Raw genomic sequence first — 56,721 nt, 5'->3', positions numbered from 1 at the left:
GCGGCTCTCGCGGCGGCAGATCGCGATCGCGCTCACGGCGGCGACCTCCGTCGGCGCGCTCCTGGTGACCGCCCACACCTTCCACGGGGAGGACGAGCCCGAGCAGGCGTCCCCGACCTTCCGCCACGCGATGGCCGCCTTCCCCGCCGCCGCCCGTGCCCACACCCTCGCCGCGCCTCCGGAGAGCGCGGGCGTGCAACACCGCAGCACGCCCGGCGCGGCGTCGGCGCCCGTGGCGGCGACGCAGGAGCCGTCGGCCGCTCGCCCGCTCGACCGGCACGATCTCCGGGCGGCCGTGACATCCGGAAGGATGAGCCTGGGCGACGTGCTCGAGCGCGACGACGAGACGACAGGCCGGGCCGCCGTGGGCAAGATCGTCAGGCTCCTGCCCGGCTACCTGCCGGAGCGAATGGACTCGCTGATCGCCTCGACGGGGATCGACGAGAAACGGCACATCGCCGACCTGACGCCGGAGGAACGCCGCAAACTGCTGTCGGTCTTCGACGGCTATCCCGAGTGAACACCCACTGCTAACATTGTTAACGTGGATATGAGAACACGGATACTCCAAGCGGCGGCGGACCTCCTCGCGCGGTCGCCGGAGGCCGACATCTCGACACGGGCGGTCTGCGAGGCGGCGGGGGTCGGCGCGCCCGCGTTGTACCGGCAGTTCGGAGACAAGGAAGGACTGCTGTCCGCGGTCGTCGACTACGGCTTCGAGCGATACCTGGAGAGCAAGCGAGCAGCGCAACCTTCGTCTGACCCCGTGCAGGACCTGCGCGACGGCTGGGACAACCATGTCGCGTTCGCGGTGGACAACCCGAATTACTACCGGCTGATGTACTCGCCCGGTCTGTCGGCACCGCCGGGGGCCGCCGCCGAGGCGCACCGGCTGCTTCTCGATGTGCTGGAACGCTGCGCGGCGGCAGGCAGGCTCAAGGTCGCGCCGGAGGTCGCGGCGCAGATGGTGATGGCGGCCAACGCCGGAGTGGCGTTGTCCCTGGTGTCCCGCCCCGCCATCTACACCGACCCGGACTTCTCCCGCCGCGTCCGCGACGCGATGATCGACGCGATCGTCGTGCCCCCCGATGGCAAGAGCGGCGGAGCCGGTGTGGCCAGAGCCGGTGTGGACAGAGCCGAAGTGACAGCAGGCGGTGTGAGCAGGGGAGGCTCGGCCCAGGAGGCTTCCGCCATCTCCGTGACCGCGACCACGCTCAGCGCGCAGTTGCGCGACCGCCGCTCCCCGGCGCCCGCCGACACGCTCACCGGCGCGGAGGCCGCCCTGCTTCAGGAGTGGCTGCGCCGCCTGTCCGCCGCCGCACCGCCGGACGCGTGAGACCGCCCGATAGTGCCGCCGGACGCCGAGCCTGCACGCGCGGCATCACCCGGGCATGCGGACGGGGGATGAGGCGCCTTGACCTCATCCCCCGTCCGGGCATGCGCTCACGGGCGCAGCGCGGCGAGCTGCTCCGCGAAGGGCACCACCACCTCGTCGGCCGCCGGCGCCGCCGGCGAACGATGCACCATCAGGTCGGCCAGCTCTCCGGCCGCCCGGTCGATCCGTACGGCCAGGCCGTCCGTGCGGCTGTCGCCGCCGCCGCCCCAGTCCTCCGACGCCGCGTACACGGAGGTCGGGACGACGATCGAGCGCAGGTAGACGAACATCGGCCGCAGCGCGTGCTCCAGCGCCAGGGAATGCCGTGCCGTACCACCCGTGGCGGCGATGAGCACCGGCTTCCCGATCAGCTTGTCGTCTTCGATCACATCGAAGAACGACTTGAAGAGCCCACTGTAGGAGGCGGTGAAGATCGGCGTCACCGCGATGAGACCGTCCGCCTCGGTGACGGCCTCAATCGCCTCTCTGAGGGCGGGGCCGGGAAACCCGGTCACCAGGTTCTTGGCGATGTCGGTGGCCAGGTCGCGCAGCTCCACCACGCGCACCTCGACCTCACGCTCCTCCGCCAGCCGCCGCCTGACCGCGTCGGCGAGACGGTCGGCGAGCAGGCGGGTCGAGGACGGCTGGCTGAGGCCGGCAGAGACGGCCACCACTTTCAACGGCTTCATCTTCTCCTCCACGAGTGATCCGGCATACGGATCAGCTTGTACGGATCATCCCGGATGGTGAGGGCGGGGTCAGGACGTGGATGCGACGGGGTCGGCCTGCTCGGCGTCGCGGCGGGCGATGAGGGACTCGTGCGTGGGGGCGTCGGGCACATTGCTCGGGCGGCCCAACGCGAACTCCTTGCGCAGCACGGGCACGACCTCCTCACCGAGGATGTCGAGCTGCTCCAGCACCGTCTTGAGCGGCAGACCGGCGTGGTCCATCAGGAACAGCTGGCGCTGGTAGTCGCCGAAGGACTCCCTGAAGGTCAGCGTCCTGTCGATGACCTCCTGCGGGCTGCCCACGGTGAGGGGCGTCTGCTCGGTGAAGTCCTCCAGCGACGGCCCGTGGCCGTACACGGGGGCGTTGTCGAAGTAGGGCCGGAACTCGCGTACGGCGTCCTGGGAGTTCTTGCGCATGAACACCTGCCCGCCGAGGCCGACGATGGCCTGCTCCGGAGTGCCGTGCCCGTAGTGGGCGTAGCGCTGCCGGTAGAGGTTGATCAGCCGGATGTAGTGCTCCTTGGGCCAGAAGATGTTGTTGGCGAAGAAGCCGTCGCCGTAGTAGGCGGCCTGCTCGGCGATCTCGGGGCTGCGGATCGAGCCGTGCCACACGAACGGGGGAACCCCGTCGAGCGGGCGCGGTGTGGAGGTGAAGCCCTGCAGAGGTGTGCGGAACCGGCCCTCCCAGTCGACGACGTCCTGCCGCCACAGCTGGTGCAGCAGCGCGTAGTTCTCGATGGCCAGGTTGATGCCCTGGCGGATGTCCTGCCCGAACCAGGGATAGACCGGTCCGGTGTTGCCGCGGCCCATCATGAGGTCGACGCGCCCGTCGGCCAGATGCTGGAGCATCGCGAAGTCCTCGGCGATTTTGACCGGGTCGTTGGTCGTGATCAGCGTCGTGGCCGTCGACAGGATGAGCCGCTTCGTGCGCGCGGCGATGTATCCGAGCATGGTGGTCGGTGACGACGGGACGAAGGGCGGGTTGTGGTGCTCGCCCGTGGCGAAGACGTCGAGACCGACCTCCTCCGCCTTGAGCGCTATGGTCACCATCGCCTTGATCCGCTCGTGCTCGCTCGGCGTCCTGCCCGTGGTCGGGTCCGTTGTGACGTCGCCGACGGTGAAGATCCCGAACTGCATCGTGATCACCAACCTCCTTGTTGTTTAATTTTCAACTACCTTAATGGTGGAGCGCGGGATCTTATTCCCGGTTCCGAGGAGTTCCGAGGTGCGTTTAAGCACACCCCGGAGGGGTCGACGAAGCCGCTGATCCTCATCGATGATGACTCCCGGATCGCCGAGAGGAGGCGCACCGCGCGATGCGGGACAGGGTCGTCGGCGACCTGGTCAAAGGTCAGGTCTGCCTGTTCGCTGGGTTGCTTCTCTGCGTCACGCTGATGCCGGACGGCCTCGGAGCCAACCACGGGATCAGCTACTACGGCGTCCACTGGGAGACCGTGCTGCCGTACGCGGCGAGTCTCCTCGGCGCGGCGTTGTTCACGCGAAAGGCCTTACGCGCCACGGCGTCCGCCACGCCGTCGCTGGGCCGTCTGCGCAGAGCCGCCGACTCCTTCGCCCTGCTGCTCGGCGGGATCGTCCTGACCCCCTACACGCTCAACGGCGCGGTCGACTGGACCCACCGGCTGCTGGGTGCGTGCCTGTTCGCGCTTCAGCTGGTCCTGGCCGTACGGCTCATCGCGTGGGCGCACGGCGACGCGTTCAGCACCGTGCTGCTGGCGCTGCAGCTCGTGGGCGGGGTCGTCGCCGCCGTGTACGTCATGCAGGACAACGGCTTCCTGCTCCAGGGGGAGGCGACTTACCAGCTCGGCTTCGGCGCCCTGCTGATCAGGACGATTCCCCTCTTGTCCGTTCCCGCGGTCCTCGCGCGGGACACGACCCCCGTGGTCGCGGAGGTGCCGACCGCGGACATTCCGCTCAGAGATCCCGGTATCCCGGCGCAGGGCACCTCACTCGGCGGTCCCGCCGTCGCGTGTTGTGGCGAGGGCGACGGCGGAACGGCCGCCTGAACCCGGGACCTGGGACCCTTCCTGAAATTCGACGTCATCACCCTGCGGCCCGGCGCCGGAGCCCGCTACTCCACGAACCGGTACCACGGGACCTGGCACATCATGTCCGACATCCACGGAGCCCGGTTGCTGGGCAGGCTGCTGTGGGGGCTCGCCTACCAGCGCCGTCCCGGCACTCTGGTCGTCATCGGCCCGCAGCATCTCGACTCCAGCCCGTTCGACGCGGAGCCGGCCGACCCGATCGCGCTGGTCCCCTCCCACCTGACGACTCTGCCGGCCAGGGCGGCCACGTCGCTTCGCCTCCGTGGTTCGCCCACCGTGCTGCGTGAGTGGGCCGTCGACGTGGCCAGGGCCGGCGGACAACCCGGCCGATGACGTCAACCCGCTCATCTGGCGACGCAACGCGACGGTCCGTGCCCGCCGCCGGCCGGCGGTCACGGCGTAGCGCTCCTGCGGGGCGGGCGGGGGAGGAACCCGCTCGTCCTGGCCAGATAGCCGGCGTACTCGGGGCCGCGCGAACGGGCCATCCGGCGCTCGAGGAGTGCCTTGCCGCTGCGGTTGACCAGCATGTGCGTCATCAGCACCGGGGAGACCACGGTGAGCAGGGCCGCCCAGTGGGCGCAGGCGACCAGGAACAGGCCCCACCAGACGGTCGCGTCGCCGAAGTAGTTCGGGTGACGGGTCCACGCCCACAGGCCCCGGTCCATCACCTTGCCCCGGTTGGCGGGGTCGGCTTTGAAGCGCGACAACTGCAGGTCGCCGACCGTCTCGAACAGCAGCCCGACCAGCCAGACGGCCACCCCGAGCCAGGTGACGATCCCCAGGGGCGCCGTCTCGTACATCGCGACCTGCACGGGCAGCGAGACGATCCACATGACGGCGCCCTGCGGCCAGTAGATCGTCTTGATGACGTACGGCACGGCGGGACCGGTGTTCCTGCGCATCAGCGCGGCGTAGCGCGGGTCCTCACCCTTTCCCCGGTTGCGCGTGTGGAGGTGGACGGCGAGCCGCAGCCCCCAGACGGCGGTCAGCACGAGCACGAGCACCCGGCGCGCGTCCAGTCCGTGCCCGGTCGACGTCGCGAAGCTCACCGCCGCGATCATCACGAAGCCGAGGCCCCAGACTGTGTCGACGACCGTCTGCCTGCCGGTGCGCAGCGCGTAGGCCATGGTGGCCAGCATCGTCACGAGCACGGCGAGCGCTGTAACGAGCAGGTTGGTCAAAGGCCCCGTCATCGGGTCGTCTCCGTCGCGAGATGGGTGGTGGGGCGACGGCGAGCCGGGCCGCGGCTCACGCGTCCACCCGCTCGAGCAGTACGGCCACGCCGAGCCCGGCCGCCCCGCTCACGGCGGCCACGCCGTATCTGCCGCCGAGCTGTTCGAGCGCGTCGACGCAGCCGCCGACCATGATGGCCCCGGTGGCGCCGAAGGCGTGGCCCATGGCGATGGTGCCTCCTGCGGGGTTGAGCCGGTCGGGGCCCGGGCCGAGGTCGCGGCGCAGCCGCAGGCAGAGGGCGGAGAACGCCTCGGCGAACTCGAACACGTCGATGCCGGACGGCTCCAGCCCCGCCCTGGAGAGGACCTTCTCGATCGCTGCCTGGCCCGCCGTCAGCATGATGACCGGGTCGACGGCGGCGGTCGCCGACGCGACGACGCGCGCACGGGGGCGCAGCCCGTGACGCCCGGCCTGCTCCCGTGTGCCGAGCACGAGCAGCGCCGCGCCGTCGGCGAGGGCGGGGGAGGTGCCCACGGTGTGGAGGTGGGCGATCATGCCGGTCTCGGGGTGGGCGGAGAGGGCGAGGCCGTCCTGGCCGGAGGCCCCGAGCTTCTCGAACGCCGGGGCGAGCGCGGCCAAAGTCTCGACGGTGGTCCCGGGTCTGATCAGCTCGTCGCAGTCAAACCACGTGCCGTCCGCGCGGAGCACAGGGACGACCGAGCGCGCGTAGTCGCCCCTGTCCCAGGCCGCCGCGGCCTTCGTGTGGGTCTCGACGGCGTAGGCGTCGAGCTGCTCGCGCCGCCAGCCGTCGACGGTCGCGTTCAGGTCGGCGGCGACGCCCATGTGGATCGAGCCGACCCGCTTGACCGTCTCCGGATCCGACCACAGCGGGCCCTCGTCGCTGAACATGGGGACGCGTGAAACGCTCTCGACGCCGCCGGCGACGGCGAGGCCGAGGTCGCCCGCGCGCACCCGGGCGGCGGTCTGGGCCACGGCGTCGATGCCGGAGGCGCAGAAGCGGTTGACCGTGACGCCGGGGACGCCGTCTCCCCACCCTGCGAGCAAGGTGGCGGTGCGCGCCAGGTTGGCCCCCTGTTCCCCGACCTGCGAGGCCGACCCGACGACCACGTCCTCGACGGCGGCGGGGTCGAGTCCGGTGCGCTCGACGATCGCCCGTTGCAGGCCGGCGACCAGGTCGACGGGGCTCCTGTGATGCAGCGAGCCGCGCGGTGAGCCTTTGCCGCGGGGCGTGCGGACGTACTCCAGCACGTAGACGTCGGACACGATCAGCCCTCCCGGCCGCCAAAGTTGCTCTGTTAAACGTAGTGACGGGCCGTCGGCGCAGGCAAGGCCGTTGACGGTCAACTCTGTTTGTTGTAGTAAGGGCGGGACAGGCAGGAGGCCGGGATGCCGGAAGCCGTGTGGATCCTCGGCGGATACCAGAGCGATTTCGCCCGCAACCGGGCCAGGGCGGGGGACGGCTTCGCCGAACTCGCCGGCGAGGTGGTGCGCGGCACGCTGGACGGCGCCCGCCTGGCCCCCGCCGACGTCGACGTCATCCACGTGGCCAACGCCTTCGGCCAGCTCTTCACCGGGCAGGGCCAGCTCGGCGGCATGCCCGCAACCGTCGTGCCCGAGTTGTGGGAGGTGCCTGCGGCACGCCACGAGGCGGCATGCGCCTCCGGCGGCGTCGCCGTGCTCGCCGCGATGGCCGACATCGAGTCCGGCCGCTACGACTGCGCCCTCGTCGTGGGCCTCGAACTGGAACGCACCGTCACCGGCGATGAGGCGGCGGGCCACCTCGGGGCCGCGGCCTGGGTCGGTCACGAGGGCGAGGACGCCCGCTTCATGTGGCCCTACATGTTCAGCGCGCTCGCCGACGAATACGACCGCAGGTACGGCCTCGACGACGCCCATCTGCGCGCGGTGGCCGAGCTGAACTTCCGCAACGCCCGCGCCAATCCCAACGCCCAGACGCGCGGCTGGACCTTCACCGAGGCGAGCTTCCAGGCCGACGACGCGGCCAACCCGATCGTCGAAGGACGGCTTCGCCGTACGGACTGCAGCCAGATCACCGACGGCGGCGCGGGGATCGTCCTGGTCGGCGAGCGCTTCCTCGCCCGCCGGCCCGACCTGGCGCGCGGGTCGCTCGCCCGTATGCTCGGCTGGGGTCACCGCACGGTTGGCCTGCCCCTGGCCCAGAAGCTGGAGCGCAGCGCGGACGATCCGTACGTGCTGCCGCACGTGAGGCGGGCCGTGCTCGACGCCTTCGCCAGGGCGGGCCTCGCGGGCGTGGACGACCTGGACGGCATCGAGACCCACGACTGCTTCACGATGTCGGAATACGCGGCCATCGACCACTTCGGCATCACCGCTCCGGGGGAGAGCTGGAAGGCGATCGAGAACGGCGACCTCGAGATCGGCGGGAGCATCCCCGTAAACCCGAGCGGCGGGCTGATCGGCGGCGGCCACCCCGTGGGCGCGACCGGCGTGCGCATGCTCCTGGACGCCTCCCTCCAGGTGACCGGCCGGGCCGGCGCCTACCAGGTCGAGGGGGCACGCCGGTTCGGCACACTCAACATCGGCGGCAGCACCACGACGACCGTCGGTTTCGTGGTCGGCGCCGACTGAGCCGCGCACGAGCGGCTGAGCGAAGGAACGAGGAGACACAGCGTGGACGTCGACGTCGTCGGACGGGTCCTTTCGACCCTGCCGGAAGATGACGATCATCCGTACCGGACCGGGCCGTGGCGGCCGCAGGCCACCGAGTGGCGCGCCGACGACCTGGAGGTGATCGGCGAGATCCCCGCCGACCTCGACGGCGTCTATCTGCGCAACACCGAGAACCCCGTGCATCCCGCGCTGGAGCGCTACCACCCGTTCGACGGGGACGGCATGGTCCACGTGGTCGGCTTCCGGGACGGCAAGGCGTTCTACCGCAACAGGTTCGTCCGCACCGACGGCTTCCTGGCCGAGGCGGAGGCCGGCAGGCCGTTGTGGGCGGGAATCGCTGAGCGGCCCGCGAAGTCGCCGCGCGAGGACGGCTGGGGCGCGCGCGGGCGGATGAAGGACGCGTCCAGCACCGACGTCGTCGTGCACGCGGGCGTCGCGCTGACCAGCTTCTACCAGTGCGGCGACCTGTACCGGCTCGACCCGCTCACGCTGGAGACGCTCGGCAAGGCCGACTGGGGCGGCGCCTTCCCCTACGCCTGCGGCGTCTCGGCGCACACGAAGGTCGACCCGCGCACCGGCGAGCTGCTGTTCTTCAACTACGGCACCGACGAGCCGTACATGCACTACGGGGTCGTCGGAGCCGACGACCGGCTCAGCCACTACGTCGACATCCCGCTGCCCGGGCCTCGGCTGCCGCACGACATGGCCTTCACCGAGAACTACGCGATCCTCAACGACTGCCCGCTGTTCTGGGAGCCCGAGCTGATGGCCAGGGGGCTGTACGCGGCGCGGTTCCACCCGGAGTTGCCGACGCGGCTCGGCGTGATTCCCCGGAGGGGGACGTCGTCGCAGGTGCGGTGGTTCGAGGCCGACCCGACGTACGTGCTGCACTGGGTCAACGCCTACGAGGAGGGCGACGAGATCGTCCTCGACGGGTTCTTCCAGGGCGACCCCGAGCCGAAGGACACCGGCGACGGCGGCCACTACCGGCGCATGTTCCGCTTCCTCGCGCTCGACCGCATGCAGACGCGCCTGCACCGCTGGCGGCTCAACCTGGTGACCGGGCGGTGCCGGGAAGAACGGCTCAGCGACTCCATCACCGAGTTCGGCGTGGTCAACAACGCCTACGGAGGGCTCGGCTACCGCTACGCGTACGCGGCGACGGGCGTGGAGGGCTGGTTCCTGTTCGACGGTCTGGTCCGCCACGACCTCGTGACGGGCGGCGAAGAGCGGTATCGCCTCCCGGACGGTGTGTACGGCAGCGAGCCCGCGATGGCGCCCCGGGTAGGCTCGGCCTCCGAGGAAGACGGGTACCTTGTTACCCTTACGACCGACATGTCCGAAGATCGTTCCGAGTGTCTGATCTTCGACGCGGCGCGGGTGGCCGACGGTCCGTTGGCGCGGATCAGGCTGCCGGAGCGTATCTCCAGCGGAACGCACGCCACTTGGGCGGCGGGGGACGGCATCCCCGGCTGGCGGGAGGCCGACTCCCCGGTCCGGGCCCTGCGCCTGTGACCGTGTGATGCGCGCCCAGCGGCGCGTCGAGGGGGCGCCGGTGAACACCCAGACGGAGAACCACGTGCTCGTCCACCTACCAGACCGCCCGACCACGCTCCCCGAGGGCGACGCCAACGCCGTCGGCCTCACCCTCGGGCTGATCGGCGACGAGTGGAACCTGCTCATCCTGCGGCACGCCCTGGTCGGCGTGCGGAGGTACGGCGAATGGCGCACGATCCTGCCGATCTCGCACGCCGTGCTGACGCGCAGGCTCGCCGCCCTGACCGAAATGGCGATCTTCGAGAAGGCGGGCGTCGAGAACCAGGCCAGGCGGTTCGAATACCGGCTGACCAAGCGGGGACGCGATCTGTGGCCGTTGCTGCTGACCATCTGGGCGTGGGAGTCGGCGTGGGTGCCCGAGCACGTGGAGTCGCTTCCGCGCATGGTGCACCGCGTGTGCGGCAAGGAGTTCCTGCCCGTCCTGTCGTGCGGGGCCTGCCGGCTGGCGGTGCGCCCGCGCGACGTCACCGGCGGCTTCGGCCCCAGCGGCACGTGGGAACGCTCGGTGCCCACCGCGACCACGCGGCGCCGCTCGACCTCCGCCGAGGGCGGCGCCGGGCTGTTCCCGCAGACCATGGCGCTGATCGGCAACCGGTGGTCGGCGGCGATCCTGGGTGCGGCGTTCCAGGGGTTGCACCGGTTCCGCGACTTCGAGCAGCGCCTGGGCGCGCCCCCGACGATCATCGCCGAGCGGCTGCGCCTGTTCTGCGAGCTCGGCGTCTTCGAGCAGACGCCGAGCGAGGAACGCGCCGACTGGCCGAGCTACCGCCTCACCGAGAAGGGCCGCGCCTTCTTCCCCGTCGTCATCGTCGCGATCGACTGGGGACAGCGGTGGTTCCGGGCCCCTGAGGGTCCGGCCCTCGTCTACACCCACCGCGCCTGTGGCCGCGACTTCCACGCGCGGCTCACCTGCGACGCCTGCTCGGCTCCGCTGCGCGGCAACGAGGTCGAGGTGAAGGACCCGGCCTGACGCAGGCCGGTCGCGCGGGCCGTTGACGGAGGTGACTCTGTCTGTTGTAGTAACGCTGTTGCGGCGCGCGCCGTACGGAACTCGCGAAGGAGCGAGGTCGCATGTACGCACCCCCCGCCGGCACGCCCGCCTCAGCCCGAGCAGATCTGACCCGGGGTCTGCACCCCCGCGAACGGGTCGAGGAGTACACCCGGCTCGGCTGGTGGAGCGACGACACGATGGACGCGTTGTTCCGCGCCCGCGTCGCCGCCGAACCCGATCGGCTCGCCCTGGTCGATCCGCGCAACAAGCCGGACCTGCTCGGCCTGTCCCCGCGCCGCCTCACCTGGCGCCGGCTGGACGACGAGGTGACCCGCTTCGCCGCCGTGCTGTTGCGGCACGGCCTGGGCGCCGGCGACGTGCTGGGGGTACAACTGCCCAACACCGTCGAGCTGGTCACCGTCTATCTCGCGTGCTGGCGGCTGGGCGTCGTCGTCTCCCCGCTGCCCGTGCAGTATCGCGAGCACGAAGTGGCCGAGCTCGGCGCCCTCGCGGGCTTCGCCGGGTTCGTCACGGTGTCGGCGCTCGGCGGGCGCCGCCCCGCGGACGAGGTCCGTACGGCGTTGCCCGGCCTGCCCGCGCTTCTCGTGTACGGCGAGGCGCTGGACGCCGAGGTGGCCGGCGCGGATCCGGAGGAGGCGCGGGCGGCCGTCGAGGCGTATGCGGCGGCCCACCCGGCCGACCCGAACGACTGCGTCACGATCTGCTGGACCTCGGGCACCGAGAGCACGCCCAAAGGCGTGCCGCGCAGCCACTACGACTGGCTGGCGATGTGCTGGGCCACCGTGGACGCGCCCCGGCTCACCGCCGACGACGTGCTGCTCAACCCGTTTCCGATGGTGAACATGGCCGGCGTCTGCGGCATGTTCCTGCCGTGGCTGCGCGTCGGCGGGGTGCTCGTGCAACACCATCCTTTCGACCTGCCGACGTTCCTGGCCCAGATCGCCGAGGAACGTGCCACGTACACGGTCGCGCCGCCCGCGCTGCTGTCGCTGCTGCTCGCGCGAGGCGACCTGCTGGCGCGGGCCGACATTTCGTCCCTGCGGCTGATCGGGTCGGGTTCGGCGCCGCTCCCGCCCGCGATGGTGAAGGGCTGGCAGGACGTGCACGGCGTCGGCGTCGTGAACTTCTTCGGCTCCAACGAGGGCATCGCCCTGCTCACCGATCCCCATGACGTGCCCGACCCGGAGCAGCGGGCACGCTACTTCCCCCGGTACGGCGTGCCGGGCGTGACCTGGACCTCGCGGATCTCCCGCCAGGTGTCGGTGCGCCTGGTCGACCCGGAGACGGGGGAGGAGGTCACCGAGCCGGGCCGTCCCGGCGAGCTGCGCCTCAAGGGCCCCACGGTGTTCGCCGGCTACGTCGACGGCGGGCGGTTGCCCGACCCGTTCGACGAGCAGGGCTACCTGAAGACGGGCGACGTGTTCGTCATCGACGGCGAGCAGGGCGAGTTCCTGCGGTATGTCGACCGGGCCAAGGACATCATCATCAGGGGCGGCATGAACATCGCCCCGGCCGAACTGGAGAGCCTGATCGCCGCGCACCCGCACGTGGCCGACGTCGCCGTCGTCGGCTACCCCGACGAGGTGCTGGGGGAGCGGGTCTGCGCCGTGGTGGTGCCGAAGGACGGCGCGCAACTCACGCTCGACGACCTCGTCGGCCACCTGCGCTCGGCCAGGATCGCCTCCTACAAGCTGCCCGAGCGGCTGTTGCTGCGTACGGCCCTGCCGCGCAACCCGGTCGGGAAGGTCCTCAAGCGCGACCTGCGGAGTGAGATCGCCTGACGGGCGGCGTGCGCTCAGGGCACGAGGAGGACGCGGCCGAGCTGGGATCGGCTCTCCAGGATGCGGTGCGCCTCGGCCGCCTGGTGGAGCGGCAGCCGGGCGTGCAGCGCCGCGCGCAGCCGGCCCTCGACGGCGTGTTCTGCGACCTCGTCCATGTCGTGGCGCGCCTGCTCCGGTGCGGCGGCCCGCCACGCCAGCAGTGAGAACCCGGATACCGACCTCATCGCGAAGAGGCTGGTCAGCGGGATGCCGGTGAGCTCGCCGCCGGCAGCACCGTAGACGACGGCCCGCCCGAACGGAGCCAGGAGGTCGAGGCTGCGCAGCAGCACGCCGCCGGCGACCGAGTCCAGGACGACGTCGACTCCCCGCGGTGCGGCCTCGCGCACCCGATCGGGCCAGTCCTCCGCCGAATAGTCGACCGCCGCGTCGGCCCCGAGCATGCGAGTGAAGTCGAGCTTGCCGGGGGAGCCCGCCGTGGCGATCACCGTGCCCGCGCCGCAGATCTTGGCGAGTTGCACGGCCAAGTGGCCGATGCCTCCCGCGGCGGCATGGACGAGCACCGTCTCGCCGGGCGCCACCCGGGCGGTGCGCAACGCGCCCAGCGCGACGGGGGCGCCCATCGGCAGCATGCTCGCCGTGGCGTCGTCGATGCCTTCCGGCACGGGCGCGAGCCACGTGGCGTCGGCGAGCACCTGGTCGGCGAAGGCGTCTTCGGCCAGTGTGGCGACTCTGCGGCCGGCGAGACCGGGGTCGACGCCCGGTCCCACCGCGTCGACCGTGCCGACCACGTCGCCGGTGAGCACGGCGGGCAGCGCGCGGTGGTAGACGCCGCCGGCGTCCGGCCCCTGCCGGAACTTCACGTCGACGAAGTTGGCGCCGATCGCCTCGGCGCGGATGCGGACCTGTCCGGTGCCCGGGGTCGGGATCTCGGTTTCCTCCATGGTGAGCACTTCGGGGCCGCCGTAGGCGTGATAGCGGATTCGGCGCATGCCGCCCTCCCTGGTGAGGATAAATTGGACCTGCGGTCAAGTTCGATCGGAGCTTAGTTGACCGCCGGTCCAGTTGTCTACGCGGAAGAGGAGCCGATGACCGAGGCACGCCCCGAACGTGCTGACGCGGCACGCAACCGCCGCGCCATCCTGCGGGCGACCGAGGAGTTGCTCTCCCGGCATCGCCCCGAACAGATCTCCATGGAGCAGATCGCCGCCGCGGCCGGGGTCGGCAAGGGCACGGTCTTCCACCGTTTCGGTAGCCGGATGGGCCTGATGGTCGCGCTGATGCAGGAGCGGGCCTATGCCCTGGAGGAGGCCGTCAGGACCGGTCCTCCGCCCCTCGGCCCCGGGGCCCCGCCGGACGAGCGGCTGATCGCGTTCGTCGACGCGATCGTCGACGTCGTCGGGAGGAACAAGGGACTTCTCGCGGCGCTCGGGCACGCCGCGAGCTCGGCGGGCAGGCCGGACCTGAAGGGCCATGAGGGAGACGACGGCGACGGCCACCCCCTGCACCGGTTCTGGCACGGCCACATCAGCGCGCTGATCACCGCGCGGCGACCCGATCTGGACGGCGACCTGCTGGCGCACATCCTGCTGGGCAGCCTCCAGAGCGAACCGGTCCTCCGCATGCTGGAGCGAGGAGAGGCGGAGCGGCTGGCCGGATCCCTGCGGGCACTGATCGCCGGCATGTTCGCCGCCCCCTCAGGAGAACCCGCCTCAGGTGAACCGGCCGGGAACTCGGTCTAGGGCCGCAGCAGGCCGGCGCCGCATGCGACTCAGGCATGCGGCGCCGGCGGGATTTCCGTTCAGGTGCCGGTGGGCCGCGGGAGCAGGGCGGCGGCGGCCACGGCGAGCGGGTCCAGGCCGCTGCCGGTCCTACCGGCGTCGGCGATCAGCTTGGACCGCATCCGGGGATCCCAGAAGGTCCGGATGTGGTCGGCGATCTCCCGGGACGCGGCGGCCGGGTCACGCTGCTGGAACTGGGCGGCGATCTCGTTTGCGAGCCGGATGTGAGGAGGCGTGTGCGTCGACGTCACGATCTCACTCCGCCATCGCCGGGACGGTCTGCGCGGGGGCAGGGTTCTTCAACGCCACCTCCACCGCGGTGACCTTGTACTCGGGACAGTTGGTGGCCCAGTCCGAGTGCTCGGTGGTCACCACGTTGGCCCCCGTCACCGGGTGATGGAAGGTCGTGTAGACGACGCCGACGGGCATCCGATCGTCGATCTTCACCCGCAGGCTGGTCTCCCCGACCCGGCTGACCAGCGAGACCGTGTCGCCGTCGCGGACGCCGCGCACCTCGGCGTCGTGCGGGTGCATTTCGAGGAGGTCCTCCGGGTGCCAGGCCGTGTTGCCGGTGCGCCGGGTCTGCGCGCCGACGTTGTACTGGGACAGGATGCGCCCGGTGGTGAGGATCAGCGGGAACTTCCTGGTGCTGCGCTCCTGCGTCGGCACGTAGACCGTCTCGACGAACCGTCCCTTGCCCCGGACGAACTCATTGATGTGCATGATCGGAGTTCCCTCGGGCGCGTTGTCGTTGCAGGGCCACTGGACACTGCCCACCTGGTCGAGCTTGGCGAACGACACACCCGAGAAGGTCGGGGTGGTCATCGCGATCTCGTCCATGATCTGGGCTGAGTTGTCGTACTTCATCGGGTAGCCCATCGCCTGCGCGATCTCGCACACGATCTGCCATTCGTGCTTGCCGGTCTTGGGCGCCATCACCGGGCGCACCCGGTTGATCCGGCGCTCGGCGTTGGTGAACGTCCCGTCCTTCTCCAGGAACGAGGTGCCCGGCAGGAACACGTGCGCGTACTTCGAGGTCTCGTTGAGGAACAGGTCCTGCACGACCACGAGGTCCATCGCGGACAGGGCCGCGGTGACGTGCTTGGTGTTCGGGTCGGACTGGACGATGTCCTCGCCCTGCACGAACAGCGCGCGGAACGACCCGTCGATCGCCGCGTCGAACATGTTGGGGATGCGCAGACCCGGCTCCGACTGGAGCGTGCGGCCCCACAACGTCTCGAAGACGCTGCGCACCGCGTCGTCGGACACGTGGCGGTAGCCGGGCAGTTCGTGCGGGAAGGAGCCCATGTCGCACGAGCCCTGCACGTTGTTCTGCCCGCGCAGGGGGTTCACCCCGACGCCCTCACGGCCGATGTTGCCCGTCGCCATGGCGAGGTTGGCCATGCCCATCACCATGGTCGAGCCCTGGCTGTGCTCGGTGACACCCAGGCCGTACATGATGGTCGCGTTGCGCGCACCGGCGTAGAGGCGGGTCGCGGCCCGCACCTCGGCGGCCGGAACGCCGGTGATCTCCTCGACCGCCTCCGGGCTGTGTTCGGGGCCGGCGATGAACCGCTCCCACTCCGCGAAGTCCTCGCAGCGCTCCGCGACGAACTCGCGGTCCACGAGCCCCTCGGTCACCACGACGTGCGCCATGGCGTTGATCAGCGCCACGTTGGTGCCGGGCATCAGGCGCAGGTGGTGCTGGGCCTCGATGTGCGGGGACCGGACCAGGTCGATCTTGCGCGGGTCGGCCACGATGAGCTTGGCGCCCTGGCGCAGCCTGCGCTTGATCCGGGACGCGAACACCGGGTGGGCGTCGGTCGGGTTGGCGCCGATGACGAGGATGACGTCGGCCTTCTCGACGGACTTGAAGTCCTGGGTGCCGGCCGACGTGCCGTACGTCTGCTTGAGGCCGTAACCGGTCGGCGAGTGGCACACCCGGGCGCAGGTGTCGACGTTGTTGTTGCCGAAGGCCGCGCGCACCATCTTCTGGACGGCGTAGACCTCCTCGTTGGTGCAGCGCGAGGAGGTGATCCCGCCGATCGCGCCCCCACCGTGGTGCGCCTGGATCTCGAGCATGCGCCGGCCGACGTAGTCGACAGCCTCGGCCCACTCCACCTCACGCCACGGGTCGGTGATCCGCTCGCGCATCAGCGGCTTCAGCTGACGGTCGGGGTGGGAGGCGTAGCCGAAGGCGAAGCGGCCCTTGACGCAGGAGTGCCCCTCGTTGGCCTTGCCGTCCTTGTACGGCACCATGCGGACGACCTCGTCGCCGCGCAGCTCGGCCTTGAACGAGCAGCCCACGCCGCAGTAGGCGCAGGTGGTGAGCACGCTGCGGGTCGGCATGCCGAGCTCGACCACGGAACGCTCCTGCAGCGTGGCCGTCGGGCAGGCCTGCACGCAGGCGCCACAGGACACACAGTCGGACTCCATGAAGCTGCCGCCGGCGCCTGCGGCGATCTTGGTGGCGAAGCCCCGGCCCTCGAGCGTCAGGGCGAACGTGCCCTGCACCTCGTCGCAGGCGCGCACACACCGGGAGCACGCGATGCACTTGCTCGCGTCGTAGTCGAAGTAGGGGTTGGAGCTGTCGGTCGGCAGGTCGAGGTGGTTCTCCCCGTCGAACCCGTAGCGGACCTCCCGCAGGCCGACGACCCCGGCCATGTCCTGCAGCTCGCAGTCGCCGTTGGTCGGGCAGGTCAGGCAGTCCAGGGGGTGGTCGGAGATGTACAGCTCCATGACGCCGCGGCGCAGTTCGGCCAGCTTGGGCGTCTGGGTGCGCACCTTCATGCCGGGCGTGCAGGGCGTGGTGCACGACGCGGGGGAGCCCTTGCGCCCGTCGATGTCCACCAGGCAGAGCCGGCAGGACCCGAAGGGTTCGAGGCTGTCGGTGGCGCAGAGTTTCGGGATGTCGATGCCGGCCTCGGCGGCGGCCCGCATCACCGAGGTTCCCTCGGGGACCAGCACGGTCTTGCCGTCGATCTCCACGGACACGGTCGCCTCGCCCGGACGGGCCGGCGTGCCGTAGTCCTGTTCCTTGATCAGGCTCATCGGCCCTCCTCCGTCGTCGTTCCGAAGTCATCCGGGAAGTGCGCGAGGGCGCTCTTCACGGGCATCGGGGTCAGGCCGCCCATGGCGCACAGGGAGCCCTCGGTCATCAGGTCGCACAGGTCGTCCAGCACTTTCAGGTTCTTCCGCCGGTCCACGCCGGCGACGATCCGGTCGATCACCTCGACCCCGCGGACCGCCCCGACCCGGCAGGGCGTGCACTTGCCGCACGACTCCGCGGCGCAGAACTCCATGGCGAATCTCGCCTGGCCCGCCATGTCCACGGTGTCGTCGAAGACCACCACACCGCCGTGGCCCACCATCGCGCCCGCCTCCGCGAACGCCTCGTAATCCATCGGCAGATGGAACTGCGAGGTCGGCAGGTAGGCGCCGAGGGGTCCGCCGACCTGGACCGCGCGCACCGGCCGCCCCGTACGGGTTCCGCCGCCGTAGCCCTCCACCAGTTCGCCGAGGGTGACGCCGAAGGCGGTCTCGACGATGCCGCCTCGGGCGATGTTGCCTCCGAGCTGGAAGACCTGTGTGCCGCGGGAGCGGCCGACGCCGAGGCCGGCGAACGCGGCCGCGCCGTCGGCCATGATCATCGGTACGGAGCCGAGGGTGAGCACGTTGTTGACCACGGTCGGCTTGCCGAAAAGGCCCTCGAGCGCGGGGATCGGCGGCTTGGCGCGGACCATGCCGCGCTTGCCCTCCAGGCTCTCCAGCATGGAGGTCTCCTCGCCGCAGATGTACGCGCCCCCGCCGACCCGCACGAACAGGTCGAAAGAGAGCTCCGAGTCGAGGACCTGCTTGCCGAGCCAGCCCTGGTCGTACGCGGTGGAGATGGCGGCCCGTAGCGTGGCTATCGCGTCCGGATACTCCGAGCGCACGTAGATGTAGCCCTCACTGGCCCCAACGGCCCACGCGGCGATCGTCATGCCTTCGATCAGGGTGAACGGGTCGCCCTCCATCAACATCCGGTCGGCGAAGGTGCCGCTGTCGCCCTCGTCGGCGTTGCAGCACACGAACTTCAGGTCCGATTCCGCGCCCTGCACCGTCTTCCATTTGATGCCGGCGGGGAAACCGGCGCCGCCACGGCCGCGCAGACCGGATTCGGTGATCTCGGCGACGACCTGTTCGGGGGACAAACTCAGCGCGCGGCGCAATCCGGCGAGCCCGCCGTGTGCGATGTAGTCCCCGGCGGAGAGCGGGTCGACGACGCCGACCCGCGCGAAGGTGACGCGCGTCTGGTCACGCAACCAGTCGATCTCCTCGGTCGGGCCCAGGCACAGCGGGTGGCCGGCGCCGTCGAGCATGCCGGCCGCGACCAACTCCTCGACGTCCTCCGGGGCGACCGGGCCGTACGCGACGCGGCCGGCGGGAGTCTCCACCTCGACGAGGGGTTCGAGCCACAACATGCCGCGTGAGCCGTTCCGCACGACGTGCACCGGCCGCCCGGCCGCGGCGGCGATGGCCTCGGCCACCTCGTCGGCGCCCACGGACCGGGCGGCGGAGTCACGAGGCACGTAAACGGTGACGACGCCTTCCTGGACGGTCATGCGCTCACCTCGAGGATGCCGTCCAGCTTCTCGGCGCTGACCCGGCCGTACAAGCGGTCGTCGACCTGGACCGAGGGACCGGTCGCGCAGTTGCCGAGGCAGAAGACCTGCTCCAGAGTGACCGCGCCGTCCGCGGTCGTCTCGCCGAAGCCGACGCCGAGCCGCGACTTCGCCCTGTCCACCAGTTCGGCCGCGCCCACCGCCTGGCACGCCTCCGCCCGGCAGATGCGTACGGTCCTGCGACCGGGTGGGGTCTGCCGGAAGTCGTGATAGAAGGTGATGACGCCGTACACGTCGGCCCGCGACAGGTTCAGCTCGTCGGCGAGGACGGGGATCACCGCCGGATCGACGTGACCCATCTCTTCCATGACGGCGTGGAGGATCGGCATCAGAGCACCGCGTTCGTCACGATGTCGCGCGGCGATCGAACGCACCCGATCTTCCAGCGATTGCGTGGGCGACGACGTCATGGGCAGCCCTTCCATATGACACACGCGTGTATACGTACTACTTGTATACAACCGTCCTGCCCTTTGGATGGCGAGTCCAATCGTTTGTCCCTATCGCGTGAAAGGCATTGCCTATCAGTCCAGTTCAGGCCGTCAGGCTCGAGAAAGCGGAAGCCGGCGTCGGGCCAGTACTGAACCGGCGGGGGGCGTGATCCGTCGTCAAGGGGGAGAGCGTCTGGAGGCCGGGATGCGGTGGCGACTGACAGCAGGGCTCGTGTCCCTGGTGGTGATGACGGCCTGCGGGGCGGATGCCGAGATCCCTCTTCCTCCCGAGCCGACCGCCTCCGGGGCTCCCGTTGGGGAGAGTGTCGCGGAGCCGCCTCCGGTGGTCATGCGCGGCGGGGGCAGGCAGGTCTCCCTGCGTGCGTTCACGTACTGCTATCGCAACACGTGCGCGGACGGCAGGCCCGAGCATCTCCCCGACCTGGGATCGGTGGCGGGAGAGATCACTCTCTCCTCTCCCCTGAAGGGCTGGACGTTCGAGGCGACGCTCCGGCAGCCCGCCACGGCGTGGCCGGAGCCGTGCGACGTGCGGATCCCCGCCCGGCTCGTCCCCGCGAGCCCGCAGACGTGGCGGCTCGAACCGGCAGGGCCCGCAGGGAGTTACCGGATCGACGTGTCCGGCAGGGGCCCGGACGGGGGAGACCTCTTTGCCGCGTTCGCCGTCACCCTGATGCGCTCCGGACCCGCCCCCGAGCCGCGGGCGAGTCTCAGTGCCTTCCATGACAACCAGGGCGAGGCGGACAACTACGGCTCCTTCGAGCTCGCCGTCGCCCACCTCGGCGAGACGCCGCGCGAGGCCACGGCCACGCTGACCGTCACCGGACGCAACGGCAGGGCCGCCTACGAGCTCGCCCGGCAGGACGACGGCTGCCAGGCGAGGGGAGAGGCGGCCTTCAGAGCGGAGGTGCCCATCGAGAAGGTCAGGGGGGCCGTCGGGCGGGAGCCGTACACGATCGGGGTCGAACTGGTGCTGGACGGCAGGAGGCACACGGCGACGGTCGCCTGGCCCGGTGGCGTGGGCTCCGACCCTGACGCCGGAGACGCGCTGACCCCTGTCTTCACCCCGGCCTTGCGCTGACGGCGAGACCCGAAGCCGGGCGACCCCACCAGGTGGGACCCCCGCCCGCTCGATGCAGTCGGAGAAAAGGTCCTCCCGCAGCCGGTAATTCGATTTCGGGTGCCCGCAGTGCACGGCGACGAAAGGCCGTTGACGAATACCATGAGAAGCGTATAAAGGATCATGAAGGACGCGTTCGCGGCCTCGGGCGATGGACGTATGCGATTCCGGTCGTCCTCCTGCCGGGAAATCGCCGGTGCCATGGCTCGTTTTTGAAGGGCTGAACATGACGACTGCGCAAAACGTCATCAGTACGGCTAAGCACGAGGTCGGTTATCGGGAGAAGGCGACCAACCACCAGAAGTACAGCTCCGCCGTGCCGGGGCTTGAGTGGTCCCAGAATCAGCCGTGGTGCATGACCTTCGTTGTGTGGGCCTTCCACGAGTGCGATGCCGGAAATCTGGTTCCGCTGACGGCCGGGTGCGAGATCGGCGCGAGCTGGTTCAGGCAGCGGGGCCTTTTCTCCCCGACCCCGCACGTGGGCGACCTTGTTTTCTACGGCCCGGACGGCGGAACGCATGTCGAGATTGTGACCGAGGTCAACGCGCGGCAGATCCGGACGGTCGGGGGAAACACCAGCGGGTCGCTCAAGGGCCGGTATTACGCGGGTGACGGTGTTTATGAGAAATGGATCGACCGCGACGAGTCGCGCATTTATGGCTACGGTCACCCCGCCTATGGCGGCGATGACACGCGGGCGCATTCAGAGGGCGACGCCGATGAGATCCTCCGGAAGGGCTCGACCGGTCCGGCAGTCGAGGCGTGGCAGAAGGATCTCAACAAGCACGGGGCGGGCCTGGTCGTGGACGGCGACTTCGGCGACCAGACCGACGCGAGCACGCGGGCGTTTCAGCGGGCGATGAAGCTCGACGCCGACGGCGAGGTCGGGCCGAAGACCCGCGCCGCGATGAAGTCGGCCCCGCAGGGGAACCAGGGCGACGCCGGAGCCGACTCGGCCACCGGCACGCCGGGCACATTGAAATCCGCACAGCGCACGGTGGTCATCGAGCCGGGGTCGTCGAACGTTGAGGTTGTCGAGGACTTGCAGAGGCTCCTGCGGGGGAACGGCTACGAACTCGACGTCGACGGCGAGTTCGGCGCGGCGACGCTGGCGGCCGTCAAGGCTTTCCAGAAGAAGATGAAGATCACGGTTGACGGCGTCGTCGGCCCGCAGACCTGGGAGAAGCTCTACGCCTGACCCGATTTTCGTCGCAGGCGTGACAACGTGCCGCCGACGGTCCGTACTACTCGGGTGACGACGTTCCTTTAGGCACCGCCGGGTCGAGCGGGTTGTCCTCGTCGCTCATCTGCTTGATGATCTTCTCTAGCGCGCTGCGCAGGTGGCGGCGCTCCTCGTCGGTGAGGGTCGCCGTGGCGTGCTCGGCGAGCCGCCGCCGGGCCTCCTCGATCGGCCGCTGCGCGGCGCGGGCCTTCGGCGTGAGGTGCAGGCGAACGAGCCGGCCGTCGGCCGGGTCCTTGCGCCGCACGAGCAGACCGGCCGACTCCATCCGGGTGGCCGTGTTGACGACCGTCGGCGTGGTGATGTGCAGGCGGGCGGCGAGCTCGCCCGGGGTCAGGCCGTCGGATTCCCAGAGCACCTCGAGCACGAGGTTCTGCCCGACGCGCACACCGTGACGGCTCATCGCGTCGTCGGCCGCGGCCCGCAGGAGCTTCTGGGCCCGGGTGAGCAGCCTGACAAGTTCGGTCACCGGCTCATTCTACGAATCGTTTGCATGCTAACGATCCGGCCGCTACCTTCTCATTAGCTCGCTAACGAATGGAGAAGTCGTGATCCTTGTGACAGGCGGACTGGGCTTCATCGGCTCGCACACCTGCCGGGCGTTGCTGGACATGGGGGAGCGGTGCGTGGCCGCCGGGCGCAGCGCCAGGGAGGTGCCGGGCTTCCTCACCCCCGGCAGCTCCACAACCGGCGACCGCCTGGTGACGGAACGGCTGGACTGCACCGACCTCGAATCAGTCCTGGAGGTCGGAAAGCGTCATGAGATCACCGGGATCGTGCACCTGGCCGCGGCCGCCATGGGCGGCCGCTCACCGCTCGACGAACTGCAGGCGAACACGCAGGCGCTGTTCACCATCCTGCGCGCCGCGCGGGAGTGGGGCGTCACGCGGATGGTGGTGGCGAGCACCATCGGCGTCTACGGCGGCGTCACCCCGGCCGGCGGGGTGTATCGGGAGGACATGCCGCTGCCGATCGGCAGCGCGCACACGATCCCGGCGCACAAGAAGAGCGCCGAGATCGTCGCGAACGCCGTCTCCGCGCAGGCCGGCATGCAGGTCGTCAGCGCCAGGATCGGGGCTGTTTGGGGTCCGCTCGCCCGCCCGGTCTCGCCGTTCTTCGGCACGCCTCAGCTCGTGCACTCCGCGGTGAACGGCACCGCGATCCCCGGCCCCCTGTACGCGGAGGACGCGACCGACATGTGCTACGCCGCCGACTGCGGCCGCGCTCTCGCGCTGCTGCAGACGGCTCCCACGCTGAGCCACCTCACCTACAACGTCGGCGGCGGCCGGTCGGTCGGCAACCGTGAGGTCGCCGAGGCGATCGGCCGCGCCGTACCCGGAACGGATGTTCGCGGCGTGCTCAGGGAAGGGCGGGGGCCGTACGCGCCCGAGGCCGACGCGCATCTCGACATCACGCGGCTGCGCGCCGACACCGGTTTCGAGCCCGTGTACGGTCTCGACCGCGGGATCGCCGGCTACGTGGCCTGGCTCACGGCGGGGAACCCTCGCTGAGGCGGCTGCCCGTGCAGGAACGCCGCCAGGTCGACGGCCCGCGGGGCGGTCGCGGGACCGCGCACGGTGACCGCGAGCGCCGCCGCCGCGTTGGCGACGCGCGCGGCCTCCGCCGCTTCCGACCCGGCGGCCAACGCCGCGACGAACACGCCGGTGTGCGCGTCTCCCGCGCCGTTCATGTCCACGGCCTCGACGGGGAAGCCCGGTACATGCACCGGCGGGCGCCCGCGCTCGGCGACGACGCATCCGTCGGGTCCGGTCCGCACCAGCACCCCGCCCCTCCCCGTACGGCCGGCCAGCGCGGCCGCCGCCTCGGCCGGGTCGCCGAGGCCGGTGACGAGGGCCGCCTCCCTGGCGTTGCACGTCCACCAGTCGGTCCTGCCCATGACGAGCTCCATGGCCTCGGCGGGGACGCGGTCGGCCAGGGGCCCCGGGTCGAACACCACGGGCACCTCTTCCGGCAGGCCGGGCAGCCAGCCGGTCAGCGCCTCCCGGTTGGATGGGTGGAGCAGGGAGTATCCGGAGACGTAGACGACGTCGCCCCGCGCCGGGCCGATCGCGGCGAGGTCCGCCCCGGTCAGGGCGCCTTCGGCTCCGACACCGGTGAGGAACGTGCGTTCTCCTCCGGCGTCGACGACGGCCACGGAGAATCCCGTGTCCACGCCGGTCTTCGCCGGGTGGAGCACCTCGACACCGGCCTCCCGCATCGCGGTCCGCGCCATGTCGCCGAAGGGCCCGGTGCCGTGGGCGCCCGCGTAGGCCACCCGCATGCCCTGCCGCGCGGCGGCCACCATCACGTTGAAGCCGCCGCCGGGCGTGGCGGCCGCCCCGGAGGCGAGTACGTCGCCGCCGCGCTCCGGCAGCGCCTCGACGTCGAGCACCAGGTCGACCACCACGTTCCCCACGTGCAGCAGCCGGGACACGGCTAGACCTCCTCTCGCAGGGCGAGCAGCCGGTCGGCGACGTCGTCCAGGCGCAGGTCGTTGACCCGGGTGACGGTCTCGCGCACCTCCGCGGGGAACGCGTCCACTCCGTGGCAGGCGCCCGCGACGGCTCCGGCCATCGCCGCGATGGTGTCGCAGTCGCCGCCGACCGAGGCGGCCAGCAGGCAGGCGCGCCAGGGGTCGTCGCGGCAGGCCCACAGGATGGCGAAGGCCGCGGGCACCGACTCCTGAGTGGCGAGGCTGGTGCCGACCAGCCGGTAGACGATCTCGCACACCTCCTCATCGGGCAGGCCGTCGACCAGGTCGCACGCCCAGGCGATGCGGGCCGCGACGTCCGCGGCGGCGACCCAGTGGCCGCGTCCCGCCGCGATCCTGGCGGCCGCCTCGGCCTGCCGTACGGCGTCGGCCACGCCGGCCCCGCCCACGCCGGCGGAGACGGCGGCCGCCACGGCGGCGGCGCCCGCGAGCGCCACCCCCGTGTTGTGGGTCACCATGCTCGTCTCGACGACGTGGTCCACGAGAGCGTGCAGGTCGCCGGAGCCGAACGCCACGCCGACGGGGGCCACGCGCATCGCCGCCCCGTTGGTCGTGCCGAAGCGGCCCGCCTCGGCGACGTCGGTTCCGGCGATCACCTCGGCCACCGCCCGCTTGGTGGAGGGCCCCAGCAGGTCGAGCGAGCCGCGGGCGCGCATCGAGTCCTCCCAGGCGACCAGGCGCCTGGCCAGCTCGCCTGGGTCGGCCCTGCCGTCCCCGTCGATGAGAACCCTGGCCAGCAGCATGGCCTGTTCGGTGTCGTCGGTGACCGCCCCCGCCCGCATGCCCGCCGCGAGCGGGTGATCGGGCGGGGCGTCCTCGAAGCCCGTGAGCACCGGGCCGAACAGGGCCGTGATCTGCGGCCGGGAGAGCATCTGCGTCGGCATGCCGAGCGCGTCGCCGATCGCCAGGCCGTACAACGCGCCGAGCGCGCGTGAACGTGTCGTGGTCATGAGGTCTTCTCGCCGAAGGTCAGGGACAGCTCGAAGTGCGCGGGGTCGAGCAGGCTGTCCACCCGCTCGATGAACGTGCCGTCGCCGGCCCAGCTCGTGCGCCGTGCGCTGAGGAACCACGCGCCCGGCTCGCGGCGGAGCAGCTCCGCCTCACGGTCGTCGATCATGCGGCCGGACAGGCGCTGCTCGCCGTGGTCGGGGTGCAGCCCCGCCCGGTTGAGCGCCTCGGTCAGCGAGCCGGCCAGCCCCCGGGCGGGCAGGTCGCGCAGCTCGCCGACCGCGGGAACGCAACTGCGTTCGTACGACACGACGGTCTGCGGCGCGACCTCGCGGACCCGCTCGATCACCACGACCTCGGGGGAGTCGAGGCCCGGCACCCCGGCCAGGCCGTCCCGGCGGCACAGTTCCTCCCGGCCACACAGATCCCCCCGGCCACACAGTTCCTCCCGATGGCAGAGGGCTATGCGCAGAACGCGGGTGCGCGTCTCCACCCCCTGGGCCGCGAGCGCGTGCGCCCATCCGAGCCTGTCGTCGAGCGGGCGCCCGTCGAACAGGACGAACGAGCCCTTGCCGGTCCGGGTCGTGATCAGTCCGGCCTCGTTCAGCTCGGCCAGTGCCGTACGGACCGTGGTGCGGCTCACCCCGAAGCGGCGGGCCAGGGCGAGCTCCCCGGGCAGCCGTGCGCCGCGGGGCACCTGGCCGGACCTGATCTCCCTTTCCAGCGCGACGGTGATGCGCTGGTGTTTCAGCCTGACGGGGCCGGTCACGAATCCGCGCCCCCGGCTTCCTCGAGGTCCCGCAGCACTTCGGCGGTGGTGACCACCCGGACGAGCGGGCCGTACAACGCGAGGATGTCCAGGGCCTGCCGGTGGCTCTCGTCGGTCATGCCCGCGCACGCGTCGGAGACGACCAGCACCTCCACGCCCGCGTCGGCCGCGGCGACGACTGTCGACAACACGCAGCAGTCGGTGGACACGCCCGCCACCACCATGCGGCCGCCGGGGCCGACGTCGGCGGCCAGCTCAGGCGTCCACTTGCCGAACGTGGTGGCGGCCAGCCTGCGGCCGGGAGCCTCGGCGAAGTCGTCGACCAGCTCGTAGATCCGGGAGTCCGGCGTCTGCAGCGCGAACGGCCAGAGCCGATAGTACTCCCGCCAGGACCCTTCGGGGACGTCGGGGGCGATGAACCGCGTGAAGGTGACCCGCGAGCCGAACGCCTTCGTCAGCGCCTTGATGGGGCCGACGGTCTCGGCGAAGCGCGGGGTGAACCAGCCGCTGGACGGCTCGGCGAACACCCGCTGCATGTCGACGACGGTCAGCCATGCAGGCGACGCGGTCACGCGACCTCCTTGGTGGCGGTGACGGGGGACAGGCTCTCCTGGGCGCGCACACGGCGCCGGGTCAGCAGCAGCGTCACGACGAAGCCGACGGCGAGCGCGGCGAGCACACCCAGGTTGGCGCCGGCCCACGCGCCCTTCCTGCCGCCGAGGCCCAGCGGCTCCAGGAGGTAGCCCTGCCAGCTGAGCCAGCCCGCGTAAGTGTTGGTGACCAGCCCCCACCCGATCGCGGTGCCGGCGAGGATGACCGCGACGGGGACGGCCGGGATGTTCCCGTAACGTCCGGAGGGGCGGAAGAGGTCGGCCTCGTCGTAGTCGCGGCGGCGCAGGGCGATGTCGGCCAGCATTATCCCGCACCACGCGGCGATGGGCACGCCCAGCGTGATCAGGAATCCCTGGAACGGGCCGAGGAAGTCGTCGGCGATGAAGACGATGTACACCGTTCCGACGATCATGATGACGCCGTCGACGAGGGCGGCGGCGTAACGCGGCACCCGCAGCCCGGCCGCGAGGAGGGCCAGGCCGGAGGAGTAGATGTCGAGCACGGCGCCGCCGACGAGGCCGAGCACGGCAACGATCACGAACGGCACGAGGAACCACGTGGGCAGCACGGCCGCGAGCGCTCCGATGGGGTCTCCTGCGATCGCCGTGTTGAGGTCCTTCGACGAGCCGGCCAGCAGGAGGCCGAACAGCAGCAACACGATCGGCGCGACTGAGGATCCGAACGTCGTCCACGCGATGACGCCCGAGCCGGACGCCCTCCGCGGCAGATAACGCGAGTAGTCGGCGGCGGCGTTGACCCATCCGAGGCCGAACCCGGTCATCATGAACACCAGCGCCCCGATCAGCTCCTGTGACGAGCCGCCGGGGATCGCCGAGACGGTCGCCCAGTGGATGTGGCCGGACACCAGCACGATGTAGACCACGGTCAGCACGCCGGTCACGACCGTGATGACGGTCTGCAGACGCATGATCAGGTCGAAGCCCATGACGCCCGCGACGATGATCAGCGCGGTCACCACGACGAGCGCGATGATCTTCGTGGAGGTGCCGCCGCCCCATCCGAGCCTGCCGAGCACGGTCGCGGTCGCCAGCGTGGCCAGGGCGGTGAGCACCGTCTCCCAGCCCACCGTCAGGATCCACGAGATCGCCGAGGGCAGCCGGTTGCCCCGGATGCCGAAGGCGGCGCGGCTGAGCACCATCGTGGGGGCCGACCCGCGCTTGCCCGCCACCGCGACGAAGCCGCACAGCAGGAACGAGAAGACGATGCCGACGACCCCGGCGATGAGCGCCTGCCAGAAGGAGATGCCGAAACCGAGCACGAACGCGCCGTAGCTGAGCCCGAGGATCGAGACGTTCGCGCCGAACCATGGCCAGAACAGCTGTCTGGGACGGCCTTTCCGCTCCGAATCGCCGATCACGTCGAGGCCGTGGGTCTCGATCGTCAGCTGCCGCCCGCCAGTGGCTGATGTCACGTGTTTGCCCTGCGTACTGGCCATTTGCCCTACCTGTCTAGACTTGTTCAGCGAAATCTAGAGGGAATGCGGATAGAGCGTCAAGAGTCCGTCAAGAACCCACAGACCGGCGCCCGCCGTACGAACAGGGGCAGTACGGCGGGCGCCTCCCGGGGTCCCTCGCGCAATGAATGGCTGAGGCGACCTTTGTCGCTGCTTTGGCTTGCCGTTCCTGCCCGCGGGAACCCCTGCTCTGGTAGATAAGCACTTTTTCTGCCGATTAGGGAGGGTCTGGTGTCTACTGTCAAGAACGCGAACTTCACGGTGGCTCCTGACGGGACCTACATCACACCGCTGCATGGCCTGGAGGTCCTGCGCGACCCGATGCTCAACAAGGGCACCGCGTTCGACGAGCGGGAACGTGCCGAGCTCGGGCTCGACGGCCTCGTGCCGCCCGCCGTGGAAACGCTCGACGAACAGGCCCGCCGCGCCTACGCGCAATACCGCTCCCAGCCCGACGACCTGCGCAAGAACGTCTACCTGACCGCCCTGCACGATCGCAACGAGGTGCTGTTCTACCGCCTGCTCGCCGAGCACCTGCGCGAGATGCTGCCCATCGTCTACGACCCCACCGTCGGCCAGGCGATCAAGACCTACAGCCACGAATACCGCAGGCCGCGCGGCGTCTACCTGTCCATCGACGACGTCGGCGGCATCGAGCGGGCCTTCCGCAACCTCGGGCTCGGCCCCGAGGACGTCGACCTCGTCGTCGCCTCCGACGCCGAGGAGATCCTCGGCATCGGCGACTGGGGCGTCGGAGGCGGCAGCGGCATCGCCGTCGGGAAGCTCGCCGTCTACACCGCCGCCGCCGGAATCCACCCGAACCGGGTCGTGCCCGTCGCCCTCGACGTCGGGACCGACAACGAGGAACTGCTCAACGATCCCTACTACGTCGGCAACCGCCACTCCCGGGTGCGTGGGCAGCGCTACGACGACTTCATCGACGCCTACGTCACGGCCGCGACCTCGATGTTCCCGCAGGCGCTGCTCCACTGGGAGGACTTCGGGCCGTCCAACGGCCGCCGCATCCTGGAGAAGTACACCCGCAGGATCAGCACCTTCAACGACGACATGCAGGGCACCGGGGCCATCCTTCTGGCCGCCGCGCTCGGCGCCGTACGGGTGTCCGGCACCCCGATGGGCGAGCAGCGGGTCGTCGTGTTCGGAGCGGGTACGGCCGGCGTCGGCATCGCCGACCAGCTGCGCGACGCGATGGTCCGCGCCGGGCTCGACCGCGCGACCGCGACCCGCAGGATCTGGGCGGTCGACCGGCAGGGCCTGCTGATCGGCGACATGGACGACCTGCGCGACTACCAGGAGCCGTACGCCCGGCCCGCCTCCGAGGTGGCCGGCTGGGGCGACAGACCCATCGGGCTGCGCGAGGTCGTGGATCACGTCCACCCGACCATGCTCATCGGCACCTCCACCGTCCACGGCGCCTTCACCGAGGAGATCGTGCGCGCAATGGTCTCCCACGTCGACCGGCCGATCATCTTCCCGCTGTCGAACCCGACCGAGCGGATCGAGGCAATGCCGGCCGACCTGATCCGCTGGACCGGCGGGCGCGCCCTCATCGCGACGGGCATTCCGGTGCAGCCGGTCACCTACCAGGGCGTCACCTACGCCATCGGGCAGGCCAACAACGCCCTGCTGTACCCCGGGCTGGGGCTCGGCGTCACCGTGTCGCGGGCCCGGCGCGTCAGCGACGGCATGTTCGCCGCGGCCGCCGACGCCGTCGCGAGCCTCGTCGACGTGGCCACGCCCGGCGCTTCCCTGCTGCCGCAGGTGGACAACCTCAGGGAGATCTCGGCCCTCGTCGCCGTCGCCGTTGCCGAGGAGGCCGCGAAGGAGGAGCTCGCCCGCGCCGAGTTGCACGACGTCATTCAGCAGGTGCAGGACACGATGTGGCAGCCCGAGTACCACCCCGTCAAGGGAGGCTGAGGATGCGCCTCAAAGGACGCCTCAGGGCCCGCCGCGAGCGCGGCCCGAAGATCAAGGACGTGCCGATCGGGCTGAGCGCGACCGGCACGCGCACGGAAAGCGACTCGCTCGGGACGATCGACGTGCCCGCCGGCCACTACTGGGGTGCGCAGACCCAGCGGTCCCTGATCCACTTCGACATCGGCGACGACCGCATGCCCAAGGCCGTTTACCACGCCTACGGCTACATCAAGAAGGCGGCGGCGGTCGTCAACGGGCGGGAGGGACGCCTGCCCGCCTGGAAGGCCGAGCTCATCGCCCGCGTCGCCGACGAGGTCATCGGCGGGCGGCTCGACTCGGAGTTCCCGCTCTACGTGTGGCAGACCGGCTCGGGCACGCAGTCGAACATGAACGTCAACGAGGTGATCTCGAACCGGGCCATCCAGCTGACCGGCGGGCGGCTCGGCAGCAAGGACCCGGTGCACCCGAACGACCACGTGAACATGGGCCAGTCGTCCAACGACACCTTCGTCACGGCCATGCACATCGCCGCGGTCACCGCCCTGCACGACCGGCTGTTTCCCGCCCTGTCGCGCCTGCGGGACGCCGCCGCGCACAAGAGCGAGGAATGGGCGCACGTCGTAAAGGTCGGCCGCACCCACCTGGAGGACGCGACCCCGCTCACCGTCGGCCAGGAATGGTCGGGGTACGTCGCGCAGATCGACGACGCCGCCGAACACCTCAAGGCGACGGCCGCCGGTCTCGACAGGCTCGCGATCGGCGGCACCGCCGTCGGCACCGGCCTCAACGCGCCTCCCGGGTTCGGGGACGCCGTGGCCGCCGAGATCGCCCGGCTGACCGGGCACCCGTTCACCAGCGCGCCCAACAAGTTCGCCGCGCAGGCGTCCTGCGACCCGCTGGTACGGGTCTCGGCCGCGCTGCGCACCCTCGCCGTGTCGCTGTTCAAGTTCGCCAACGACATGCGCTGGCTGGGGTCAGGCCCGCGCACCGGCCTGCACGAGCTGGACCTGCCGTCCAACGAGCCCGGCTCGTCGATCATGCCGGGCAAGGTCAACCCGACCCAGGCCGAGGCGATGCTCATGGTCGCCGTCCAGGTCGTCGGCAACGACGCCGCCGTCTCCATGGCCGGCGCCGAGGGTAACTTCGAGCTCAACGCGTTCCGGCCGATCATCATCGACAACGTGCTGCACTCGATCAGGCTGCTGTCGGACATGATGGATCACTTCCGCGGCTTCCTCGTCGAGGGAGTGCGGCTGAACACGCTTAAACTGAAGTCCGATGTCGAACGCTCCGTGATGATGGTGACCGCGCTCAGCCCGGTCATCGGCTACGACGAGGCCGCTCGCATCGCCCATCGCGCCATCGACGAGGACCTGACCCTGAAGGACGCCGCGATACGCTCGGGCGTCAGCGAGGAGCTGTTCGACCGGGTCGTCGATCCCGAGCGCCTCACCCGTCCGGGAGTGGCCCGCTGACGAAGCACTGCGCGGTGGGGGGGATCATAGGGAGGACCCATCCCCGGGTGCGCACCCGCCATCTCAGAGGAGCCCGACATCGTGAACGTGCCCGACGAAGCCACGAGCTTCGCGGATCTGGCGCTACGCCCGGAGCTCCTGCGTGCTCTGGGCGATCTCGGCTACGAGGAGCCGACCCCCATCCAGCGGGAGGCGATCCCGCCGCTCCTCGAAGGGCGTGACCTGCTCGGGCAGGCCGCGACCGGAACCGGGAAGACCGCCGCGTTCGCCCTGCCCGTGCTCCAGCGCCTGCCCGCCGAAGGAACCGCCTCGGGTCCGGTCGCCCTGATCCTCGTCCCCACGCGCGAGCTCGCCGTACAGGTCAGCGAGGCGATGCACCGCTACGGCCGCGACATGGGTGCGCGGGTGCTCCCGATCTACGGCGGGCAGCCGATCGGTCGTCAGCTGCGCGCGCTGGAGCGCGGGGTCGATGTGGTGGTCGCCACACCCGGCCGTGCCCTCGACCACATCGGCAGGGGCACCCTGCCTCTGAGCGACCTGCGGGTGGTCGTCCTCGACGAGGCCGACGAGATGCTCGACATGGGCTTCGCCGAGGACATCGACACGATCCTCCAGGACACGCCCGCCGGCCGGCAGACGGTGCTGTTCTCGGCCACCATGCCGCCGCGGATCGACGGCATGGCGCGCCGGCACCTGTCCGATCCGGTGCGGATCAAGATCGAGCGCGAGCCGGCGGAAACGGGCGAGACCCCGCGCGTACGGCAGAGCGCCTACATCGTGAGCCGGTCGCACAAGCCGGCCGCACTCGGGCGCGTGCTCGACGTGGAGGCGCCGACGGCCGCGATCGTCTTCTGCCGCACGCGCGACGAGGTCGACACGCTGACCGAGACGCTCAACGGCCGGGGGTACCGCGCCGAGGCCCTGCACGGCGGGATGGGCCAGGAGCAGCGCGACCGCGTGATGGCGCGCCTGCGCACCGGCACGGCCGACCTGCTCGTGGCGACCGACGTCGCGGCCCGCGGCCTCGACATCGAGCAGCTCACCCATGTGATCAACTACGACGTGCCGTCGGCTCCCGAGGCCTACGTGCACCGCATCGGACGGGTCGGCCGGGCCGGGCGCGAGGGCGTGGCGATCACCCTTGCCGAACCGCGCGAGCACCGCATGCTCAAGACCATCGAGCGGGTCACCCGCAGCCGCGTGCAGATCGAGAAGGTCCCCACCGTCGCCGACCTGCGGGCACGGCGGCTGGAGCTGACCCGGGCCGCCATCCACGAGAGCATCCTGGAAGACGACCTCGAGCGGTTCCGCGTCGTCGTCGAGACCCTGACCGACGAGTTCGACGTGATGGAAGTGGCCCTGGCCGCCGTGAAGCTCGCCCACGAGGCCACGGGAACCGAGGGCGACGACGAGGACATCCCCGAGGTCGCCCTGTCGCCGAGCCGCGGACGCCGTGAGGCCGGGCCGAGGGACGACCGGCGGGGGCGCGGCACCTCAGGGAGCGGGATGGCCCGCCTGTTCGTCGGGGCCGGGCGCAGCGCCCGCATCCGCCCGCAGGACCTGGTGGGCGCCATCGCGGGGGAGACGAAGGTGAACGGCCGCGACATCGGAGCCATCGAGATCGCCGACAGGTTCTCCCTGGTCGAGGTCCCCGAGTACGCCGTGGCGGAGATCATCGACGCTCTCCGCAGGACCACCATCAAGGGCAGGAAGGTCACCGTCCGCCGCGACCGCGCCTGACCCCATGTCGTGGTCGTGATCACGTGGTGGTGATCACGTCTTGATGGTGCATCTCTTGGTGGCTCCAGTCTTGGTGGCTCATGTCTTGGCCGTGATCATGCAGAAGTTCGACGAGTTACGGCCCGGCCTGCGGAGACACCGCGCGTGATCATGCAGAAGTTCGAGCGGTCATGGCCTGACCTGCTGAAACGGCGGTCGTGATCATGCAGAAGTTCGAGGGGTCACGGCCCGGCCTGCGAAAACGCCGCCCGTGATCATGCACCTGGAAAGTGCATGATCACGGGAAGGGAATCCGCAGGTGAGGCGTGGTGTGGCCGAACTTCTGCATGATCACGACTTGCGAAGCCGCAGGCCACGAGGGGTGCCGGCGAACTTCTGCATGATCACCACAAGGGTCTGGCGGGTCGTGCTGGGGAATTGGGCAAAAAGGCTAAATGGGGTAATTACTGGGGTAAATGGGGTTATTTGAGGAGGCGGAGGCGATTTATTTCGGCGGTTTGGGTGACCGAAATGTCCTCCGCGAGTTCCTGCACGATGATGTGGGACCCCTTCTGGATTTCCTCGGACGCCATGGTGACGGCCCCCATGTGATGGGCGATCATCAACTGGACGTAGAGCCGGTCGAATTCCGATCCCCTCGCCGCGCGTAGGGCGTCCAACTGCTCCGGCGTCGCCATGCCGGGCATGTCGGTGTGCTGGGCGTGGTGTGCGTCGGGCACCTGCTGTTCCTGCTGCTCCAGCCAGCGGGTCATCGCGGAGATCTCCGGCCCCTGCGTGTCGGAGATGCGCGCGGCCATGCGTTTGATGCCGTCGGAGGCCGCGTGTGAGGCGGCCAGGTCGCTCATGTCGAGGGCCTGGCGGTGATGAACGATCATGTCCTGCATGAACCGCACGTCGGCGGCGTTCGCGGCGGGCGTCGGCACGGCCGTGACCGCCTCCGACGGGTCGAGTGTCCGGGCCGGCTCTCCCGGTTTGCCCGGTGCGATCACCGGGGCGGTGGACTGCGGCGGGGCCGCCGCCGAGTTGCCGGAACAACCTGCCAGGGCCAGCACGGCCAAGCCGGCGACGGTGAGAACTGCGACGCGCACCCGACCTCCATTGATCTTCGTTCGTGCCCTGGCACGATAACAAGTTATGGAAAATCAGGAAAAGACAATATGTTGATCAAATTACCGAGATCAGTCAGGATGGCGTACAAATTCCCGTCCGGGTGTCGATCCGATGAAGTTTCGTCATCTGGATGAATTCGACAAGGGAGGGTCCTGCGTGACGTCCATCCTCAGAAGAGGCGGCCCCGCCAGGCGATTACTCGTCCTGGCCGGCATGGCGGCGGCGCTGACGCTGCCGGCGATGCCCGTACAGGCCGCGGACATACCCGGCACCGACGAGATCGTCCACAGCGCGAACGTCGAGCACGTCACCAACGTGCCCAAGCCGGCCTCGATCGCAGCCACCATCAACACCGACATCGCGTTCCAGGGCGACTACGCCTACGTTGGCAACTACGGCGGATTCTCGATCTACAACATCAAGAACCCGAAGAAGACGTCCGTCGTCAGCTCCGTCGTGTGTCCCGGCTCCCAGATGGACCTGTCGGTCTACGGCGACCTGCTGTTCGCCTCGGTCGACTCCTCGCGCAACGACGACTCCTGTTCCAGCGTCGGGCAGCCGGCGTCGGTCAAGGAGTCGTGGGAGGGCATCCGCATCTTCGACGTCAGCGACAAGGCGAACCCGAAGTACATCAAGTCGGTCGAGACGAGCTGCGGTTCCCACACGCACACGCTGGTGCCGGACAAGAAGCGGCACAACGTCTACCTGTACATCTCGTCCTACAGCCCGTCGGCGAGCTTCCCCGACTGCCAGCCGCCCCACGACAAGATCTCGATCGTCAAGGTGCCGCTGAAGAAGCCGACCCAGGCGTCCGTGGTGGCCACCCCGGTCGTCTTCCCCGACGGCGGCAACGAGACCCAGCCGGGCCTGCTCGTGCCCACGAGCGGCTGCCACGACATCACGGTCTACGCGGAGAAGGGCATCGCGGCCGGCGCCTGCATGGGCGACGGCGTGCTGTTCGACATCCGTGACCCCGAGAAGCCGAAGGTGACGGCCCGTACCACCGACCCGAACTTCGCGTTCTGGCACTCGGCGACGTTCAACAACGCCGGCACCAAGGTCGTCTTCACCGACGAGCTCGGCGGCGGCGGCGCGGCCACCTGCAACGAGGCCGTCGGGCCCAACCGCGGCGCCGACGCCATCTACGACATCAAGCACGGCAAGCTCGTCTTCAAGAGCTACTTCAAGATCCCCCGCTACCAGGCGGACACGGAGAACTGCGTCGCGCACAACGGCTCGCTCATCCCGGTGAAGGGCCGCGACCTCATGGTCCAGGCGTGGTACCAGGGCGGCGCCTCGATCTGGGACTTCACCGACTCGGCGCACCCGAAGGAGATCGGGTACTTCGAGCGCGGCCCGGCTGCTGAGGGCTCCGGCGGGTTCTGGTCCGCGTACTACTACAACGGATACGTCTACGCCAGCGACTTCAACCGGGGCTTCGACGTCATCAAGATCAATGACTGGCGCGCCACCCCCGCGCAGAAGGTACGGTTCGACCGGCTGAACGTGCAGACCCAGGGTTCGTTCACCCGCTGATCAACGGTCCGTTTCGGACTGCGAGGGACGGCGTCCGCCCGGGCGCCGTCCCTTTCCGATCACCGCACCGAGCTGAAAACCGGGCCGAGGACCAGGCCGCACCCGGGTGCCCGGCACACGTGATCAACGCCCCCGCGCGGGACCACTCCCAAAACGGGTCTCGTGGTTCCACAAGTGGGCGCAGCCCGGGCATTGGACGTGAAGAAGACTGCCGGTGTTGCCGAGAAGGTAGCGCCAGTGGTCGCGGCAGTTGCGACCCGCCAGGCACTCGGCGCAGTCCTGGTCGTCGCGGCAGCCGGGGCAGGAGACCCAGGCCCTGCGGCCCAGGTCGGCGTGGGGGTCAATCGGCAGCATGGCCCGACTTCCGCCGAGGCAGCACTCCGGCCGACACGAGCATGTCGTAGGTTTCCCGCTGGCCGGCGTCGAGGTTCGAGTAGAGGGCGTCGTAGGCCGCCTCCTCCTCGCGCATGGCCTCCATCGGGTCCCAGGCCGGCCCGAGGGCGGCGACCACCTCCGCGCGGCGCCGAGCCTCCTCCAGAGTGAGGTCGATCTCGAATACGGCCTGCTCGCCGAGATGTCGCATGACGGTGCGCACCTTTCCTGATGTACCTTTATGCACCTTATATGCCTTTATGGGCAAAGTATGGTGATTTCGCACACAGGCCGCGGCATTGGGCAGCCGGATCACCGGGTACGGCAGCCCCCGTGAGTGAGCTGAAGGACACGGGCTTCGACGATCCCGTAACCGTGGACGTCACGCTGTCGGTCAACGGGGAAAGCCGTCCCGTCACGGTCGACACCCGCGAGACGCTTCTGGACACCCTGCGCGAGCACCTGGCCCTCACCGGGGCCAAGAAGGGGTGCGACCACGGGCAGTGCGGAGCGTGCACGGTGCTGGTGGACGGCAGGCGGGTCAAATCGTGCCTGACGCTGACCGTGACCCTGGACGACAGGCGGATCACCACGGTCGAGGGTCTGGCGGCGGGCGATACGCTCCATCCGCTGCAGTCGGCGTTCATCGAGACGGACGCCTTCCAGTGCGGCTACTGCACCCCCGGCCAGCTCTGCTCGGCGGTCGGGATGCTGGCCGAGGTGGCCGACGGGTGGCCGAGCGCGGTCACGGCCGACGTGGCGGGCCGGCCCGTACTCGACGACGACGAGATCCGTGAGCGCATGAGCGGCAACCTGTGCCGCTGCGGGGCCTACGTCAACATCGTCGCGGCGATCAGGCAGGTGGGCGCATGAGACCCTTCACCTACGAACGCGCCGCCGACGTGCGCTCGGCCGTGGCCGTCTGCGCCGCCGGCGACGCCGCCTATCTCGGCGGCGGCACCAACCTGGTCGATCTGATGCGGCTCGGGGTGGCCACGCCCGCAGTCCTGGTCGACGTCACCAGGCTCCCCTTCGACCGGATCGAGGAGACGGAGGAGGGCGGTCTGCTGATCGGCGCCGGGGTGCGCAACAGCGACCTCGCCGCGGACTCACGGGTACGGCGGCGCCACCCCATGCTCGCCCAGGCGGTCGTCGCGGGCGCGTCCGGCCAGATCCGCAACATGGCGACCGTGGCGGGCAACCTGCTCCAGCGCACCCGCTGCGCCTACTTCCAGGACGTCACCAAGCCCTGCAACAAACGCGAACCCGGCTCGGGCTGCCCCGCCAGGCGGGGTGAGCACCGCAACCTGGCCGTGCTCGGCCATTCCGACGCCTGCGTGGCGACCCACCCGTCGGACATGGCGGTGCCGCTGGCCGCGCTCGGCGCGGTGGTGCACATCGAGGGGCCCGGTGGCTCCCGCCAGGTGCCGATGCCCGGCTTCCACCGGCTGCCTGGAGACCGGCCTGAGCGCGACACGGTGCTCGAGCCCGGGGAACTGGTCACCGCCGTCGAGGTGCCCCCGCTCGCGTTCGGCGCGCGCTCCCGCTACCGCAAGGTCAGGGACCGCGCCTCGTTCGCGTTCGCGGTCGTGTCGGTGGCGGCGGCCCTGGACGTCGCCGACGGCATGGTCAGGGACTGCAGGATCGCCCTCGGCGGGGTGGCCCACGTGCCCTGGAGAGCCGAGCTGGCCGAGGCGGAGCTGTGCGGCGGGCCTGCCACCGAGGCGGCGTTCACCCGGGCCGCCGGACTGGAGATGGCCCAGGCGCGGCCTCTGGAGCGCAACGCGTTCAAGGTGCCCCTTGCGGCCAACGTGCTGGTCCGCACGCTGATCGATCTCGTAGAGGCCCGATGACCGCCGCCACACGTCATATGACCGCTTTTGCATAGATATCGGGCCGTTTGGGCACCTCAGATGGTACGGGCGATGGCCCGACGTCGAGGGGGGACTCCATGACTGTCACAGCGGATCTGGCGAAGCTGCTCGATCGGAAGTACGAGAACATGAGCCTGACCGAGCTGATGAAGGCGCCGGTCTCCGCCATGTCCGGCATCAGCGAGAAGGACGCCGACCTGCTCAGGCAGGCGTTCAACATCAAGACGATCGGCGACCTCGGCCGCAACCGCATCTTCCGGATGGCGGTCGACCTCGCGGATCTCGCCGACCACTCCAAGTGACGCCCCGCCGCCGTCCGTTGTAGAAAATCTTCGCTTTCTTGTACTTTGTCGAAAGCAATCTACGCGTACGGCAGAGGCGTGAAGGGGCGGTCGTGACGGCGCTGTTCGTCGGGGTCGACGGGGGTGGGACGAGCACCCGCTGCGTCGTCGCCCGGGAGACGGGAGAGATCGCCGGCCGCGGGCGGGCGGGCGGCGCCAACGCGCTGTCCGCCGCCGACCCGGCCGGCGGCCTCCTCGCGGCGATCGAATCGGCGCTCGGCGACCTCGACCGGTCCCGCGTCGCCGGAGGAGTCGTCGGCCTGGCCGGGACGGCCCGCGCCGACGCCCTGGCCGCCGGCGCGTGGCGGGCGGCGCGGCTCCCCGGCCGTCCGTCCGTCGTGCCCGACATGCTCGTCGCCTTCACCGGAGCCGTGCCCGACCCCGACGGCACCGTGCTGGTCGCGGGCACGGGCGCGGTGGCGGCCCGGATCGAGGACCGCCGGGTCGTCCGGCGCGCCGACGGGCTCGGCTGGCTCCTCGGCGACGAGGGCTCCGGCGTCTGGATCGGGCGCCACGCCCTCACCCGGGCATTGACCGCCCTGGACGGTCGCACGGCCCCGACCATGCTGGTCGAGCTGGTCGCCGAGGCCGTGCTCGGCGCCGCGGAGGGCGGGCCTGACGACCTGGTTCCGGCGATCGTCGCGGCCGTCTACGAGCAGGTCGCCGCCAGGGGAGGGGCCTGGCTGGCCACGCTCGCCCCCGTGGCCGACACCGCCGCCCGGCAGGGCGACCCGGTCGCCGCCGACATCATCGAGGAGGCGGCCAGGCGGCTGTGCCGTACGGCGAAAGTGGTCCGGGACAGGGGACCGGGCGGCCCGCTCGTGCTGGCGGGCTCGCTCCTCACCGAGCCGACCGAGCTCGCCCGCAGGGTCCGGGCAGAGCTCGGCGAACGCGTCCCGTGGGTGGCGGCGCGAGACGGCGCCGCGGGGGCGGCGGCGCTGGCGCTGCGCGCCGCACTGCCGCCCGAGCACGCCCGGCGCGCTCACCTGCGGCTCACCGGCCGGGCCGCCGAGGAGGCGTGATGGGGCGATCGGCCGAACTCGACCGGATGGCGATGACCGTCCTGCAGCCGGGGTTCGAGGGCACCACGCCGCCGGCGTGGCTGCGCCGGGCGCTCGCGGACGGCCTCGGCGGGGCCGTGCTGTTCACCCGCAACCTCGCCGATCCCGGCCAGACCGCCGCGCTCGTGGCGGCCCTGCGCGAGGACAACCCGGCAGTGGTCGTCGCGGTCGACGAGGAGGGCGGCGCGATCACCCGGCTCGAGGCGCGAACGGGAAGCTCCTGGCCGGGCAACCTCGCCCTCGGCGTGGCCGGCGACGTGCGCCTGACCCGGGCGGTGGCCCACCAGATCGGGCGCCTGCTCGCCGCCGCCGACATCACCCTCGACTACGCGCCCGTCGTCGACGTGAACGCCGACCCGCGCAACCCGGTGATCGGAGTGCGGTCGTTCGGCTCCGACCCCGAGCGCGTCGCCCGGCACGCCGTCGCCTGGATCGAGGGCCTCCAGAGCGCGGGCGTGGCCGCCTGCGCCAAGCACTTCCCCGGCCACGGCGACACGGTCACCGACTCCCACGTGGCGCTGCCCACGGTTCGCGCGCCGCGTGACGTGCTCGAACGGCGCGACCTCGTGCCCTTCCGCGCCGCCGTCGCGGCGGGCGTGGACGCGATCATGTGCGGGCACCTGGTCGTCCCGGCGCTCGATCCCGAGCTCAACCCGGCCACGCTCAGCCGCGCCATGATGACCGGTCTGCTGCGCGACGAGCTCGGATTCGGCGGGCTCGTCGTCACCGACGCCATCGAGATGCGCGCGGTCGCATCGCTCCACCCGCCCGAAGAGATCGCCGTACGGGCCCTCGCCGCCGGGGCCGACGCGATCTGCGTCGGCGTCTCCTCCCCTGAGGGGGAGAGCGTGTACGCGCTGCGTGACGCGATCGCCGCCGCCGTGCGCGACGGCCGGCTGCCCGGGGAGCGGCTGGCCGAGGCGGCGGGCCGGGTGCTCGATCTCGCCCGCCGGCACGCCGAACAGGCTCCCGCCCGTGCCGCCGCCGGCGTCGCCGAGGGAGGAGCGAACGGAGACGGCCTGGGCCTGGCGGCGGCCACGGCGGCGCTGCGCGCCGTCGGCGTGCCCGGAGCGACGAGCCGCCCCGTGCTCCGGACGGCCCCCCTCGTGGTGGAGATGACGGCCCGTCCCACCCAGGCCGTCGGGCGGGCCGCCCCCGTCCGCGTCGGCGCCGCCATCGAGGAGGCCCTGCCGGGCACCACCCTCGTGGAGGTCGCGGAAGGCGGCAGCCTGCCCGACCTCACCGACACCCGCCGCCCGCTCGTCGTCGTGGTGCGCGACGCCGCCCGCCACACCTGGATCCGGCGCCTGCTCGAGCATGCCGTACGGGCCAGGCCGGACGCCGTGGTCGTCGAGACCGGGGTGCCCGGAACGCCCGCCGGGGCGGTGTACCTCGCCACGTACGGCGCTTCCGCCGCGTCGGCGCGAGCCGCCGCGCGCTGGCTGACCGAGATCCCCTGACCCCCGATTCCCCCGTAAATCCCCCGAACATCCCCGTGAAGGTTCTCGAAGGAGCCCGATGACCACCCCCACGTCAGAGCCCGCCGCGACCCTCGTCGCCACCGTGCGCGCGGTGCTGCCCTCCCTCACCCCGGCGGGGCGCTCCATCGCCCGGCTGATCCTCGACGACCCGGCCACGGTCGCCAGGAGCACGATCACCGAGCTCAGCGAGGCGTCCGGCACGAGCCAGGCGACGATCGTGCGGACCGCCCGCGCTCTCGGGTTCACCGGCTACTCCCAGCTGAGGCTCGCGCTGGCGGCGGCGTCGGCGCGCGAGGAGCGGCTGGTGCCCGGCGACCTCGCCCCGGGCGACCCGCTGGCCGAGGTGATCGCGAAGGTCGCGGGGGCCGAGACGCAGGCGCTGGCCGACACGGCGGCCCAGCTCAGCCCGGAGCGCCTCGGCGCGGTCGTGGAGGCGGTGGCCGCCGCCCGCCGGGTGAGCGTGTTCGGCGTGGGGGCCTCCGGCCTGGTCGCCACCGACATGGCGCAGAAGCTGCTGCGGATCGGCGTCGCCGCGCACGCCTTCACCGACGCCCACCTGGCGCTCACGGCCGCCGCCCTCGCCGGGCCGTCCGACGTCGCGATCGGCGTGAGCTGCACGGGGGAGACGCCCGACGTGCTGGAGCCGGTGCGGACGGCGCGGGAGGCGGGCGCGGTCACGGTCGCGATCACCAACCACCCGCGTTCGTCGCTCGCCGCGTCGGCTGCGCACGTGCTCGTCTCCGCGGGCCGGGAGACCGCTTTCCGGCCTGGGGCGCTGGCCAGTCGCATCAGCCAGCTGCTCATCGTCGACTGCGTCTTCGTCGGCGTCGCACAGCGCACGTTCGAGGCGTCGGACGGGGCTCTGCGGGCGACGAGGGGGGCGCTCGACCGGTTCCTCGGCGACTCCCGGCGCCGCACTCGTACGGCATCTCCGCAGGTAGAAGACCCGAGTAAAAATTAACTTCATGGCCGTATACACAGACGGAAAAAATTGACGTCGCCGCTGCGCCGCCCGTATTGTCCAGGCAACCGGGAACCAGGAGCAGCCCATGAAGCTACTCGCGGCGATCGCGGCTCTGGCGTCGATCGCCACCGCAACCGCGTGCGGAAGTGCCGGAACGGAGAGCTCGGGTCAGGGAGGCATCTACACCACGATCGACGGCAGCAAGCAGATCAACGCCAGCGCGCCGATCAATCCCTTCAATCCCGTGGGCTCGGTTTTCGACGGATACAACGGCATGGCCCTCGCCTGGCCGAAGAACGACCCCATCGACCCGAACCAGTTCTATCCCGCGATCGCCCGCAGCTGGGACGTCTCCCCCGACCAGTCGGCGGTGGTGATCCACCTTCAGCCGGACGCCCGGTGGTCCGACGGAAAGCCGGTGACCAGCGAGGACGTCCGGGTGTCCATCGGCCTCGCGTACACCCAGGGCGGCACGGCCTACGCCATCGACCCCAAGGCGGCGGGCGCCGCGGCCTCCATCCAGGTCGTGGACCCCAAGACCATCCGGATCACGCAGGGCGCCAACAAGAGCAACATGTTCCTCAGCAACCTGCTCTCGACCGACATCGTGCCCGCCCACGTCTTCGGGCAGCTGCTGCCCGCCGACTTCTGGCAGAAACTCAAGGTCGCCCAGACCGGCAAGGGCCCGGCCGCCGATCGGGACAAGAACGTGATCACCGGGCTCGCGGACAAGGTCATCGCTTTCTCGCCGCCCCACGACGTGTCCGCAGGACCGTTCGTGCTGGAGCGGGTCAACCCCGGGGCGGCCCTGCTCACGCGCAATCCCTACTTCTACGACCGCCGGCTCATCGTGCCGGACAAGGTCGAGATGCTCAATTACAGCGGCAACGAGCAGATCTGGAACTACCTGATCGCCGGGAAGCTCGACAACGCGCCCTTCACGTCGGTGCCGAGCGCCGTGCTCGACCGGATCCGCCAGGTCAGGGGCAGCAAGGTCATCTCCGGCTTCTCCCCGGTCTCCACCTCGCTCGCCTTCAATCAGGCGCACAAGCCGTACGACAACGTGCACGTGCGCCGCGCACTCGCCTACCTGATCAACCGGGCCCAGGTGACGAAGATCGCCTCTCCGGAGGGCGGCACCGCCTCAGAGACGACGTCCGGCATCCACGCGGCGGCGGCCAAGGTGTGGCTGGGACAGGCGTTCAACGGCCTCGACCCCTACCGGCTCGACCCCGCCAAGGCCGCGGCCGAGCTGAAGGCCGCCGGCATGACCCGGCGGGGCGGCAAGTGGGCGCTGCCCGACGGCAAGCCCTGGACGGTGCAGATCCACGTGCCCGCCGCCTTCTCCGACTGGGTCTCGGCGGCCAAGTCGATCAGCAGCCAGCTCACCGACCACGGCATCGACGCGACCGTCGTGACCTCGGCCGACTACACCCTCTATCTGACCGAGCTGGCGGCGGGAAAGTACGATGTGGGTTTCTGGCTGATGGGTCTCGGGCCCTCGCCGTACAACATCTTCCAGCGTCTCTTCGGCCAGGCCAACGGCTGGCAGATGTTCGGCGGCCGGCTCGAGCACGTGGCGCCGGGCACCCAGGGCAACTGGATGGGCGGGCCGGAGAAGGTCGCCGTCGCCGGACCGGACGGCACGACCACGGTCGACCCCGGTGAGCTGACCAGCCGGCTCGGCTACGCCTCACAGGACGAGCAGAAGAAAATCGTCGCTGTCCTGGCCCGGACGGCCAACCAGCAGCTGCCGGTGATCCAGCTCTGGGACTACGTCAACACCCAGTTCGTGAACACGTCCAGGTACACCGGCTTCCCGCCCGACGACGACCAGTCGCTGCGGTTGTCGTCGGGCGTGTGGATGCAACTCGGAATGATCAGGAAGAGGCAGGCATGACACGAGCGGTGCGGGAACGCCCCCAGGGGGCCGCGATCGCCCGGAGGGTGGCGGGCCACATCGGCCGCGGCCTGGTCATGATCTGGGTCGTCGCGACGATCAGCTTCTTCATCATCAGGGAGATCCCCGGCGACCCCGTCCAGGGCATGTACGAGACCCTTCTGCAGAAGGGGATGTCACCCGACCAGGCGGAACGCGCCACCGCCGTGCTGTACGGCTTCCTCCCCACGGGCAGCCTGTGGCACCAGTACGTCGATTACATGTGGTCGCTGCTCCACCTCGACCTCGGCCAGTCGCTCAGCACGCCCGGCGTCAAGGTGACCAGCCTGATCGGCTCGGCCGCCCAGTGGACCGTGCTGCCCGTGCTCGCGGGCACACTGCTGAGCTTCCTGCTCGGGGTGACCATGGGCGTCTACGCCGCGATCAAGCGCTCCGGCAAGCTCGGCGACCTGCTCGCCCTGTCCGGGTCGCTGCTGCACGGCGTGCCCGTCTACGTCATCGGGCTGCTGCTCACCGCGATCTTCACGACGCTGTGGCCGATCCTGCCGGCCGGCGGCCCCGTCGACGTCGCCTACGTCCCGGGCTTCAACGCCGGATACATCGGCTCGCTGGTCTACCACGCGGTGCTCCCCGTCGCGACGTACACGCTGGCCAGCTACGGCGGGTGGATCCTGGCGATGAAGTCGAACGTGGTCGCCGTGCTCGGCGACGACTTCATCCTGGCGGCCGAGCTGCGCGGCCTCAGACGCGGCTTCGTCTTCCGCTACCTGGCCAGGAACGCGATCCTCCCGCTGTTCACGATCCTCGCTTTGTCGATCGGCATGCTGTTCGGCGGCTCGATCTTCATCGAGGAGATCTTCAACTACCCAGGTCTCGGGCTGTTGCTGGTCAACAGCATCAGCACCCGCGACTACGCGTTGATGGGCGGCGCCTTCCTGGTGATCACGGTGGGCATCGTGGTGGCCAACATCGTCGCCGACCTGCTCTACACGGCGATCGACCCCCGGGTCAGAAGTGGAGAGACGGCATGACCGTGACCGTTCTGCCCCCCGGCGCCGGTGAGGTGGCCGCGGGCACCACCCGGGCGGCGCTGCGCCGCAACTTCTGGCGCGGCGTGTGGCGGGTGCTGTGCCGCAAACCCAGCCGGATGGCCGGAGTCGTCATCGTCGTCGGCTTCGCCGTCATGGGCGTCGTCGGGCCGCTGCTCTACCCGGCCAACCTGCCGCGCGACGACAACGCGCTCTACGCGGCGCCGAGCCTTCAGCACCCCTTCGGCACCGACTTCGAAGGCACCGACGTGCTGGCCCTCGTCGTCACCGGCGCGAGGTACGTGCTGCTCACGGGCCTGGCCACCGCGGTCATCACGGTCGCGCTCGGCACCGCCATCGGGCTGTTCGCCGGATTCAGGCGCGGCGGCTGGGACACCGCGCTCATGCGGCTCACCGACCTCAACCTCGCCATCCCCGGCCTGCCGCTGCTCCTGGTGCTGTCGACCGTGTGGAAGTTCACCAGCCCGCTCTCCATGGGGCTCGTCCTCGGCCTGCTCGGGTGGGGAGGGGTGGCCCGCGCCGTACGGTCCCAGACGCTGTCGCTGCGCGAGCGGGGGTTCATCGAGGCGGCCAGGGGGCTGGGGCTGCCGACGACGCACATCATCGGGCGGGAGCTGCTGCCCAGCATGGCCCCCTACATCGCGATGAACATGCTGATCGCGGTGACCGGGGCCGTCTACGCCCAGGTGGGCCTGTTCTTTCTCGGGGTGCTGCCCTTCGACGCCAACAACTGGGGCGTGATGCTCAACCTCGCCGTCTTCAGCGGCGGAGCCCTCACCACCCCGGCGGCCCTGCCGTACCTGCTGGCCCCCCTCATCGCGATCCTGCTGCTCACGCTGGGCATCGTGCTCATCGTCGATGCCATGGACGAGATCTTCAATCCCCGCCTTCGTGAGGAGTGACCCGCTTGTCCAGAGATTCCGCCGCCGCCCCTGGTGTCCGCATCCGCGGCCTCACGGTGGTCTACAAGACGCCCGCGGGTGAGCTTCCCGCCGTCTCCGGCGTCGACCTCACGCTGGCCCCCGGCACGATCACCGGAGTGGTCGGCGAATCCGGCTCGGGCAAGTCGACCCTCGCGCTGTCCCTGCTGAACGCCGTGCAGCCGCCCGGCCGCATCAGCGCGGGCAGCGTGGAGATCGACGGACTCGGCGACGTGCTCGCCCTCGGCGGCGAGGAGCTGCGCCGCGCCCGCGGGCGCAAGGTCGGCTACGTCTTCCAGGCAGCGCAGAACTCCCTCAACCCGCTCAAGACGATCGGCAAGCAGCTGCTCGACCTCGGCCGCTCCCATGACGTGGACGACCTGCGCGAGCTCGTCCGCGACGCCAAGGGCCTGCTGGCCCGGATGGGCCTCGACGGAGCCCGCGTGCTCGACTCCCACCAGCACGAGTTGTCCGGCGGCATGCGCCAGCGCGTGGGCATCATGCTCGCGCTCGTGCTGAACGCCCAGGTCGTCGTGCTCGACGAGCCGACGACCGCGCTCGACATGATCACCCAGGCGACGATCCTGCGGATCATCAGGGAGGTCCACGAGGAGCGGGCGCTCACCACGCTCGTCATCACCCATGACGTCGGCGCGGTCGCCGAGGTCGCCGACAGCCTCGCCGTGATGTACGGCGGGCGGGTGGTGGAGCACGGCCCGATCGCGGAGGTGCTCGGCGGCCCCCGCCACCCCTACACCCAGGGCCTGATCCGGGCGATTCCCCGCCTGTCCGGGGACATCTCGCTCGCCCGCGCCCTGCCGGGACGCCCGCCGACACTCGGCACCCTTCCCGTCGCCGGATGCGTGTTCAGGGAGCGCTGCGACAGGCGCATGGAGATCTGCGACACGGTGGAGCCCGAGCCGGTCACGCACGACGGGAGGACGGTCTCCTGCCACGCGACCGGACGGCCCTCGCCCGCGGTGAAGCGGAGGGAGTACGCGTGATCACGGGCACGGCGATCACCAAGACGTTCCGCCAGCGCGGCAGCGTGCTCGGCAAGCGCGATGTCCCGGCCCTGCGAGGCGTCGACTTCGCCATCGAGAGGGGCGGCGCCGTTTCGTTCATCGGCGAGTCCGGCTGCGGCAAGACCACGCTCGGGCGCATCATCGCGGGCCTGGAGACCTACGACTCCGGGGAGATCGTGATCGACGGCACGCCGATGTCGTCGCTCAGCCACCACCGCCGCCAGCCGTACTTCCGCAGGATCCAGCTGATCCACCAGGACCCCTATTCGGCGCTGAACCCCACCCGCACGATCCACCAGACGCTGGAGGCGCCGCTGCGGCTGCGCGCCCGCCAGACGGGCCGCCCGAGATCGTGGGTGGACGGCCGCGCCGAGGAACTGCTCAGCCTGGTGGGCATCGATCCCGGATACGTGCTGCCGCGCTACCCCCACCAGTTGTCAGGCGGCATGCGCCAGCGCGTGGTGATCGCCCGCGCGCTCACCATGGACCCGGAGATGCTCGTCGCCGACGAGGCCGTCTCGATGATCGACGTCTCGCTGCGCCTCGGTATCCTCGGGCTCCTGCGCGACCTGCGTGAACGGCTCCACGTGAGCGTGCTGTTCATCACGCACGACATCGCGACCGCCCGCTACATCGGGGACGAGGGCGAGGTCTACGTCATCTACCGCGGCCAGGTCATCGAGCGCGGTCCCACCGAGACGATCATCGCCGACCCGGTGCATCCGTACACGCAGTCGCTGCTGTCGGCGATTCCCGTCCTGCACGGACTGGAACGGCCCGGCAGTGAGCAGGTCGTGCCCACCGAGGCGCTCGACGAGGGGCAGGCGGACGCCGGCTGCCTGTTCGCGCGCAGGTGCCCCTTCAGCACCGACCGCTGCGAGAACGAACGTCCCGTCCTGTCCGGCGACGGGACCGTCCAGCTCCACGCATGCTTCCACCCCCGGCGCAGGAGCGTGATCCCTCAGGGGGTGCACACGTGAGCGACATCCGTCCGGTCGAACCGGACGCCCGCGTCGAGGCGCTGGCCGACGCCGCGCTCTGGGCGGACCGTGAGGCGCCGCTGCTGGTGCGGCGGCTCGCCGCCCCGCCGCCCGGCCGCCGCCGCGTCACCCTGGCCACGCCCGACCTGGACGGGGTGGTCTTCGCCTCCACGTCCGACGGCGGCACCGGGCACATCAGCACTGGGCACATCGACCTGATCGCCGTCGATCCCGCCGCGCAGGGCCACGGCATTGGGCGCGCGCTCGTCGAGGCGGCGCAGGACTGGCTGCATGCGGAAGGGGCGACGGAGGTCAGGTTCGCGGGCAACCCGCCCTGCTACGCCTGGCCCGGCATCGACGTGCGCTACACCCCGGCGGCGTGCCTGGCCGAGAGCCTCGGCTACGAGCGATACCGCGTGGCCTGGAACATGACGGCGGACCCGGCCGCGGCGGGAGCCTACGCCGACGACACCGCCCTGGCCCGCCTCGCGCTGGCCGAGGTCACCCTGCACTCCGCCCCGGCCGGGGAGCGCGCCGCGGTGGCCGAATTCGCCAGGAAGCACTGGAACGACGCCTGGGCCTGGGAGGTCGAGCAGGCGACCGGGTGCCACTACGCCATGCGTGACGGGGAGGTCATCGGATTCGCCGCGTGGGGCTCGCGGCCGCTGTGGTTCGGCCCGATGGGCACGGCCGAGTGCGCGCGGGGGCTCGGGGTCGGGCGGGTGCTGGTGCGCCGCTGCCTCGCCGAGCAGGCGGCGGCCGGTCTGAGCAGTGTGCAGATCGGGTGGGTGGGGCCGGTCAAGTTCTACTCCCAGGCGCTCGGTGCCCGGGTCGAGCGGGTCTTCTGGCTCTACCGCCGGCCGCTTTGATGTCACACGTACAGCAGGCCGTCTTCGGGGGGCCACGGCACCGGCGCGCACAGGCTCCGGGGGTCGTCGCCGGCCTCCAGGCGGCCGCGCAGCGAGTCCGAGCCCCACAACAGATCGAGGAAGGGCAGGCAGGCGAACTCACCCGGATGGAGCGTGCGCAGGACATGGAGCATCGACACCCCGGTCAGGACCGGCCGGAAGGCCGTCCGGTCGGTCACGTGCGCCTGCACCCCGCGCACCGGCACGCCGGCGTGCTTGCCGAAGGTCGGCGTGAACCACGTGTCGCGGAAGACCACTCCGGGCAGGCCGGTCCCGTTCAACTCCGAAGCCAGCCGTCCGTCCACGTACGGCGCGCCGACCAGCTCGAACGGCCGGGTGGTCCCGCGCCCCTCCGACACGTTCGTGCCCTCCAGCAGGCCCGTCCCCGGGTAGACGAGGGCGGTGTCCAGGGTCGGCATGTTGGCCGACGGCATCACCCAGGGCAGGCCCGTCTCGTCGAAGTGCATCTCCCGCCGCCAGCCTTCGAGGGCCACCACGTCGAGCTTCGCGCCGATCTCGCGGTTGAACGCCAGGGCCAGCTCGCCCGCCGTGAGGGCGTGCCGTACGGGGATGGGGGCCCGGCCGAGGAAGCTCGCGCAGGCGGGCTCGACGAGGGGCCCCTCGACGAGCACACCGCCGATCGGGTTGGGCCGGTCGAGCACGAAGAACCGCAACCCGAGGCGGGCGGCGGCGGCCATCAGGTCGTACATGGTCCAGATGTAGGTGTAGAAGCGGGCGCCCACGTCGGCCACATCGAACACGAGCGTGTCGACCCCGGAGGCGGAGATCAGCCGGTCGAGCTCGTCGGCCGATCTGCGGTACGTGTCGAGAACGGGCAGGCCGGTCACCGGATCGGTCGAGTCGGCCTCGCCCGCACCCGCCTGAGCGGTGCCCCGCAAACCGTGCTCGGGGCTGAAGAGCGTGGTCAGGCGCATGCCCGCCGCGAGCAGGGCCGGTGCCGCCGGGGTCAGATCGGGCAGAACTCCGGTGGGGTTGGTGACCAGCCCGGCGCGGCCCTCCCGCACCGGCCGCGGCGCGGCGACCAGCCGTTCCAGCCCCGTACGGACACGCGTCATCATGAAAACGTACCCAAATAGGATGAACAGGATGAAATCACTAGCGGCCACCGAACAGAGCGATCCCCGCTACAGCCGGATCGACACGCTCCCGACGGAGGAGATTGCCCGGCTCATGAACGCGGCCGACGCCGCCGTGCCCGGTGCGGTGGCCCTGGCCCTGCCCGCCGTCTCCGCGGCGATCGACGGCATCGCCGAGCGGTTCTCCGCCGGGGGACGGCTGCTCTATGTGGGCGCCGGCACCTCCGGCCGGCTGGCCGTGCTGGACGCCTCCGAGTGCCCTCCGACCTTCGGCACCGACCCTGATCAGGTGGTGGGCGTCATCGCGGGGGGCGATCCCGCGCTCACCCGGTCGGTCGAGGGCGCCGAGGACGACGCGGAGGCGGGTGCCGAGGCCGTCAGCGCCCTGGGGGTCGGCCCTCGTGACAGCGTGGTGGGGATCTCCGCCAGTGGGCGGGCGCCGTACGTGGTCGGGGCCGTGACCGAGGCCCGTGCGCGGGGCGCGCTGACGGTGGGGCTGGCGTGCAATCCCGGCACCCCGCTGGCCGCAGCCGCCGACCACGCCATCGAGGTGATCGTGGGGCCGGAGATCGTGACCGGGTCCACCCGGCTGAAGGCGGGCACCGCCCAGAAGCTGGTGCTCAACATGATCTCGACGATCACGATGATCAGGTGCGGCCGCACGTACGGCAACTACATGATCGAGGTTTCGGCCAGCAACACGAAACTCACCGACCGGGCCGCCCGGATCGTCGCCGACATCACCGGAGCCGGGCCCGAGGACGTCCGGGCCGCCCTGGACGCCGCCGGTCACGACGTGAAGACCGCCGTCACGATGATCAGGAACGGGCTGGACGCCGACGCGGCGCGGGCGCTGCTCGCCGCGCGGGGCGGCCGGCTGGACGCCCCGGATGCTTGAGCCGATCCTCCGCGCGGCCGTGCCGGACGTGGCGTCCGCCGCGGTCGCGACGATCGCCGTGGACGGACGGCCGGTCGCCGCCGCGGCGGTGGGGGAGGCGGTGAGATACGCCGGCGGCTCGGAGGAACCGCTTCACGAGCGCCCTCCCGTCGCGTTCGACTCGATCTTCGACCTGGCGTCGATCACCAAACTGTTCACCACGGCCGTCCTGCTGTCGCTCGCCGACGACGGCAGGCTGTCCCTTGACGCGCCCGTCGCCGCCTGGCTGCCCGGCCACTACGGAGACCGGCCGCTGATCACGCTCAGGCATCTGCTCACCCATACGGCGGGCCTGCCGCCCGGGAACCGGGTCGAAGGAGTGCCCCGCGAACACCGGTGGGACACGATCCTGGCCACCCCGGCCGCTACCCCGCCCGGGCCGTACGTCTATTCGGACGTCGGCATGATCACGGCGGGCCGTGTCGCGGAGATCGCGGGGAAGGCGCCACTCGACGTGCTCGTGCGCGCACGCGTCACCGGGCCGCTCGGCCTCGCCGACACCGGCTACCGCCCAGAACCGGCGGCACGGCCGCGGATCGTGGCGACCGAGCACAAGCCCGAACGACAGGCGGACGGCTGCGTCAGGGGCGAGGTGCACGACGAGACCGCCTACGCCCTGGGCGGCGTCGCGGGGCATGCGGGGCTGTTCTCGACCGCCGCGGACCTGCTGCGATTCGGCGAGTTCCTGCGCGCGGGCGACGATCGTGTGCTCTCGCCGGGCGCGCTCGCCGAGATGACCCGCGACCAGGGCGTCGAAGGCGCGGCCTTCCGGCAGGGGCTGGGTGTGCGGATCGGCGATCCGGCCTCCACCGGTCCGCTGACCGGCGCCTTCGGCCACACCGGATTCACCGGCACGTCACTCGTCGTGGACCCTTGCCGCGGCCTGACCGTTGTGCTGCTCACCAACAACGTGCACCCGCTGCGGGGACGGCCCGGCATCAGGGAGCTGCGGCACGCGGTGGCGGGCGAGGCCGCCCGCCTTGCGGATCAGTCCCCCGGCGTGCCGGCGCGGTAACGCAGGCCGTCCATCAGCAGGTCGAGCAGGCGACCGGCCTGCTCCCGCCTGCCGGGATCGCTCGTGATCAGGGACACGCCGCTGAGGCTCGCGAGCACGTCGGTCGGCTCCACGTCCGCCCGCACGGTGCCCGCTCCTGCACCCGCCCGCAGGAGCGTCGTGATCGTGTCGATCAGCCGGTCACGGCTCTGCGCGTACGGGTCGCCGCCGGACGCGATCACCGCCCGCAGCGCGTCGGCCATGCCGCGCTTGGTCGTCATGTAGTCGACGAAGCGGTCCATCCAGACGCGCACGGCCTTGTCGGGCTCCAAGGTGTCGAGCAGCTCGGAGGCGGCGTCGCACAGGCGTGCGAGCTCGTTGCGGTAGGCGGCCTCGACGAGGGCCTCCCGGGTGGGGAAGTGCCGGTAGAGCGTGCCGATGCCGACGCCCGCGTCCTTCGCGATCGCGTCGAGCGTCACATCGGGGCCGTCCTGGGAGAAGGCGCGGACCGCGGCGTCGAGCAGCCGGTCTCGGTTGCGCCGCGCGTCGGCGCGCAGCGGTCGGGGTGCCACAGTCTCCTCCTCATCGGGGCGTTGTGGGGCCATTGTCCGTCTACGAGGCGCAACTTGCTAACCGGAGGAACCTCCGATTAGAGTGGAACACATACCGGAGGATCCTCCGATTACCAGCGTACCGGCCTCGGTGCGCGCCATACGGTATTTCCGGCGAAGCGGGAAGAATCATGAATTCGACCACACGCATCACCACCCCATTCACCGCCCAGTCGACCGCCGCCGACGTCGCGGCCGGGGTCGACCTCACCGGCAAGAGGGCCGTCGTGACCGGCGGGGCGTCCGGCATCGGCATCGAGACCGCGCGCACCCTCGCCGCCGCGGGCGCGGAGGTCACATTGGCCGTGCGCGATCTCGCGGCCGGCGAACGCACCGCCGAGGACATCGTCGCGACGACCGGCAACAAGCAGGTCCATGTCGGGCGGCTCGACCTGGCCGACCAGGCGTCGGTCGCGTCGTTCACGGCCGCCTGGGAGGGGCCGCTGCACATCCTGGTCAACAACGCCGGCGTGATGGCGTCCCCGGAGACGCGTACGCCCGAGGGCTGGGAGCTGCAGTTCGCCACCAACCACCTCGGCCACTTCGCGCTCACCACGGGCCTGCACCGGGCGCTCGCGGCGGCCGGAGGCGCCCGCGTCGTCTCGGTCAGCTCCAGCGCGCACCTGCGCTCGCCCGTCGTGTTCGACGACATCCACTTCCGCGAGCGGCCCTACGAGCCGTGGTCGGCCTACGGGCAGTCCAAGACGGCCAACGTGCTGCTGGCGGTCGAGGCTACCCGGCGCTGGGCGGACGACGGCATCACCGCCAACGCGCTCATGCCGGGCGGCATCCGGACCAACCTCCAGCGCCACCTCCCGCAGGAGGACCTCGACGGCATGCTCGCCCGGAGCAGGGCCGCCGGAGTCACTTGGAAGACGCCCGAGCAGGGGGCCGCCACGTCCCTCCTGCTTGCGATCTCGCCGCTGCTCGACGGCGTCGGCGGCCGCTACTTCGAGGACTGCAACGAGGCCGAGCCGCACCAGGAGGGCACCCGTAGCGGAGTCGCGGCGTACGCGCTCGACCCGGAGGCCGCCGCCCTGCTCTGGCAGGTGTCGGTGGACGCACTCGCCGCGTAACGAGGCCGCGGAGTCCAGGCCCGATCTCGGGGGCTCGGGCCTGGATTTACGGGTTTCAGGCCTGGTCCACGCGTTCCGGCCTGGTCCACGCGTTCAGGCCTGGTTGACGGTTTCAGGCCGCCTGGTGTGCGGCCAGCAGGCGGCGGATCTCCTGGGCCGCCGCCCTGCCGGCCCGGTTGGCCCCGACCGTGCTGGCCGAGGGGCCGTATCCCACCAGGTGGATCCGGGGATCGGCGACCACGCGGGTGCCGTCCATCGTGATCCCGCCGAGCGGCCCGCGCAGCTTCAGCGGCGCGAGATGGTCGATCGCCGAGCGGAATCCGGTGGCCCAGACGATCACGTCCACATCCGTCTCCCGGCCGTCGTCCCAGGCCACGCCGTACGGGGTGATGCGGTCGAACATCGGCAGCCGGTCGAGCGCTCCCTTGTCCATGGCCTGCCGTACGACGGTGGTGTAGCCGAGGCCGGTGGCGCCCACGACGCTCTGCGGCGGCAGGCCGGCGCGCACCCGCGCGTCGACCCGGGCGACCGCCTCGCGCCGTGCCTCCTCGTCGAAGTCGCCGTCGTGGAAGACCGGCGGCCTGCGGGTCACCCACAGGGTCCGCGCGGCGAGGCCCGCCACCTCCGACAACACGTGGGTGGCCGAGGCGCCGCCGCCCACGACCACGACCCTGAGGCCGGCGAACTCCTCGGGTCCCCGGTAGGCGGCGTAGTGCAACTGCCTGCCGCGGAACTGCGAGCCGCCGGGGTAGTAGGGCCAATAGGGGCGCCTCCAGGTCCCCGTCGCGTTGACGACGGCACGCGCCGTCCAGACCCGGGCCGCGTCGTCGGAGGTGACCAGCAGCCGGCCGTCGCCGGCGTCGCGCACCGACCGCACCTTCACCGGGCGCAGCACGGGCAGCCCGGTCTCCCGCTCGTAGGCGGCGAAATATTCCGGCACGGCCTCGGCGGCCCGGCGGCCGGGGTCGATCTCCGGCGTCCGGCGCACGCCCGGCAGGTCGAAGATGCCGTGGATCTTCTCCATGGTCAGGGTGGGGGAGCGGTGCCGCCACGCCCCGCCCGGCCCGGTCTCCGCGTCGAGGACCACGAACCCGAGCCCGAATCGGCGCACGAAGTACGCGCTGGACAACCCGGCCTGTCCCGCGCCGATCACGACGACGTCGACCTCGGTCGTCTCCCCGGGCGGGCCGCTGACGGTGATGCTCACGGCCCACGTCAACAAACGCGGCGGCGCCCGGCTTCCCGGCCGCCTGCGGGTGTTGTCGGTGGGGGCGGCTACGCTCGCGATTGCCGGTTCATACGCCATCAATTGTGAGGGGGAGCCATGTCGGTGCTGGTGGCCTTCAGCGTCACGCCCATCGGGACGGGGGAGGACGTGGGAGAGCTGGTGGCGGAGGCGGTCCGCGTGGTGCGCGCGTCCGGGTTGCCCAACCGGACGGACGCCATGTTCACCACCGTCGAGGGCGAGACCTGGGACGAGGTGCTCGCGGTCGTCAAGGACGCGGTCGCGGCCGTCGAGGCGCGCTCGTCACGGGTGAGCGTCGTCCTGAAGGCGGACTCCCGGCCGGGGGACGGCCGCCTGGAGGCCAAGGTCGCCACCGTCGAGCGCCACCTCGCTGGATGATCACGGCGCAGGACGTGCGCCGGGTCGCCTCGGCGCTGCCCCGGACCGAGGAGAAGCTGGTCAGGGATCGTGTGACCTTCCGCGTCGGACGCATCGTCTACGTGGCGATCTCCGCGGACGAGACGACGATGGGGTTCGCCTTCCCCAAGGAGGAACGGGCGGCGCTCATCGCGGCAGAGCCGGACAAGTTCCGCATGCCCCGCCCGTCCGACGAGCGTTACAACTGGGTCCGTGTCCGGCTCGCGGCCATCGACGTGGCCGAGATGAGCGAGCTGGTCGTCGACGCCTGGCGCATGGTCGTGCCCAAGAGGGTCGCCGCGGCGTACCTCGCGGAGACGGCCGGGCCCGGCTAACGGGAGTTGAACCCGACGCCTTTCAGCGCGGCCTGGAGGGCGTCGCGTGACAGCCGGTCGGCGGCCCGGGTCGTCTCGGGGAGCCGGTGGTGGGGAGTGAGGGCCAGCACGTTGTGGCAGGCGGTTTCCAGGTCCACCGCGTGACCGGTGGAGACGAAGACCGGCTTGATCCTGTCCTGGGTTCGCAGCACACGCCCCACGACGTCGCCGTCAAGGCGCAGCTCGCTCCAGGAGCCGCGCTCCCGGCCCGGCTCCTCGTGACTGCCCACGAAGGCGGTCTTCGCGACGCCGACGGTGGGCAGTCCGGTGAGCACGCCCAGGTGGCAGGCCAGGCCGAACCTCCTCGGGTGGGCGACGCCGTACCCGTCGCAGACGATCAGGTCGGGAGTGACGGTGAGCCGTTCCAGTGCCTCGACGAGGCTCGGCAACTCCCGGAAGGCCAGCAGACCCGGCACGTAGTCGAAGGCGACCCGCCCCGGCACGGTGACTTGCTCGACCACCTCGAGAGTCGGCCCGCCGAGGACGACGACCGCGGCGGCGAGCCGGTCGCCGGCGTAGGCGACATCGACGCCCGCCACCAGCGCGGGGTCGCGGGGCCCCGGACCCGTGGGATCGAGGCGCGTACGGAGATCCTCTTGGATCGCCTCGGCCTCGTGGACGGTCGCCGGCATGGTCATCGCAGCGGGCATCTTCACACTCCGGACGATAGACCCGGAAACCTGTCGATCGCGGCGCCCGGACCGATCAGCGGAACCCTGCCTCCCCGCCCCGCCGACGTGCCCGTCCGCGGTGTCGTGCCCTCGTCGCCGGCCGGGCTGGACACGGTGATGAAGACGTACATCGCCGAAAGCTCCATCGGCTGCGCGTAGCTCGCGGTCGTCAAGAACGGCAAACTCGTCCTGGCGCGCACGTTGCGGCCAGCACGGGCGGCGGGGCGGCGCTGGGATCTTCGACGCGCCGGGACCGGTGCTCAACGCCGCTTCGATTGCGACGATGGTCGTGAAGCCGTAGATCGGGATCAGCACCGACGGGTCGTGGCACGGCTGCGGCTGGTACGTGCGCCAGGTCACGGGGGCACCTGAACACGTGGCACAACGGATCGCTCCCGGGCACGTACGCCTATCTGGCGCGGCTGTAGAACGGCATCACGCCGGGCGGGTTTGCTCAGGCGGTGAATCGCCGGCGGTTAGTCGTATTTCTTTTGTTATTTGTGCGGCAGATAGGTCCGGAGTCGGCGAAGCAACGTGTGCCCGGACTATGGCTTCGCGGTGGTTCGTTTAGTTATTTTGATATGCCCAATCCGTGATCGGCGATGATGCCGGAGGGGTCCCGGCGGCCGGCACGACCGCGGATGCCCGCCTCGTGCCCGGTACGGCTCTGGCGAGCCTTGGGTGGTGATATCGAACCATCCCACGATGCGGATTCAATCGACTGAATTATTTTTT

The 56,721-nt window shown here is 70.9% G+C and carries 55 protein-coding genes (1 of these 55 only partly in view); 33 read left to right on the top strand and 22 right to left on the bottom strand.

Annotated elements, in window-relative coordinates:
- Together Pth03_RS33520 and Pth03_RS33515 are read left to right on the top strand one after the other, a co-directional pair.
- A protein-coding gene (locus Pth03_RS33520) for a ZIP family metal transporter (protein WP_203948467.1) crosses the window boundary here: on the top strand, positions 1-520 show its final stretch. The gene continues 737 nt to the left of window position 1, outside the view; the window shows 520 of its 1,257 coding nt (coding positions 738-1,257); the start codon falls outside the window, past its left edge; it ends in the stop codon at positions 518-520.
- Positions 521-550: 30 nt separating this feature from the next.
- Positions 551-1,336, top strand: coding sequence for a TetR/AcrR family transcriptional regulator (locus Pth03_RS33515; RefSeq protein ID WP_203948491.1), 786 nt, complete (start codon positions 551-553; stop codon positions 1,334-1,336).
- Between the two features lie 107 nt (positions 1,337-1,443).
- Here the strand turns inward: Pth03_RS33515 and Pth03_RS33510 are convergent, their stop codons facing one another.
- Complete coding sequence (locus Pth03_RS33510; protein WP_203948466.1) at positions 1,444-2,064, bottom strand: FMN reductase; 621 nt, start codon at positions 2,062-2,064, stop codon at positions 1,444-1,446.
- A 69-nt stretch (positions 2,065-2,133) separates the two neighbouring features.
- Complete coding sequence (locus tag Pth03_RS33505; protein ID WP_203948490.1) at positions 2,134-3,240, bottom strand: LLM class flavin-dependent oxidoreductase; 1,107 nt, start codon at positions 3,238-3,240, stop codon at positions 2,134-2,136.
- A gap of 179 nt (positions 3,241-3,419) precedes the next feature.
- On the opposite strand from Pth03_RS33505, the gene Pth03_RS33500 reads away from it, so the two are divergent.
- Together Pth03_RS33500 and Pth03_RS33495 are read left to right on the top strand one after the other, a co-directional pair.
- Positions 3,420-4,127, top strand: coding sequence for a hypothetical protein (locus Pth03_RS33500; RefSeq protein ID WP_203948465.1), 708 nt, complete (start codon positions 3,420-3,422; stop codon positions 4,125-4,127).
- 102 nt (positions 4,128-4,229) lie between these two features.
- On the top strand, positions 4,230-4,502 hold the full coding sequence (locus tag Pth03_RS33495) for a hypothetical protein (protein ID WP_203948464.1): 273 nt from the start codon (positions 4,230-4,232) through the stop codon (positions 4,500-4,502).
- Positions 4,503-4,561: 59 nt separating this feature from the next.
- Here Pth03_RS33495 and Pth03_RS33490 read toward each other — a convergent pair whose 3' ends face one another.
- Positions 4,562-5,362 carry a DUF1295 domain-containing protein gene (locus Pth03_RS33490; RefSeq protein ID WP_203948463.1) on the bottom strand — a complete coding sequence of 267 codons (801 nt, stop codon included), beginning with the start codon at positions 5,360-5,362 and terminating at the stop codon, positions 4,562-4,564.
- Positions 5,363-5,417: 55 nt separating this feature from the next.
- Positions 5,418-6,626, bottom strand: a complete 1,209-nt coding sequence (locus tag Pth03_RS33485) for an acetyl-CoA C-acyltransferase (protein WP_239119563.1) — start codon at positions 6,624-6,626, stop codon at positions 5,418-5,420.
- Between the two features lie 123 nt (positions 6,627-6,749).
- Here Pth03_RS33485 and Pth03_RS33480 point away from each other — a divergent pair, with 123 nt between their 5' ends.
- The 4 genes from Pth03_RS33480 to Pth03_RS33465 all read left to right on the top strand — a co-directional run bounded on the left by Pth03_RS33480 (position 6,750) and on the right by Pth03_RS33465 (position 12,365).
- Positions 6,750-7,973 (top strand): acetyl-CoA acetyltransferase, encoded by a 1,224-nt coding sequence (locus tag Pth03_RS33480; RefSeq protein WP_203948462.1) that lies wholly within the window; start codon positions 6,750-6,752, stop codon positions 7,971-7,973.
- A 42-nt stretch (positions 7,974-8,015) separates the two neighbouring features.
- A complete protein-coding gene (locus Pth03_RS33475) occupies positions 8,016-9,530 on the top strand; it encodes a carotenoid oxygenase family protein (protein WP_203948461.1) in 1,515 nt (504 codons plus the stop codon).
- A gap of 40 nt (positions 9,531-9,570) precedes the next feature.
- The gene (locus Pth03_RS33470; RefSeq protein ID WP_239119562.1) at positions 9,571-10,542 is read left to right on the top strand and encodes a winged helix-turn-helix transcriptional regulator; all 972 of its coding nucleotides are present in this window, start codon (positions 9,571-9,573) and stop codon (positions 10,540-10,542) included.
- Between the two features lie 101 nt (positions 10,543-10,643).
- A complete protein-coding gene (locus Pth03_RS33465; protein WP_239119561.1) occupies positions 10,644-12,365 on the top strand; it encodes a class I adenylate-forming enzyme family protein in 1,722 nt (573 codons plus the stop codon).
- Positions 12,366-12,379: 14 nt separating this feature from the next.
- Here the strand turns inward: Pth03_RS33465 and Pth03_RS33460 are convergent, their stop codons facing one another.
- Positions 12,380-13,354, bottom strand: a complete 975-nt coding sequence (locus Pth03_RS33460) for a quinone oxidoreductase family protein (RefSeq protein WP_203948459.1) — start codon at positions 13,352-13,354, stop codon at positions 12,380-12,382.
- 96 nt (positions 13,355-13,450) lie between these two features.
- On the opposite strand from Pth03_RS33460, the gene Pth03_RS33455 reads away from it, so the two are divergent.
- On the top strand, positions 13,451-14,104 hold the full coding sequence (locus tag Pth03_RS33455) for a TetR/AcrR family transcriptional regulator (RefSeq protein WP_203948458.1): 654 nt from the start codon (positions 13,451-13,453) through the stop codon (positions 14,102-14,104).
- Between the two features lie 59 nt (positions 14,105-14,163).
- On the opposite strand, the gene Pth03_RS33450 is transcribed toward Pth03_RS33455, so the two are convergent.
- Genes Pth03_RS33450 through Pth03_RS33435 form a run of 4 tightly spaced genes read right to left on the bottom strand, consistent with a single transcriptional unit; the run spans position 14,164 to position 19,217 of the window.
- Positions 14,164-14,394: a formate dehydrogenase subunit delta gene (locus tag Pth03_RS33450; protein WP_203948457.1), complete on the bottom strand. Its 231-nt coding sequence runs from the start codon at positions 14,392-14,394 to the stop codon at positions 14,164-14,166.
- A 4-nt stretch (positions 14,395-14,398) separates the two neighbouring features.
- A complete protein-coding gene (fdhF, locus tag Pth03_RS33445) occupies positions 14,399-17,194 on the bottom strand; it encodes a formate dehydrogenase subunit alpha (RefSeq protein WP_203948456.1) in 2,796 nt (931 codons plus the stop codon).
- Positions 17,191-18,747, bottom strand: coding sequence for a formate dehydrogenase beta subunit (locus Pth03_RS33440; protein ID WP_203948455.1), 1,557 nt, complete (start codon positions 18,745-18,747; stop codon positions 17,191-17,193). The genes fdhF and Pth03_RS33440 overlap by 4 nt, the downstream gene beginning before the upstream one ends.
- Entirely contained in the window at positions 18,744-19,217 is a 474-nt protein-coding gene (locus Pth03_RS33435; RefSeq protein WP_239119560.1) for a formate dehydrogenase subunit gamma, read from the bottom strand. The genes Pth03_RS33440 and Pth03_RS33435 overlap by 4 nt, the downstream gene beginning before the upstream one ends.
- A 226-nt stretch (positions 19,218-19,443) precedes the next feature.
- Here Pth03_RS33435 and Pth03_RS33430 point away from each other — a divergent pair, with 226 nt between their 5' ends.
- Positions 19,444-20,337, top strand: a complete 894-nt coding sequence (locus Pth03_RS33430) for a hypothetical protein (RefSeq protein ID WP_203948453.1) — start codon at positions 19,444-19,446, stop codon at positions 20,335-20,337.
- Between the two features lie 190 nt (positions 20,338-20,527).
- Positions 20,528-21,574: a peptidoglycan-binding protein gene (locus Pth03_RS33425; RefSeq protein WP_203948452.1), complete on the top strand. Its 1,047-nt coding sequence runs from the start codon at positions 20,528-20,530 to the stop codon at positions 21,572-21,574.
- Between the two features lie 46 nt (positions 21,575-21,620).
- Here Pth03_RS33425 and Pth03_RS33420 read toward each other — a convergent pair whose 3' ends face one another.
- A complete protein-coding gene (locus Pth03_RS33420; RefSeq protein WP_203948451.1) occupies positions 21,621-22,085 on the bottom strand; it encodes a MarR family winged helix-turn-helix transcriptional regulator in 465 nt (154 codons plus the stop codon).
- 79 nt (positions 22,086-22,164) lie between these two features.
- Between Pth03_RS33420 and Pth03_RS33415 the strand changes: the two genes are divergently transcribed.
- On the top strand, positions 22,165-23,127 hold the full coding sequence (locus tag Pth03_RS33415) for an NAD-dependent epimerase/dehydratase family protein (protein WP_203948450.1): 963 nt from the start codon (positions 22,165-22,167) through the stop codon (positions 23,125-23,127).
- Here the strand turns inward: Pth03_RS33415 and Pth03_RS33410 are convergent.
- Genes Pth03_RS33410 through Pth03_RS33390 form a run of 5 tightly spaced genes read right to left on the bottom strand, consistent with a single transcriptional unit; the run spans position 23,091 to position 27,868 of the window.
- A complete protein-coding gene (locus tag Pth03_RS33410; RefSeq protein ID WP_203948449.1) occupies positions 23,091-24,050 on the bottom strand; it encodes a PfkB family carbohydrate kinase in 960 nt (319 codons plus the stop codon). The two genes, Pth03_RS33415 and Pth03_RS33410, sit on opposite strands and share 37 nt — an antisense overlap.
- 2 nt (positions 24,051-24,052) lie before the next feature.
- The gene (locus tag Pth03_RS33405; RefSeq protein WP_203948448.1) at positions 24,053-25,057 is read right to left on the bottom strand and encodes an ADP-ribosylglycohydrolase family protein; all 1,005 of its coding nucleotides are present in this window, start codon (positions 25,055-25,057) and stop codon (positions 24,053-24,055) included.
- A complete protein-coding gene (locus tag Pth03_RS33400) occupies positions 25,054-25,824 on the bottom strand; it encodes a GntR family transcriptional regulator (RefSeq protein ID WP_203948447.1) in 771 nt (256 codons plus the stop codon). Before Pth03_RS33400 ends, Pth03_RS33405 begins: the two co-directional genes overlap by 4 nt.
- Positions 25,821-26,396: a cysteine hydrolase family protein gene (locus tag Pth03_RS33395; RefSeq protein ID WP_203948446.1), complete on the bottom strand. Its 576-nt coding sequence runs from the start codon at positions 26,394-26,396 to the stop codon at positions 25,821-25,823. Before Pth03_RS33395 ends, Pth03_RS33400 begins: the two co-directional genes overlap by 4 nt.
- On the bottom strand, positions 26,393-27,868 hold the full coding sequence (locus tag Pth03_RS33390) for a purine-cytosine permease family protein (protein ID WP_239119559.1): 1,476 nt from the start codon (positions 27,866-27,868) through the stop codon (positions 26,393-26,395). The genes Pth03_RS33395 and Pth03_RS33390 overlap by 4 nt, the downstream gene beginning before the upstream one ends.
- A gap of 273 nt (positions 27,869-28,141) precedes the next feature.
- On the opposite strand from Pth03_RS33390, the gene Pth03_RS33385 reads away from it, so the two are divergent.
- The 3 genes from Pth03_RS33385 (at position 28,142) to Pth03_RS33375 (ending at position 33,063) form a co-directional block, all read left to right on the top strand.
- Positions 28,142-29,848: an NAD-dependent malic enzyme gene (locus Pth03_RS33385; protein ID WP_203948444.1), complete on the top strand. Its 1,707-nt coding sequence runs from the start codon at positions 28,142-28,144 to the stop codon at positions 29,846-29,848.
- Between the two features lie 2 nt (positions 29,849-29,850).
- Positions 29,851-31,323, top strand: coding sequence for a class II fumarate hydratase (gene fumC, locus Pth03_RS33380; RefSeq protein ID WP_203948443.1), 1,473 nt, complete (start codon positions 29,851-29,853; stop codon positions 31,321-31,323).
- Between the two features lie 81 nt (positions 31,324-31,404).
- Positions 31,405-33,063 carry a DEAD/DEAH box helicase gene (locus Pth03_RS33375; RefSeq protein WP_239119558.1) on the top strand — a complete coding sequence of 553 codons (1,659 nt, stop codon included), beginning with the start codon at positions 31,405-31,407 and terminating at the stop codon, positions 33,061-33,063.
- Between the two features lie 461 nt (positions 33,064-33,524).
- Here the strand turns inward: Pth03_RS33375 and Pth03_RS33370 are convergent, their stop codons facing one another.
- Positions 33,525-34,151, bottom strand: a complete 627-nt coding sequence (locus tag Pth03_RS33370; RefSeq protein ID WP_203948442.1) for a DUF305 domain-containing protein — start codon at positions 34,149-34,151, stop codon at positions 33,525-33,527.
- Between the two features lie 235 nt (positions 34,152-34,386).
- Here Pth03_RS33370 and Pth03_RS33365 point away from each other — a divergent pair, with 235 nt between their 5' ends.
- Positions 34,387-35,709 carry an LVIVD repeat-containing protein gene (locus Pth03_RS33365; protein ID WP_203948486.1) on the top strand — a complete coding sequence of 441 codons (1,323 nt, stop codon included), beginning with the start codon at positions 34,387-34,389 and terminating at the stop codon, positions 35,707-35,709.
- A gap of 340 nt (positions 35,710-36,049) precedes the next feature.
- Here the strand turns inward: Pth03_RS33365 and Pth03_RS33360 are convergent, their stop codons facing one another.
- Entirely contained in the window at positions 36,050-36,292 is a 243-nt protein-coding gene (locus Pth03_RS33360; protein ID WP_203948441.1) for a DUF6400 family protein, read from the bottom strand.
- Positions 36,293-36,414: 122 nt separating this feature from the next.
- Here Pth03_RS33360 and Pth03_RS33355 point away from each other — a divergent pair, with 122 nt between their 5' ends.
- The 12 genes from Pth03_RS33355 (at position 36,415) to Pth03_RS33300 (ending at position 48,545) form a co-directional block, all read left to right on the top strand.
- Entirely contained in the window at positions 36,415-36,954 is a 540-nt protein-coding gene (locus Pth03_RS33355; protein WP_239119557.1) for a 2Fe-2S iron-sulfur cluster-binding protein, read from the top strand.
- On the top strand, positions 36,951-37,934 hold the full coding sequence (locus Pth03_RS33350; protein WP_203948439.1) for an FAD binding domain-containing protein: 984 nt from the start codon (positions 36,951-36,953) through the stop codon (positions 37,932-37,934). Before Pth03_RS33355 ends, Pth03_RS33350 begins: the two co-directional genes overlap by 4 nt.
- 98 nt (positions 37,935-38,032) lie before the next feature.
- Positions 38,033-38,257, top strand: coding sequence for a hypothetical protein (locus tag Pth03_RS33345; protein WP_203948438.1), 225 nt, complete (start codon positions 38,033-38,035; stop codon positions 38,255-38,257).
- Positions 38,258-38,349: 92 nt separating this feature from the next.
- Positions 38,350-39,318, top strand: a complete 969-nt coding sequence (locus Pth03_RS33340; protein WP_239119556.1) for an N-acetylglucosamine kinase — start codon at positions 38,350-38,352, stop codon at positions 39,316-39,318.
- Entirely contained in the window at positions 39,318-40,817 is a 1,500-nt protein-coding gene (locus Pth03_RS33335; protein WP_203948437.1) for a glycoside hydrolase family 3 protein, read from the top strand. Before Pth03_RS33340 ends, Pth03_RS33335 begins: the two co-directional genes overlap by 1 nt.
- Positions 40,818-40,875: 58 nt before the next feature.
- Positions 40,876-41,799 carry a MurR/RpiR family transcriptional regulator gene (locus Pth03_RS33330; RefSeq protein WP_203948436.1) on the top strand — a complete coding sequence of 308 codons (924 nt, stop codon included), beginning with the start codon at positions 40,876-40,878 and terminating at the stop codon, positions 41,797-41,799.
- 88 nt (positions 41,800-41,887) lie between these two features.
- Complete coding sequence (locus tag Pth03_RS33325; RefSeq protein WP_203948435.1) at positions 41,888-43,702, top strand: ABC transporter substrate-binding protein; 1,815 nt, start codon at positions 41,888-41,890, stop codon at positions 43,700-43,702.
- Positions 43,699-44,733 carry an ABC transporter permease gene (locus Pth03_RS33320; protein WP_203948434.1) on the top strand — a complete coding sequence of 345 codons (1,035 nt, stop codon included), beginning with the start codon at positions 43,699-43,701 and terminating at the stop codon, positions 44,731-44,733. The genes Pth03_RS33325 and Pth03_RS33320 overlap by 4 nt, the downstream gene beginning before the upstream one ends.
- Complete coding sequence (locus Pth03_RS33315) at positions 44,730-45,653, top strand: ABC transporter permease (RefSeq protein ID WP_203948433.1); 924 nt, start codon at positions 44,730-44,732, stop codon at positions 45,651-45,653. The genes Pth03_RS33320 and Pth03_RS33315 overlap by 4 nt, the downstream gene beginning before the upstream one ends.
- Positions 45,654-45,658: 5 nt before the next feature.
- Positions 45,659-46,675: an ABC transporter ATP-binding protein gene (locus Pth03_RS33310; protein WP_203948432.1), complete on the top strand. Its 1,017-nt coding sequence runs from the start codon at positions 45,659-45,661 to the stop codon at positions 46,673-46,675.
- Complete coding sequence (locus tag Pth03_RS33305; protein WP_203948431.1) at positions 46,672-47,676, top strand: ABC transporter ATP-binding protein; 1,005 nt, start codon at positions 46,672-46,674, stop codon at positions 47,674-47,676. Before Pth03_RS33310 ends, Pth03_RS33305 begins: the two co-directional genes overlap by 4 nt.
- Positions 47,673-48,545: a GNAT family N-acetyltransferase gene (locus Pth03_RS33300; protein WP_239119555.1), complete on the top strand. Its 873-nt coding sequence runs from the start codon at positions 47,673-47,675 to the stop codon at positions 48,543-48,545. The genes Pth03_RS33305 and Pth03_RS33300 overlap by 4 nt, the downstream gene beginning before the upstream one ends.
- Before the next feature lie 2 nt (positions 48,546-48,547).
- On the opposite strand, the gene Pth03_RS33295 is transcribed toward Pth03_RS33300, so the two are convergent.
- Entirely contained in the window at positions 48,548-49,663 is a 1,116-nt protein-coding gene (locus Pth03_RS33295) for an exo-beta-N-acetylmuramidase NamZ family protein (RefSeq protein WP_239119554.1), read from the bottom strand.
- Positions 49,664-49,691: 28 nt separating this feature from the next.
- On the opposite strand from Pth03_RS33295, the gene murQ reads away from it, so the two are divergent.
- Positions 49,692-50,579 carry an N-acetylmuramic acid 6-phosphate etherase gene (gene murQ / locus Pth03_RS33290; RefSeq protein ID WP_239119553.1) on the top strand — a complete coding sequence of 296 codons (888 nt, stop codon included), beginning with the start codon at positions 49,692-49,694 and terminating at the stop codon, positions 50,577-50,579.
- Entirely contained in the window at positions 50,572-51,633 is a 1,062-nt protein-coding gene (locus Pth03_RS33285; protein WP_203948428.1) for a serine hydrolase domain-containing protein, read from the top strand. Before murQ ends, Pth03_RS33285 begins: the two co-directional genes overlap by 8 nt.
- On the opposite strand, the gene Pth03_RS33280 is transcribed toward Pth03_RS33285, so the two are convergent.
- Positions 51,606-52,184, bottom strand: a complete 579-nt coding sequence (locus Pth03_RS33280) for a TetR/AcrR family transcriptional regulator (protein ID WP_203948427.1) — start codon at positions 52,182-52,184, stop codon at positions 51,606-51,608. The genes Pth03_RS33285 and Pth03_RS33280 overlap by 28 nt on opposite strands.
- A gap of 170 nt (positions 52,185-52,354) precedes the next feature.
- On the opposite strand from Pth03_RS33280, the gene Pth03_RS33275 reads away from it, so the two are divergent.
- On the top strand, positions 52,355-53,299 hold the full coding sequence (locus Pth03_RS33275) for an SDR family NAD(P)-dependent oxidoreductase (protein WP_203948426.1): 945 nt from the start codon (positions 52,355-52,357) through the stop codon (positions 53,297-53,299).
- 112 nt (positions 53,300-53,411) lie between these two features.
- On the opposite strand, the gene Pth03_RS33270 is transcribed toward Pth03_RS33275, so the two are convergent.
- A complete protein-coding gene (locus Pth03_RS33270; RefSeq protein WP_239119552.1) occupies positions 53,412-54,506 on the bottom strand; it encodes an NAD(P)-binding domain-containing protein in 1,095 nt (364 codons plus the stop codon).
- Between the two features lie 117 nt (positions 54,507-54,623).
- Between Pth03_RS33270 and Pth03_RS33265 the strand changes: the two genes are divergently transcribed.
- Together Pth03_RS33265 and Pth03_RS33260 are read left to right on the top strand one after the other, a co-directional pair.
- A complete protein-coding gene (locus Pth03_RS33265) occupies positions 54,624-54,923 on the top strand; it encodes a thiamine-binding protein (RefSeq protein ID WP_275413263.1) in 300 nt (99 codons plus the stop codon).
- Positions 54,920-55,276 carry an MmcQ/YjbR family DNA-binding protein gene (locus Pth03_RS33260; protein WP_203948424.1) on the top strand — a complete coding sequence of 119 codons (357 nt, stop codon included), beginning with the start codon at positions 54,920-54,922 and terminating at the stop codon, positions 55,274-55,276. The genes Pth03_RS33265 and Pth03_RS33260 overlap by 4 nt, the downstream gene beginning before the upstream one ends.
- On the opposite strand, the gene Pth03_RS33255 is transcribed toward Pth03_RS33260, so the two are convergent.
- Entirely contained in the window at positions 55,273-55,965 is a 693-nt protein-coding gene (locus Pth03_RS33255; RefSeq protein ID WP_239119568.1) for an endonuclease V, read from the bottom strand. The genes Pth03_RS33260 and Pth03_RS33255 overlap by 4 nt on opposite strands.
- Positions 55,966-55,967: 2 nt before the next feature.
- Positions 55,968-56,159: a hypothetical protein gene (locus Pth03_RS33250; RefSeq protein WP_203948423.1), complete on the bottom strand. Its 192-nt coding sequence runs from the start codon at positions 56,157-56,159 to the stop codon at positions 55,968-55,970.
- Between the last annotated feature and the right edge of the window lie 562 nt (positions 56,160-56,721).

Source organism: Planotetraspora thailandica (assembly GCF_016863335.1).
GTDB lineage: Bacteria > Actinomycetota > Actinomycetes > Streptosporangiales > Streptosporangiaceae > Planotetraspora > Planotetraspora thailandica.
Note: the sequence above shows the minus strand (reverse complement) of the source record. Positions and strands in the feature narration are given on the sequence as shown.

Bases quoted from the DNA above. Each gene is read 5' to 3' on its own strand.
- Pth03_RS33515 (WP_203948491.1), top strand. From the start codon at position 551: ATGAGAACACGGATACTCCAAGCGGCGGCGGACCTCCTCGCGCGGTCG.
- Pth03_RS33510 (WP_203948466.1), bottom strand. From the start codon at position 2,064: ATGAAGCCGTTGAAAGTGGTGGCCGTCTCTGCCGGCCTCAGCCAGCCG.
- Pth03_RS33505 (WP_203948490.1), bottom strand. From the start codon at position 3,240: ATGCAGTTCGGGATCTTCACCGTCGGCGACGTCACAACGGACCCGACC.
- Pth03_RS33500 (WP_203948465.1), top strand. From the start codon at position 3,420: ATGCGGGACAGGGTCGTCGGCGACCTGGTCAAAGGTCAGGTCTGCCTG.
- Pth03_RS33495 (WP_203948464.1), top strand. From the start codon at position 4,230: ATGTCCGACATCCACGGAGCCCGGTTGCTGGGCAGGCTGCTGTGGGGG.
- Pth03_RS33490 (WP_203948463.1), bottom strand. From the start codon at position 5,362: ATGACGGGGCCTTTGACCAACCTGCTCGTTACAGCGCTCGCCGTGCTC.
- Pth03_RS33480 (WP_203948462.1), top strand. From the start codon at position 6,750: ATGCCGGAAGCCGTGTGGATCCTCGGCGGATACCAGAGCGATTTCGCC.
- Pth03_RS33465 (WP_239119561.1), top strand. From the start codon at position 10,644: ATGTACGCACCCCCCGCCGGCACGCCCGCCTCAGCCCGAGCAGATCTG.
- Pth03_RS33460 (WP_203948459.1), bottom strand. From the start codon at position 13,354: ATGCGCCGAATCCGCTATCACGCCTACGGCGGCCCCGAAGTGCTCACC.
- Pth03_RS33455 (WP_203948458.1), top strand. From the start codon at position 13,451: ATGACCGAGGCACGCCCCGAACGTGCTGACGCGGCACGCAACCGCCGC.
- fdhF (WP_203948456.1), bottom strand. From the start codon at position 17,194: ATGAGCCTGATCAAGGAACAGGACTACGGCACGCCGGCCCGTCCGGGC.
- Pth03_RS33440 (WP_203948455.1), bottom strand. From the start codon at position 18,747: ATGACCGTCCAGGAAGGCGTCGTCACCGTTTACGTGCCTCGTGACTCC.
- Pth03_RS33435 (WP_239119560.1), bottom strand. From the start codon at position 19,217: ATGACGTCGTCGCCCACGCAATCGCTGGAAGATCGGGTGCGTTCGATC.
- Pth03_RS33430 (WP_203948453.1), top strand. From the start codon at position 19,444: ATGCGGTGGCGACTGACAGCAGGGCTCGTGTCCCTGGTGGTGATGACG.
- Pth03_RS33425 (WP_203948452.1), top strand. From the start codon at position 20,528: ATGGACGTATGCGATTCCGGTCGTCCTCCTGCCGGGAAATCGCCGGTG.
- Pth03_RS33405 (WP_203948448.1), bottom strand. From the start codon at position 25,057: ATGACCACGACACGTTCACGCGCGCTCGGCGCGTTGTACGGCCTGGCG.
- fumC (WP_203948443.1), top strand. From the start codon at position 29,851: ATGCGCCTCAAAGGACGCCTCAGGGCCCGCCGCGAGCGCGGCCCGAAG.
- Pth03_RS33365 (WP_203948486.1), top strand. From the start codon at position 34,387: ATGGCGGCGGCGCTGACGCTGCCGGCGATGCCCGTACAGGCCGCGGAC.
- Pth03_RS33360 (WP_203948441.1), bottom strand. From the start codon at position 36,292: ATGCGACATCTCGGCGAGCAGGCCGTATTCGAGATCGACCTCACTCTG.
- Pth03_RS33350 (WP_203948439.1), top strand. From the start codon at position 36,951: ATGAGACCCTTCACCTACGAACGCGCCGCCGACGTGCGCTCGGCCGTG.
- Pth03_RS33345 (WP_203948438.1), top strand. From the start codon at position 38,033: ATGACTGTCACAGCGGATCTGGCGAAGCTGCTCGATCGGAAGTACGAG.
- Pth03_RS33335 (WP_203948437.1), top strand. From the start codon at position 39,318: ATGGGGCGATCGGCCGAACTCGACCGGATGGCGATGACCGTCCTGCAG.
- Pth03_RS33330 (WP_203948436.1), top strand. From the start codon at position 40,876: ATGACCACCCCCACGTCAGAGCCCGCCGCGACCCTCGTCGCCACCGTG.
- Pth03_RS33325 (WP_203948435.1), top strand. From the start codon at position 41,888: ATGAAGCTACTCGCGGCGATCGCGGCTCTGGCGTCGATCGCCACCGCA.
- Pth03_RS33320 (WP_203948434.1), top strand. From the start codon at position 43,699: ATGACACGAGCGGTGCGGGAACGCCCCCAGGGGGCCGCGATCGCCCGG.
- Pth03_RS33315 (WP_203948433.1), top strand. From the start codon at position 44,730: ATGACCGTGACCGTTCTGCCCCCCGGCGCCGGTGAGGTGGCCGCGGGC.
- Pth03_RS33295 (WP_239119554.1), bottom strand. From the start codon at position 49,663: ATGATGACGCGTGTCCGTACGGGGCTGGAACGGCTGGTCGCCGCGCCG.
- murQ (WP_239119553.1), top strand. From the start codon at position 49,692: ATGAAATCACTAGCGGCCACCGAACAGAGCGATCCCCGCTACAGCCGG.
- Pth03_RS33285 (WP_203948428.1), top strand. From the start codon at position 50,572: ATGCTTGAGCCGATCCTCCGCGCGGCCGTGCCGGACGTGGCGTCCGCC.
- Pth03_RS33275 (WP_203948426.1), top strand. From the start codon at position 52,355: ATGAATTCGACCACACGCATCACCACCCCATTCACCGCCCAGTCGACC.
- Pth03_RS33265 (WP_275413263.1), top strand. From the start codon at position 54,624: ATGTCGGTGCTGGTGGCCTTCAGCGTCACGCCCATCGGGACGGGGGAG.
- Pth03_RS33260 (WP_203948424.1), top strand. From the start codon at position 54,920: ATGATCACGGCGCAGGACGTGCGCCGGGTCGCCTCGGCGCTGCCCCGG.
- Pth03_RS33255 (WP_239119568.1), bottom strand. From the start codon at position 55,965: ATGCCCGCTGCGATGACCATGCCGGCGACCGTCCACGAGGCCGAGGCG.